At 57.1% G+C, this 55,476-nt stretch carries 54 protein-coding genes and 3 tRNA genes (1 of these 57 only partly in view); 36 read left to right on the forward strand and 21 right to left on the reverse strand.

Annotated elements, in window-relative coordinates:
• Positions 1-34: 34 nt before the first annotated feature.
• The 4 genes from frdD to frdA are packed head-to-tail and all read right to left on the reverse strand — an operon-like array spanning position 35 to position 3,348.
• The gene (gene frdD / locus EHO01S_RS07995; RefSeq protein ID WP_005281123.1) at positions 35-391 is read right to left on the reverse strand and encodes a fumarate reductase subunit FrdD; all 357 of its coding nucleotides are present in this window, start codon (positions 389-391) and stop codon (positions 35-37) included.
• Positions 392-406: 15 nt separating this feature from the next.
• On the reverse strand, positions 407-805 hold the full coding sequence (gene frdC, locus EHO01S_RS08000; RefSeq protein ID WP_005296021.1) for a fumarate reductase subunit FrdC: 399 nt from the start codon (positions 803-805) through the stop codon (positions 407-409).
• Positions 806-821: 16 nt separating this feature from the next.
• A complete protein-coding gene (locus EHO01S_RS08005) occupies positions 822-1,556 on the reverse strand; it encodes a succinate dehydrogenase/fumarate reductase iron-sulfur subunit (RefSeq protein WP_024523468.1) in 735 nt (244 codons plus the stop codon).
• A complete protein-coding gene (gene frdA / locus EHO01S_RS08010) occupies positions 1,549-3,348 on the reverse strand; it encodes a fumarate reductase (quinol) flavoprotein subunit (RefSeq protein ID WP_024523469.1) in 1,800 nt (599 codons plus the stop codon). Before frdA ends, EHO01S_RS08005 begins: the two co-directional genes overlap by 8 nt.
• 422 nt (positions 3,349-3,770) lie before the next feature.
• Here frdA and epmA point away from each other — a divergent pair, with 422 nt between their 5' ends.
• On the forward strand, positions 3,771-4,748 hold the full coding sequence (gene epmA, locus EHO01S_RS08015) for an elongation factor P--(R)-beta-lysine ligase (RefSeq protein ID WP_024523470.1): 978 nt from the start codon (positions 3,771-3,773) through the stop codon (positions 4,746-4,748).
• Between the two features lie 62 nt (positions 4,749-4,810).
• Here epmA and mscM read toward each other — a convergent pair whose 3' ends face one another.
• From mscM to rsgA, 3 genes are all read right to left on the reverse strand, one after another.
• Complete coding sequence (gene mscM / locus EHO01S_RS08020) at positions 4,811-8,128, reverse strand: miniconductance mechanosensitive channel MscM (RefSeq protein ID WP_024523471.1); 3,318 nt, start codon at positions 8,126-8,128, stop codon at positions 4,811-4,813.
• 58 nt (positions 8,129-8,186) lie between these two features.
• Entirely contained in the window at positions 8,187-9,080 is an 894-nt protein-coding gene (gene asd / locus EHO01S_RS08025) for an archaetidylserine decarboxylase (RefSeq protein ID WP_024523472.1), read from the reverse strand.
• A gap of 101 nt (positions 9,081-9,181) precedes the next feature.
• The gene (gene rsgA, locus EHO01S_RS08030; RefSeq protein WP_024523473.1) at positions 9,182-10,225 is read right to left on the reverse strand and encodes a small ribosomal subunit biogenesis GTPase RsgA; all 1,044 of its coding nucleotides are present in this window, start codon (positions 10,223-10,225) and stop codon (positions 9,182-9,184) included.
• Positions 10,226-10,376: 151 nt separating this feature from the next.
• Between rsgA and orn the strand changes: the two genes are divergently transcribed.
• From orn to EHO01S_RS08050, 4 genes are all read left to right on the forward strand, one after another.
• The gene (gene orn / locus EHO01S_RS08035; RefSeq protein WP_024523474.1) at positions 10,377-10,922 is read left to right on the forward strand and encodes an oligoribonuclease; all 546 of its coding nucleotides are present in this window, start codon (positions 10,377-10,379) and stop codon (positions 10,920-10,922) included.
• Between the two features lie 172 nt (positions 10,923-11,094).
• Positions 11,095-11,170: transfer RNA gene (locus EHO01S_RS08040), tRNA-Gly, on the forward strand.
• A gap of 47 nt (positions 11,171-11,217) precedes the next feature.
• Positions 11,218-11,293, forward strand: a tRNA-Gly gene (locus tag EHO01S_RS08045).
• 51 nt (positions 11,294-11,344) lie between these two features.
• A tRNA-Gly gene (locus EHO01S_RS08050) sits at positions 11,345-11,420 on the forward strand.
• Between the two features lie 280 nt (positions 11,421-11,700).
• Here the strand turns inward: EHO01S_RS08050 and queG are convergent.
• Positions 11,701-12,843: a tRNA epoxyqueuosine(34) reductase QueG gene (queG, locus tag EHO01S_RS08055; protein ID WP_024523475.1), complete on the reverse strand. Its 1,143-nt coding sequence runs from the start codon at positions 12,841-12,843 to the stop codon at positions 11,701-11,703.
• Here queG and nnr point away from each other — a divergent pair.
• The 9 genes from nnr to hflC all read left to right on the forward strand — a co-directional run bounded on the left by nnr (position 12,842) and on the right by hflC (position 23,595).
• Positions 12,842-14,338: a bifunctional ADP-dependent NAD(P)H-hydrate dehydratase/NAD(P)H-hydrate epimerase gene (nnr, locus tag EHO01S_RS08060; protein ID WP_024523476.1), complete on the forward strand. Its 1,497-nt coding sequence runs from the start codon at positions 12,842-12,844 to the stop codon at positions 14,336-14,338. The genes queG and nnr overlap by 2 nt on opposite strands.
• A gap of 30 nt (positions 14,339-14,368) precedes the next feature.
• A complete protein-coding gene (gene tsaE / locus EHO01S_RS08065) occupies positions 14,369-14,830 on the forward strand; it encodes a tRNA (adenosine(37)-N6)-threonylcarbamoyltransferase complex ATPase subunit type 1 TsaE (RefSeq protein WP_024523477.1) in 462 nt (153 codons plus the stop codon).
• A 16-nt stretch (positions 14,831-14,846) separates the two neighbouring features.
• Positions 14,847-16,499 (forward strand): N-acetylmuramoyl-L-alanine amidase AmiB, encoded by a 1,653-nt coding sequence (gene amiB / locus EHO01S_RS08070; RefSeq protein ID WP_051355210.1) that lies wholly within the window; start codon positions 14,847-14,849, stop codon positions 16,497-16,499.
• Between the two features lie 16 nt (positions 16,500-16,515).
• On the forward strand, positions 16,516-18,474 hold the full coding sequence (gene mutL / locus EHO01S_RS08075; protein WP_024523479.1) for a DNA mismatch repair endonuclease MutL: 1,959 nt from the start codon (positions 16,516-16,518) through the stop codon (positions 18,472-18,474).
• A gap of 14 nt (positions 18,475-18,488) precedes the next feature.
• Positions 18,489-19,424, forward strand: coding sequence for a tRNA (adenosine(37)-N6)-dimethylallyltransferase MiaA (gene miaA / locus EHO01S_RS08080; protein ID WP_035370370.1), 936 nt, complete (start codon positions 18,489-18,491; stop codon positions 19,422-19,424).
• A gap of 164 nt (positions 19,425-19,588) precedes the next feature.
• On the forward strand, positions 19,589-19,900 hold the full coding sequence (hfq, locus tag EHO01S_RS08085; protein WP_024523481.1) for an RNA chaperone Hfq: 312 nt from the start codon (positions 19,589-19,591) through the stop codon (positions 19,898-19,900).
• Between the two features lie 98 nt (positions 19,901-19,998).
• Positions 19,999-21,279, forward strand: coding sequence for a ribosome rescue GTPase HflX (hflX, locus tag EHO01S_RS08090; protein WP_024523482.1), 1,281 nt, complete (start codon positions 19,999-20,001; stop codon positions 21,277-21,279).
• Between the two features lie 58 nt (positions 21,280-21,337).
• Positions 21,338-22,594, forward strand: a complete 1,257-nt coding sequence (gene hflK / locus EHO01S_RS08095) for an FtsH protease activity modulator HflK (RefSeq protein ID WP_024523483.1) — start codon at positions 21,338-21,340, stop codon at positions 22,592-22,594.
• Positions 22,594-23,595, forward strand: coding sequence for a protease modulator HflC (gene hflC / locus EHO01S_RS08100; protein ID WP_024523484.1), 1,002 nt, complete (start codon positions 22,594-22,596; stop codon positions 23,593-23,595). Before hflK ends, hflC begins: the two co-directional genes overlap by 1 nt.
• A gap of 361 nt (positions 23,596-23,956) precedes the next feature.
• On the opposite strand, the gene EHO01S_RS08105 is transcribed toward hflC, so the two are convergent.
• Complete coding sequence (locus EHO01S_RS08105) at positions 23,957-25,069, reverse strand: acyltransferase family protein (RefSeq protein ID WP_024523485.1); 1,113 nt, start codon at positions 25,067-25,069, stop codon at positions 23,957-23,959.
• 190 nt (positions 25,070-25,259) lie between these two features.
• Between EHO01S_RS08105 and EHO01S_RS08110 the strand changes: the two genes are divergently transcribed.
• The 5 genes from EHO01S_RS08110 (at position 25,260) to rlmB (ending at position 30,964) form a co-directional block, all read left to right on the forward strand.
• Complete coding sequence (locus EHO01S_RS08110) at positions 25,260-25,460, forward strand: DUF2065 domain-containing protein (protein WP_005281191.1); 201 nt, start codon at positions 25,260-25,262, stop codon at positions 25,458-25,460.
• 99 nt (positions 25,461-25,559) lie between these two features.
• Entirely contained in the window at positions 25,560-26,858 is a 1,299-nt protein-coding gene (locus EHO01S_RS08115; RefSeq protein ID WP_024523486.1) for an adenylosuccinate synthase, read from the forward strand.
• Positions 26,859-27,206: 348 nt separating this feature from the next.
• Positions 27,207-27,629, forward strand: coding sequence for a nitric oxide-sensing transcriptional repressor NsrR (nsrR, locus tag EHO01S_RS08120; protein ID WP_024523487.1), 423 nt, complete (start codon positions 27,207-27,209; stop codon positions 27,627-27,629).
• 37 nt (positions 27,630-27,666) lie between these two features.
• Positions 27,667-30,117, forward strand: a complete 2,451-nt coding sequence (rnr, locus tag EHO01S_RS08125) for a ribonuclease R (RefSeq protein WP_024523488.1) — start codon at positions 27,667-27,669, stop codon at positions 30,115-30,117.
• Between the two features lie 103 nt (positions 30,118-30,220).
• Positions 30,221-30,964 (forward strand): 23S rRNA (guanosine(2251)-2'-O)-methyltransferase RlmB, encoded by a 744-nt coding sequence (gene rlmB / locus EHO01S_RS08130; RefSeq protein WP_024523489.1) that lies wholly within the window; start codon positions 30,221-30,223, stop codon positions 30,962-30,964.
• 62 nt (positions 30,965-31,026) lie between these two features.
• Here rlmB and EHO01S_RS08135 read toward each other — a convergent pair whose 3' ends face one another.
• Both EHO01S_RS08135 and bsmA read right to left on the reverse strand, forming a co-directional pair.
• Positions 31,027-31,302: a YdgH/BhsA/McbA family protein gene (locus tag EHO01S_RS08135; RefSeq protein WP_024523490.1), complete on the reverse strand. Its 276-nt coding sequence runs from the start codon at positions 31,300-31,302 to the stop codon at positions 31,027-31,029.
• A gap of 173 nt (positions 31,303-31,475) precedes the next feature.
• Positions 31,476-31,787 carry a biofilm peroxide resistance protein BsmA gene (bsmA, locus tag EHO01S_RS08140; RefSeq protein WP_024523491.1) on the reverse strand — a complete coding sequence of 104 codons (312 nt, stop codon included), beginning with the start codon at positions 31,785-31,787 and terminating at the stop codon, positions 31,476-31,478.
• 168 nt (positions 31,788-31,955) lie between these two features.
• Between bsmA and yjfP the strand changes: the two genes are divergently transcribed.
• Positions 31,956-32,705, forward strand: coding sequence for an esterase (gene yjfP / locus EHO01S_RS08145; protein ID WP_024523492.1), 750 nt, complete (start codon positions 31,956-31,958; stop codon positions 32,703-32,705).
• A 45-nt stretch (positions 32,706-32,750) separates the two neighbouring features.
• On the opposite strand, the gene EHO01S_RS08150 is transcribed toward yjfP, so the two are convergent.
• Entirely contained in the window at positions 32,751-33,026 is a 276-nt protein-coding gene (locus EHO01S_RS08150; RefSeq protein ID WP_024523493.1) for a YdgH/BhsA/McbA-like domain containing protein, read from the reverse strand.
• A 299-nt stretch (positions 33,027-33,325) separates the two neighbouring features.
• Here EHO01S_RS08150 and rpsF point away from each other — a divergent pair, with 299 nt between their 5' ends.
• From rpsF to EHO01S_RS08175, 5 genes are all read left to right on the forward strand, one after another.
• A complete protein-coding gene (gene rpsF, locus EHO01S_RS08155) occupies positions 33,326-33,721 on the forward strand; it encodes a 30S ribosomal protein S6 (protein WP_005281225.1) in 396 nt (131 codons plus the stop codon).
• 8 nt (positions 33,722-33,729) lie between these two features.
• Positions 33,730-34,047 (forward strand): primosomal replication protein N, encoded by a 318-nt coding sequence (priB, locus tag EHO01S_RS18245; RefSeq protein WP_071991005.1) that lies wholly within the window; start codon positions 33,730-33,732, stop codon positions 34,045-34,047.
• 4 nt (positions 34,048-34,051) lie between these two features.
• A complete protein-coding gene (gene rpsR, locus EHO01S_RS08165; protein WP_000135199.1) occupies positions 34,052-34,279 on the forward strand; it encodes a 30S ribosomal protein S18 in 228 nt (75 codons plus the stop codon).
• 42 nt (positions 34,280-34,321) lie between these two features.
• Positions 34,322-34,771 carry a 50S ribosomal protein L9 gene (rplI, locus tag EHO01S_RS08170; protein WP_024523495.1) on the forward strand — a complete coding sequence of 150 codons (450 nt, stop codon included), beginning with the start codon at positions 34,322-34,324 and terminating at the stop codon, positions 34,769-34,771.
• 121 nt (positions 34,772-34,892) lie between these two features.
• Positions 34,893-35,261, forward strand: coding sequence for a DUF488 domain-containing protein (locus EHO01S_RS08175; protein ID WP_024523496.1), 369 nt, complete (start codon positions 34,893-34,895; stop codon positions 35,259-35,261).
• Here EHO01S_RS08175 and EHO01S_RS08180 read toward each other — a convergent pair.
• Entirely contained in the window at positions 35,245-35,880 is a 636-nt protein-coding gene (locus EHO01S_RS08180; protein ID WP_024523497.1) for a LysM-like peptidoglycan-binding domain-containing protein, read from the reverse strand. The two genes, EHO01S_RS08175 and EHO01S_RS08180, sit on opposite strands and share 17 nt — an antisense overlap.
• Positions 35,881-36,129: 249 nt before the next feature.
• On the opposite strand from EHO01S_RS08180, the gene bamJ reads away from it, so the two are divergent.
• On the forward strand, positions 36,130-36,750 hold the full coding sequence (gene bamJ / locus EHO01S_RS08185; RefSeq protein ID WP_005281240.1) for a BamJ family beta-barrel-assembly machinery protein: 621 nt from the start codon (positions 36,130-36,132) through the stop codon (positions 36,748-36,750).
• A 61-nt stretch (positions 36,751-36,811) separates the two neighbouring features.
• On the opposite strand, the gene ytfE is transcribed toward bamJ, so the two are convergent.
• Entirely contained in the window at positions 36,812-37,477 is a 666-nt protein-coding gene (gene ytfE, locus EHO01S_RS08190) for an iron-sulfur cluster repair protein YtfE (protein WP_024523498.1), read from the reverse strand.
• A gap of 239 nt (positions 37,478-37,716) precedes the next feature.
• Between ytfE and cysQ the strand changes: the two genes are divergently transcribed.
• Positions 37,717-38,457, forward strand: a complete 741-nt coding sequence (gene cysQ, locus EHO01S_RS08195; protein ID WP_024523499.1) for a 3'(2'),5'-bisphosphate nucleotidase CysQ — start codon at positions 37,717-37,719, stop codon at positions 38,455-38,457.
• 329 nt (positions 38,458-38,786) lie between these two features.
• Positions 38,787-38,993 (forward strand): DUF1107 domain-containing protein, encoded by a 207-nt coding sequence (locus EHO01S_RS08200; RefSeq protein WP_024523500.1) that lies wholly within the window; start codon positions 38,787-38,789, stop codon positions 38,991-38,993.
• A gap of 43 nt (positions 38,994-39,036) precedes the next feature.
• Here the strand turns inward: EHO01S_RS08200 and paeA are convergent, their stop codons facing one another.
• Together paeA and msrA are read right to left on the reverse strand one after the other, a co-directional pair.
• The gene (gene paeA / locus EHO01S_RS08205) at positions 39,037-40,386 is read right to left on the reverse strand and encodes a polyamine export protein PaeA (protein WP_024523501.1); all 1,350 of its coding nucleotides are present in this window, start codon (positions 40,384-40,386) and stop codon (positions 39,037-39,039) included.
• A 272-nt stretch (positions 40,387-40,658) separates the two neighbouring features.
• Positions 40,659-41,225, reverse strand: a complete 567-nt coding sequence (gene msrA, locus EHO01S_RS08210) for a peptide-methionine (S)-S-oxide reductase MsrA (protein WP_024523502.1) — start codon at positions 41,223-41,225, stop codon at positions 40,659-40,661.
• 341 nt (positions 41,226-41,566) lie between these two features.
• Here msrA and tamA point away from each other — a divergent pair, with 341 nt between their 5' ends.
• From tamA to EHO01S_RS08225, 3 genes are read left to right on the forward strand one after another with little or no spacing between them, the layout of a single operon-like run.
• Entirely contained in the window at positions 41,567-43,303 is a 1,737-nt protein-coding gene (tamA, locus tag EHO01S_RS08215; protein WP_024523503.1) for an autotransporter assembly complex protein TamA, read from the forward strand.
• Positions 43,300-47,073, forward strand: a complete 3,774-nt coding sequence (tamB, locus tag EHO01S_RS08220) for an autotransporter assembly complex protein TamB (RefSeq protein ID WP_024523504.1) — start codon at positions 43,300-43,302, stop codon at positions 47,071-47,073. The genes tamA and tamB overlap by 4 nt, the downstream gene beginning before the upstream one ends.
• Positions 47,074-47,075: 2 nt before the next feature.
• A complete protein-coding gene (locus tag EHO01S_RS08225) occupies positions 47,076-47,426 on the forward strand; it encodes a gamma-glutamylcyclotransferase family protein (protein WP_024523505.1) in 351 nt (116 codons plus the stop codon).
• Between the two features lie 50 nt (positions 47,427-47,476).
• On the opposite strand, the gene ppa is transcribed toward EHO01S_RS08225, so the two are convergent.
• On the reverse strand, positions 47,477-48,007 hold the full coding sequence (ppa, locus tag EHO01S_RS08230) for an inorganic diphosphatase (protein ID WP_024523506.1): 531 nt from the start codon (positions 48,005-48,007) through the stop codon (positions 47,477-47,479).
• 104 nt (positions 48,008-48,111) lie between these two features.
• The gene (fbp, locus tag EHO01S_RS08235; protein ID WP_024523507.1) at positions 48,112-49,116 is read right to left on the reverse strand and encodes a class 1 fructose-bisphosphatase; all 1,005 of its coding nucleotides are present in this window, start codon (positions 49,114-49,116) and stop codon (positions 48,112-48,114) included.
• 167 nt (positions 49,117-49,283) lie between these two features.
• On the opposite strand from fbp, the gene mpl reads away from it, so the two are divergent.
• A complete protein-coding gene (gene mpl / locus EHO01S_RS08240; RefSeq protein ID WP_024523508.1) occupies positions 49,284-50,654 on the forward strand; it encodes a UDP-N-acetylmuramate:L-alanyl-gamma-D-glutamyl-meso-diaminopimelate ligase in 1,371 nt (456 codons plus the stop codon).
• A 234-nt stretch (positions 50,655-50,888) separates the two neighbouring features.
• Here the strand turns inward: mpl and argR are convergent, their stop codons facing one another.
• Positions 50,889-51,359 (reverse strand): transcriptional regulator ArgR, encoded by a 471-nt coding sequence (gene argR, locus EHO01S_RS08245; RefSeq protein WP_024523509.1) that lies wholly within the window; start codon positions 51,357-51,359, stop codon positions 50,889-50,891.
• Positions 51,360-51,814: 455 nt separating this feature from the next.
• Here argR and mdh point away from each other — a divergent pair, with 455 nt between their 5' ends.
• Positions 51,815-52,753, forward strand: a complete 939-nt coding sequence (mdh, locus tag EHO01S_RS08250; protein WP_024523510.1) for a malate dehydrogenase — start codon at positions 51,815-51,817, stop codon at positions 52,751-52,753.
• Between the two features lie 59 nt (positions 52,754-52,812).
• Here the strand turns inward: mdh and EHO01S_RS08255 are convergent, their stop codons facing one another.
• On the reverse strand, positions 52,813-53,097 hold the full coding sequence (locus EHO01S_RS08255; protein ID WP_024523511.1) for a helix-turn-helix domain-containing protein: 285 nt from the start codon (positions 53,095-53,097) through the stop codon (positions 52,813-52,815).
• A 202-nt stretch (positions 53,098-53,299) separates the two neighbouring features.
• The gene (gene ispB / locus EHO01S_RS08260) at positions 53,300-54,271 is read right to left on the reverse strand and encodes an octaprenyl diphosphate synthase (RefSeq protein ID WP_024523512.1); all 972 of its coding nucleotides are present in this window, start codon (positions 54,269-54,271) and stop codon (positions 53,300-53,302) included.
• Positions 54,272-54,530: 259 nt separating this feature from the next.
• Between ispB and rplU the strand changes: the two genes are divergently transcribed.
• The 3 genes from rplU to EHO01S_RS08275 form a co-directional block, all read left to right on the forward strand.
• Positions 54,531-54,842 carry a 50S ribosomal protein L21 gene (gene rplU / locus EHO01S_RS08265; RefSeq protein ID WP_005281302.1) on the forward strand — a complete coding sequence of 104 codons (312 nt, stop codon included), beginning with the start codon at positions 54,531-54,533 and terminating at the stop codon, positions 54,840-54,842.
• A gap of 18 nt (positions 54,843-54,860) precedes the next feature.
• Complete coding sequence (rpmA, locus tag EHO01S_RS08270; RefSeq protein ID WP_012847264.1) at positions 54,861-55,118, forward strand: 50S ribosomal protein L27; 258 nt, start codon at positions 54,861-54,863, stop codon at positions 55,116-55,118.
• Between the two features lie 87 nt (positions 55,119-55,205).
• A protein-coding gene (locus EHO01S_RS08275; RefSeq protein WP_024523513.1) for a DMT family transporter crosses the window boundary here: on the forward strand, positions 55,206-55,476 show its 5' portion. Its footprint extends 665 nt past the window's final position; 271 of the gene's 936 nt are visible here — the first part of the coding sequence; the start codon lies at positions 55,206-55,208; its stop codon lies off the right edge, out of view.

The raw sequence follows: 55,476 nt of genomic DNA on the forward strand, positions 1-55,476 counted from the left end.
CGGAGGAGGCTTTTACTTACTGTGCGAGAGCGGATTACAGGGTGAAGATCCCGATCAGCGCCACGACGCTCAGAATGGCTGCTAAGCCGTAGAATACCCAACTGCCGGCCGGTACGTGGATCTTCAGGTCGTGCATCATGTGATGCAGACGGTGTAGACCACACCACAGCGGCAGAATGATCATCAGCAGCCAGAAGATGCGGCCGATGATGCTCTGGCTGAAGCTCAGGGCGCGCTCGAAAGTCAACGCATCCGGGAACATGCCCAGTGGCAACAGGATACCGACGATCAGGATCACCGCCGGGGCAAAGATAGCCCCCCACATACCGCCGGCACCAAACAGGCCCCAGAAAACTGGCTCGTCAGAACGTTTGTACACTTTATTGTTCATCTGCTTTCTCCTCGGTTACAGCAGGGCCAGGCCCAGGACCACCACGGTTGCGACGATGGTGACAGCCCACAGCGCCTTAATGATCGGTGCCGGACCCATCTTCTCATCGTTGACCACGATGTTGGCCGCTTTCGGCGCCAGCTCAAACCAGGTCTTGGTATGCAGCACGGCCAGCAGCAGGGAGATGATGTTCAGGACCAATACCAGCGGGTTTTGCAGGAAAGCAACGAAGCTTTCCCAGCCAGCGGCCCCGTCTTTCAGTGAGAAGACGCCATAGATCAGCACGATGCTGAACCAGACGTTCTCCAGCGCTGAACTCTCACGCAGCATGTAGAACTTATAGAAACCCAGCTTTTGCCACCAGTTAGATGACATACCCCGCACATAGGGTTTGCGTTTGGTTGAAGTCGTCATTGCAATCGAGTCTCCCTTATTGCGGTTTCAGCATTGCGATCATGAAGTCTTTGGCACTTTCTACCTTGCCCTGCTGGATGGCCGCAGCCGGATCCACATGTTTCGGGCAGACTTCTGAGCAATAACCGACGAAGGTACAGCTCCAAACACCATTCTGGGTGTTCAGCACCGGCATACGCTCTTTCTTACCGTGGTCACGGTTGTCCAGGTTGTAGCGGTGGGCCAAGGTGATCGCGGCCGGGCCGATGAACTCCGGATTTAGACCGAACTGCGGGCAGGCAGCGTAGCACAGACCACAGTTGATGCAGCCGGAGAACTGATGGTATTTCTCCATCTGTGCCGGCGTCTGCTTGTTGGTCCCTTCTTCCGGTTTACGATCGTTACCGATGACATACGGTTTGATCGCTTCCAGACTCTCGATAAAGTGCGTCATATCGACGACCAGATCGCGCTCGACCGGGAAGTTGGCCAACGCTTCAATGCGCATCCCATTCGGGTAGTCGCGCAGGAAGGTCTTACAAGCCAACTTCGGCACGTTATCGACCATCATCCCACAGGAGCCGCAGATCGCCATGCGGCAAGACCAACGGAAAGAGAGGTCGGGAGCCAGATTGTCCTTCACATACAGCAGGGCATCCAGCAGGGACGTGGTTTCGTCATACGGTACATCATAGGTCGCGAAATGCGGCTCGGCATCCTGTTCCGGATTGTAGCGCATGACTTCCATTTTCAGGTTTTTCATCTCAGCCATTCGCTTTTTCCTCTTTCTTCTGCGCTTCCTGAGCTTCTGCGGCGGCACCGTATACGCGTTGGGCCGGCGGCAGTTTGGTGATCTTCACATCGCTGTATTCAATACGCGGCGCGCCGCTTTCGTTGAAGTAGGTCAGCGTGTGTTTCAGGAAGTTCACATCATCACGCGTGGTGCAGCCTTCATCCAGACGCTGGTGGGCGCCACGGGATTCGCGACGGTTGATCGCGGAGTGGGCCATACACTCGGCCACGTTCAAACCATGCTCCAGCTCGATGGCATACAGCAGCTCGGTGTTGAATACACTGGAGGTGTCGGTGATCTTGACGCGTTTGAAACGTTCTTTCAGCTCGGCCAGTTTGTCGACCGTCTTCTGCATCAGATCGGTGGTACGGTAGATACCGCAACCCTCTTCCATCGAGATTCCCATCTCGTCACGCAGCGTCGCCCAGTTTTCGTTGCCTTCCTGGTTGACCAGAGCCTTGAGGTTACCCTCAATGTCTTTCACCTGAGCATCCAGTGCGGCACCGTTGGCCGGGGTGGCCTGGAGAGCATGTTGCAGGGCGCTTTCACCGGCGACGCGGCCGAAGACGACCAGCTCAGCCAAGGAGTTAGAGCCGAGACGGTTAGCCCCATGCAGACCGACAGAGGAGCATTCGCCGACGGCGAATAGACCCTTGATACGGGTTTCACAGTGTTGATCGGTTTCGATCCCACCCATGGTGTAGTGCGCGGTCGGACGTACCGGGATCGGCTCGTTGACCGGGTCAACACCCACGTAGGCCTTGGCCAGTTCACAGATGAACGGCAGGCGCTCGTGCAGCTTCTTGGCGCCCAGATGACGCAGGTCGAGGTACACCACATCGCCACGCGGAGTAGAGATGGTGCGACCAGCACGCCATTCGTGCCAGAAAGCTTGAGAAACTTTGTCGCGCGGACCCAGCTCCATGTATTTGTTCTTCGGCTCGCCCAGCGGCGTTTCCGGCCCGAGGCCGTAGTCTTGCAGGTAGCGATAGCCGTCTTTGTTCACCAGGATACCGCCTTCGCCACGGCAACCTTCGGTCATCAGGATGCCTGAGCCCGGTAGACCGGTCGGGTGATATTGGACGAATTCCATATCACGCAACGGCACGCCGTGCTTGAACGCCATCCCCATACCGTCGCCGGTTACGATGCCGCCGTTGGTGTTGTAACGGTAGACACGGCCTGCACCGCCGGTCGCCAGAACCACGGCGTTGGCGCGGATCTGCACCATCGTGCCTTCCATCATATTGATGGCGACAAGACCGCGAGCCTGCCCCTCATCCACCAAAATATCCAGCACGAAGTGCTCGTCGAAACGCTGGATCTGCGGATACTTCAGAGAGGTTTGGAACAGGGTGTGCAGCATGTGGAAGCCGGTCTTATCCGCGGCAAACCAGGTGCGCTCGATCTTCATCCCGCCGAAACGACGGACGTTGACCGAACCGTCAGGCTTACGGCTCCACGGACAGCCCCACAGCTCCAACTGGGTCATTTCACGCGGGCAGTTATGCACGAAGTGGTCGACGACATCCTGCTCACACAGCCAGTCACCGCCAGCAACGGTGTCATGGAAGTGGAAATCGAAAGAGTCATGAGCCTGAGTGACGGCCGCGGAACCGCCTTCCGCCGCCACGGTATGGCTGCGCATCGGGTAGACTTTTGAGATTAAGGCAATCTTCAGTTGAGGGTTGGCCTCGGCGGCGGCAATCGCTGCTCGTAAGCCAGCACCCCCAGCCCCGACGATGGCAAGGTCTGCGTTAAAGGTTTGCACTGCATTCCTCCGGGTGTTCAATGGTAAAGTAACATTTAAAAACAAAGAACCATTCCAGACTACATATTAAAGAAAGGTAGCACACTCGTGAACGCGGTCTTTAATGATGCATGGGAATGGTTGTGTTTTTTAAGTTCGAATTCGAAAATTATACCCATATTGAAGTAATGGAAAATTGATGTGGTTGGGTGTTTTATCCTTTTTAAGGCGGGAAAAAATAGCAAAACGTGATCTTAATAATGTTTCTGTCGCTATATTCTAATTTTAATATGTTTTATTTGCTTTTTAAGCCAATGTATATAGTTTGCTCGGCAATCTATTAGTTTCCTAGCAATTTGGCGCATCCCTTCCGTCCCGGGTACTGTCATCTACGGCGATAAGCGAGTAGACTGCCCATCCTGTTTTATTTCGGAGTTATCATCATGAGCGATACGGCAAGCTGGCAACCCAGTGCACCTGTGGCCAATTTGTTGAAGCGCGCCAGCATCATGGCCACTATCCGGCGTTTTTTCTCGGATCGCGGCGTACTGGAGGTCGACACACCGTCGATGAGTCAGGCCACGATCACGGATGTTCACCTGGTTCCCTTCCAGACCCACTTTGTCGGCCCAGGGGTGGCCCAGGGAATGACGCTGTATCTGATGACCAGCCCGGAATACCATATGAAGCGTCTGTTGGCTGCCGGCAGTGGGCCGATTTATCAGTTGTGCCACAGCTTCCGCAACGAAGAGTCCGGCCGCTACCATAACCCGGAATTTACCATGTTGGAATGGTATCGGCCGCACTACGATATGTATCGCCTGATGAATGAGGTGGATGACTTATTGCAGCAGGTGTTGGAGTGCGACAGTGCCGAGACGCTCTCTTATCAGCAGGCCTTTATTCGCCATTTGGATGTTGATCCGCTCTCGGCGGATAAAGCCCAGTTGCGAGAGGTGGCGGCTAAATTAGATTTAAGCAACGTGGCCGATAAAGAAGAGGATCGTGATACGTTGCTGCAACTGTTGTTCGCTTTTGGCGTCGAGCCGCATATCGGTAAGGAGCGTCCGGCGTTTGTCTATCACTTCCCTGCCAGTCAGGCCTCTCTGGCGCAGATCAGTACCGAAGACCATCGGGTCGCGGAGCGTTTCGAGGTCTACTATCGCGGGGTGGAGCTAGCCAACGGTTTCCACGAGTTAACCGATGCCGACGAGCAGCGCTTGCGTTTCGAGCAGGACAATCGCAAGCGGGCGGCGCTGGGGTTGCCGCAACAGCCGATCGATGAACATCTGTTGGCGGCATTGGCCCACGGCATGCCGGATAGCTCTGGGGTGGCGTTGGGCGTCGATCGTCTGATCATGTTAGCCCTGTCGGCCGAGCGCTTGAGTGAGGTGATCGCCTTTTCGGTCGATCGCGCTTGACCCGTCGCGCCGTTTCCGCGCCACGCTATTAACCCGCGCCAAGCGCGGGTTTTTTGTCGCCGTTATAAACCACCGCTGTTGAAGGTGCGCGATGCGGAGCCCTGTGCCGGACGCAGTGAGTCGCGTCCGATCTGGATCGGCGGGAAGGGCAGTACCAACTGGTGCTGGCGGTAGGCGGCTAAGATTAATTGATGTAATTCATGGCGCAGCGGCATACGATGCGCCATCTCTGAGGCATAGATGCGTAACTCGAAGATCTGTATCCCCTGCTGAATATCGACCAGATAGGCCTCTGGCGGGGGAGTATCGAGCACTAACGAACATTGCCCGGCGGCCTGCAACAGTAGCGCCGTCACCTGCTGGCTGTTGGCGCTGGCCTCGGCCGGCACCGTCAATACCACGCGGGTGATGGGGTCGCTGAGCGACCAGTTGATGAATTGTTCCATGATGAAGGCTTTGTTGGGCACAATGATCTCTTTGCGATCCCAGTCGGAGATAGTGGTGGCCCGGGTATTGATGCGGGTGATGGTGCCGGTCAGATCGCGGATGGTGACTGTATCGCCGATACGGATCGGCTTCTCGAACAGGATGATCAAGCCGGAGATGAAGTTGCCGAAGATCTCCCCGAGGCCAAAGCCTAGACCGACGGTCAGTGCGGCTACTAGCCACTGTAGTTTCGACCATTCGATGCCCAGCAGTGAGAATCCGATCAGCCCGCCGACGATCATCAACAGGTACTTGGTGATGGTGGTGATGGCGTAACCGGTGCCGGGAGTCAGATCCAGATGCTGTAGCAGTCCCAATTCCAGTAGCGCTGGCAGATTTTTCACCAGTTGGATGGTCACCAAGATCACCAGGATGGCGATCAATACCGCGCCCAGAGTGATCGGTTGTAGCGTCTCACCGCCGGCGCTATTAGCCGTCACATCCCACAGGCGAATATTCTCCAGGAAGGCGAAGGCAGAGTGCAGCTCCGACCAGAGCCAGATCAGTGAGATCAACGCGACCAGCGTCAGGATCGAACGCACCAGGCGTAGCGACTGATCGCTGATGGCATCCAGATCCACCCTGATCTCTTCCGCCTCTTGGCTGCCCTCGACACTGGCGGGATGCAGAGCATCCTCCTCGTGACGGCTCCGCTTCTCCAGTCGTTCGGCGCGCCGTTGCTTGGCGCGATCGAAGGCGATGCGCCGACGTTGGATCAACATCCAGCGCCGGATCACCGAATAGATCATCAGTAGAGCGAACCAGATTGCGACAGAGGTTTCCAGACGTGCCAGCAATACCTGAGCGGTGCCGAGATAGCCGAGCAGGGCGGCGAAGATCGCCGCCAGCGGGGCGCAAAGTAGGCCTCCCCACAGCAGGTAGTTCAGCAGATTTTCGCCCGAGCCAGCGCGGTTGAGATAGAGGGGAATACCGGCGCGATACAGGCTCGAGGTCAATAGCAGCAGGGCGATGCACAGCATGATAAAGCAGGCACGCCCCAGGGTGGCGCTAAAGCTATGGTCGGCCAGATTATTGAACGTGACCACGGCCATCAGCAGCGGCACGATGATCCAGATAGCCATGCGGTAGTAACGCATCGCTCGCCGGACTTGGCGTTCTCCCCAACCGAAGTGGACGATAAATAGGCCGTCGGGGCGGGAGAAGGCGGCACTGATCATGAAGGCCCACAACACCGGCAGGGCGGCACTGACTCCATCACCGATGGCGACGGCCACGGGATAGGGCCAGGCATTACGTAGCCCATAGCCGAGCGTTGCCCACAGGACTGGGAGCGGCAGCGCCACCAGGATCGACCACAACAGGGTACGCAGAGTGAGCGAGATATGATCCTGATTAACCTTGCCGACTTGCCCGGCGGCGCGCGCCATGAAGGCACGGTAGTGACGGCGTGAGTAGATGCTGAAGCCTACCAGCAGTAGGGCCGCGCATAGCGGAAGCAGTGTGTTACGATCGCTGATCATCATCAGCGCCGCCTGGCTGAGCTGTGCCAGGGTATCCAGCGACAGCAGACGATCCAGGTCGCGTAGGGTCATCAGCAGGTAGCCGAAGCCGACGGGATCGATGTCCGCCGCCCAGAACAGATAACGGTGGGTGGCTTCGCGTACCGCCGTCAGGGCATCGACTAACTGAGTATTGGCAACCTTGAGCTTGGTCAGTTCGAGGATCTGACTGTCGCAGCCCGACAACAAGGCATTCAGTAGCTCACGCTGCATGGTGAGTTGCGGTGCCAGCAGGCGCTGTTGGGCGGCGCTGAGCGGCTCGCCGTCGTTCTGCCGGAACTGATCGGCCGGCGTTAGCTCGGCCAGTTGGCTCTCATAGTGTAGGCGTTGTACACGCAAGCGAGCCATATCGTTGTCGAGCTGTTGCGGCTTGGGCATCTCCGGCAGGCGAGCCAGGCGGTCACGCAGCGTTTCACCCAGTGCGGGGGAGACGCTCAGCCACTGCGCCTGTTCGCGCAGGGTGTTCAGTGCCTGGCGTACCTGTTGGGTTTGCCCGCTGATGACGCGCTGGCGGTTGGCTATCTCATCCAGACGTTGCGCCTGCTGGTTGAGATCGCGCGACAGCATCTGGTTGCGCGTCAGCAGCGCGATGATGGATTGCGGCAGGTTATCGCTCTGCTCTACCAGGCGTTGCGTCCGCGCTAGCGCCGCTTCGGCCTCCCGTTGGCGCTGGCTATTCAAGCTGTTGCGTAATCCCTGTAGCTGGAGGTCGAGGCGCTCATGGCGTTTGCTCAAAACCTCACTCTGTAGGCGCACCAACTCTTGTCGGTTGCTGGCCGATAGCTGCTCCAGCTCTAGCTCGTCTAGTTGCGCCTTACGCGCGGCGACCTCGGCTTGGAGCTGGGCAGATTGCGCTTGAGCGAGTGCGGTGTCAGTGACCGTTAGCTCCTGTAAGCGGCGTTCGGCTTCGCTCAGCGCTTTGCGCGCCGAGGCTTGACGCTGTGCCACTTGTCCCAGGGAATCGCTGATATCGCGTGCGCGATCCTGCTCTTGCTGTAGCTGGCGCGCTACTTCCAGCAACTGACTGCTGATTTGCAGGATTTGTTGCTCCGCCTCGTCGGCAGGGGGCGGGTTAGTGGGGGGCGGGCTGCTTTCATCGCTTAGCTGTTGGCGTAGCTCGCGGCTCAGGCGTGGGAAGTCGCTGATGGTCGTGCGGTACTGTTGTGTGCGCTGTTTAGCAGCCTTCGCCTCGTCGATCCAACTCAGTGCGCTTTGTAGCGCCTCGACAGTCTCGGCTTGAGCCGGGGCGTTTTTGGCGGCTTCGGCCTGCTTCAGATCCAGGGTGAGCTGGCGTTCGTTGAGTGTGGCCTGAGCCAGCGTCGGCAGACAGAATGCCAGCAGCCCGGTCAGGAGGAGACGGTGGATCAGGCGCATGGTCGACCCTCGCGATGGTATGACGAACGGCGCGGTACCCGCCACCGCGCCGAAGGGGTTACTCCGTGATGGGCTCGGCGGTGTGAGGCGCTGCTGGCGCATGGCCCAGCTCGCGTCCCATGCGGGTGACGCTACCCGCGTTCAGGGCGGCGTCGAACTGAATGCGGCCAGCGGCAAACAGGTTAATCACCGTGGAGCCGAGTTTGAAGCGCCCCATCTCTTGTCCTTTCTGCAAGGTGATGACACCTTCCCCCTCACTGGGGTAGGTCCAGCGGCGGATGATCCCGGTCCGCTCCGGATTGACGCAGCCCCCCCAGACGGTTTCGATGCTGCCGACGATGGTCGCACCGACCAGGATCTGGGCGAGAGGGCCGAAGTCGGTATCGAAGATGCAGATCAGGCGCTCGTTCCGGGCGAACAGATTGGCCACATTGGTGGCGGTGAGCGGATTGACCGAGAACAGATCGCCGGGAACATAGATCATCTCGCGTAGGCGAGCGTCACAGGGCATATGTACTCGGTGATAGTCACGCGGCGAGAGATAGGTGGTGACGAACTGGCCGCCAGCGAACTCCTGTGCCAACAGGTATTGGCCGGCTAAGAGCGCCTCAAGGGTATAGTCGTGTCCCTTGGCTTGCAGGATACGTCCCGCCTCGATCGGCCCGAGCTGACTGATGGTGCCGTCGGCGGGGAGCACCACACCATCGGCGAACTCGGCAATCGGGCGCACACCGTCACGCAGCGGACGGACGAAGAAGTCGTTGAAGGTTTTATAGTGCGCGGGATCGGGGTAAAGCGTCTCCTGCATATTGATGCCGTAATAGCGGGCGAAGCCCTTGATGACGCTCTGCGTCAGCCAGCCGGCCTGTTTGTCGGCGGCCCAGCCCGCCAAGCGGGTCAGCGCCTGTTTCGGCAGTAAATATTGCAGTTTGATTTTAATGCTATCGAGCACGTTAGCCTCTTTAGTCCAACCAGATAGTCTAGCGGCGGCCTATGGCCCCGCCGGGTCATACAGCGCGCTCCCCCTGCGGGAAGTCAGTGCACCAGACGGCGTTAACGCTCGCCGCCGGTAAAGTTCTTGCGCAGTTTAACCTGCGCCATGCTATCTAGAATACGATGATAGTTATCAAAACGGGTTTCGGCGATCTCTCCGCGCTCGACGGCCTCGCGCAATGCACAGCCCGGATCGTTACCGTGTTTGCAGTCGCGGAACTTACAGTTGCCCAAATAATCGCGGAACTCGATAAATCCCAAGGTGATCTGCTCGGCATCCAGATGCCATAGGCCGAACTCGCGTACTCCGGGGGAGTCGATCACATCGCCGCCTTGCGGGAAGTGATACAGCCGGGCAGCGGTCGTGGTGTGTTGGCCTAAGCCCGAATTGCCGGAGACGGCCCCGACTTCGATCTGGCTCTCCAATGCTGGCAATAGCGCATTGAGTAGACTAGATTTTCCCACTCCGGACTGGCCTGCGAAGATGCTGATACGCTGAGTAAGCAAATGTTGCAACTGTGCCATCCCCTCACCGCTGTGGCTGGAAACCAACACCACCCGGTAACCGATGTCCCGGTAGATGGTCATGGCCTCTTCGACGAACTCACGCCCTGCCGCATCCAACAAATCGACTTTATTCAGCACGATCAGCGGCTCGACGGACAACGTCTCGCAGGCGACTAGGTAGCGATCGATGATATTTAGCGAGAGCTCCGGCAGGATCGCCGAGACGATGACGATCTGATCGATGTTGGCGGCGATCGGTTTCACCCCGTCGTAGTAATCCGGTCGGGTCAGCACCGAGCTGCGCGGATGTACCGCTTCGACGACGCCCTTGCTACCCGCCTGCGTGGCGGGACGCCAGACGACCCGATCGCCGGTGACCAGCGAGGGCAGGGTGCGGCGGATGTTGCAGCGTTGCTGAGTGCCATCGGCAGCCTCAACATCGGCATGTTTGCCGAAACGGCTGACGACCACCCCCTCCTGGGCGTCACCGAACAGGGTATCGTCCAGCTCCGCGTTAGGCTCCGTCTGCTGTAGACGACGCTGGTGGTTGGCATGCATCCGCCGTTGCTGGCCGTGCGATAGTCTTTTTTTACTCAACTGCGCCTCACTCTCTTTGCTGCGGCACTGTGGCGATCGCCCACAGCGCGGAAAGTGTCTATGATACACGCTGGGCTGTGTCTCGCAATTGAGCGTCATAACGATCGCCCTAGACACGCCGCACCAATTCATACTATTTGCCGGGGGAACTATGAGTGCAAGCGAAACGCGTCTGATTTGGATTGACCTGGAGATGACCGGGCTGGATCCCGAGCGCGACCGGATCATCGAGATAGCCACATTGGTGACGGATGCCGAGTTAAACGTGTTGGCCGAGGGGCCGGTGATTGCGATCCATCAGGACGACGCCCAGCTAGCACTGATGGATGAGTGGAATGTGCGTACTCATAGCGCGAGCGGTCTAGTACAACGCGTAAAGGAGAGCCATTACGATACGGCCGCCGCCGAGCAGGCCACCCTCGACTTCCTGCGCCAATGGGTGCCGGCTGGGGTCTCGCCGATCTGCGGTAATAGCGTCGGCCAGGATCGCCGTTTCCTGTTCCGCTATATGCCTGAGTTGGAGCGCTACTTTCACTATCGTTACCTGGATGTCAGCACCTTGAAGGAGTTGGCGCGTCGCTGGAAGCCGGAGATCCTGGCGGGGTTCCATAAGCAAAATACGCATCAGGCACTGGATGACATTCGCGAATCGGTGGCGGAATTGGCTTATTACCGCAGCAATTTTATTCGGTTGTAAGCGTGTTTGCCGATAATGTGCGCGCTCCGGCGCTTTTATCGGCAATCAGTCAATTTATCTGACTTTTTCGCCTCGGGGGGCTTGCGGGAGATAAAAATCCCCGTATAATGCGCTCCCCGTACCGAGACGGAATTGTGATGTTTTTCAAACATAGGCCGTTCGGTTACGCGACGCGGGAATAGCTCAGTTGGTAGAGCACAACCTTGCCAAGGTTGGGGTCGCGAGTTCGAGTCTCGTTTCCCGCTCCAAATTTAGAAGGTCGCTATGCGGCTGGATGAAAAAAAGCAGTACCATTGCGGGAATAGCTCAGTTGGTAGAGCACAACCTTGCCAAGGTTGGGGTCGCGAGTTCGAGTCTCGTTTCCCGCTCCAAACTTCCAAACACCATTACTGTTATGGTGTCGATGCCAGAAGCATCACTCTGCGGGAATAGCTCAGTTGGTAGAGCACAACCTTGCCAAGGTTGGGGTCGCGAGTTCGAGTCTCGTTTCCCGCTCCAATTTTCTTCTTCGTTTCTCCTAGTCTAAAACCTCCCTACCTGACGCGCTGCGCCGTCGGTGGTGATTGCACACACTTCCATCAACAGAGTTATCCACAGGATTTCGTCGGTCTCGTCGCTGCTTTCACCGCTAGCAAAAATGCACCATCAATATAACATATTGATTTTTAATCATAAAATAAGAGAAAAATCGGGATGTGGCGCACTTGCATTTGGCCTGAGGGTTGAATAACAACAAAATTTTATTTTTATGCACAGTAGCGCAGTGCGGCTTGTTCGACTAAGCGTCGCGTGGCAGTCCCTTTTCGACGGCGCGGATCAGCCGACGTTGTTGGTTGCTGATCACCTCGACGGTGAGTGCGTTGCGTTTCGCTAACTGTTGCGCCAGCGCCCAGTGGATGTGCTCATCGATGAGCGGGCTGATCCCTAGGCGGCCTGTTAATAGTTCTACGATCTCGGCGGCGTAGGGCGCGTTGCCGAGAGCGACGCTCAGATTACGCAGCCAACGTTGATAGCCGATACGGCGGATGGCTGAGCCTTCGGTCATGCGGAGGAACGTGGCTTCATCCCAGGCGAATAGGGTGGTCAATGTGGCAGCGTGCAGCGCCGCGCGGGGCTGGAAGTCGGCCTCTGTGCTCAACGGCGCCAAGCGATTCCAAGGACAGATCATCTGGCAATCGTCACAGCCATAGATACGGTTGCCAAGCAATGGGCGCAGGGCCTCTGGGATGGCGCCCTCCGCTTCGATCGTCAGATAAGAGATACAACGCCGCGCATCCACGGTATACGGGGCGACGATGGCACCGGTCGGACAGGTGGTCATACAAGCGACACAGCGCCCGCATTGCGCCTCTTGCGGTGTATCGACGGGCAGTGGCAGATCGACTAAGAGTTCGCCGAGGAAGAACCAGGAACCAGCCTGTGGGTTAATCAGGAGCGAATGTTTACCGTTCCAGCCGAGTCCGGCTTTGGCCGCCAAGGGGCGCTCCAGCAGAGGTGCCGAATCGACGAACGGACGGAAACCGAGGGCACCGCCGCAGTGCGCTTGGATCATTGCGCCTAACTGCTTAAGACGGCCGCGCAGTACCTTATGGTAGTCGCGTCCCAAGGCATACCGGCTGATGTAACCGCGCGTCGGATCGTTCAGGGTCGAGGCGAAGGCCGCATTGGGAGGCAAGTAGTTCATGCGGACACTGATCACCCGCAAGGTACCGGGCAACAGTTCGGCGGGACGCGCCCGCATCATGCCATGGCGTGCCATCCACGCCATTTCCCCATGGTAGCCCTGATCCAGCCACGCCTGGAGCCGATCCTCTTCGACGCGCAGATCCGTATCGGCGATCCCTACCTGTTGGAATCCTAGCGATAGCCCCCATTGCTTGATATGTTGGGCTAACTGATGCAGATCGAGGGGATGAGTCATGATGGGCCATTCTTGCTACGGAAACGCCAGCAGTTTAGCACACTATGTAGCGCCAGCGGATTGGGTACGTGACGCAGAGCGCCGGGCCGCGCAGGCGCATGGCATCACGCTGGCGCAATTGATGCAGCGCGCCGGACAGGCGGCGTTTAATCGAGTTCGCCAATATTATCCCGTAGCGCGTCACTGGCTGATCCTGTGCGGGTCAGGTAATAACGGTGGCGATGGCTATGTGGTGGCGCGTCTGGCACGCGCCAGTGGAATGCAGGTCACCCTGTTGGCGGTGGCGGGGCATAAACCATTAGCGCCTGAGGCGGAACAAGCACGCGCACAGTGGTTGCAGGCAGGGGGCACGGTGCAGCCGGCCACGCTGCCGTTGCCGGAGGCTGAGGTGATCGTCGATGCCTTGCTGGGCATCGGTCTACATGCTGCTCCACGCGCGCCCTATGATGGGTTGATCGCCGCGATCAATGCCCATCCCGCTCCAGTGGTTGCACTCGATCTTCCCTCGGGATTGGATGCCGACACCGGCATTGCCGCCGGCGCCGTCGTGCAGGCCGCACATACCCAGAGTTTTATCTGCCTGAAGCCGGGGCTACTGACCGGGCAGGCGCGCGCTGTCGTCGGGCAATTGCATTGTGATCCCTTAGGCCTCTCGACCTGGCTGGCGGCGCAGCGCTGGCCATGGCGTCGGCTGGATGGCCGGGATTTAGCGGGATGGTTGCCGCCGCGCTCGCCCTTGACACATAAGGGCGAGCAGGGGCGACTGGTACTGATCGGTGGCGATCGCGGCATGGGGGGGGCGATTCGCCTCGCGGGCCAGGCGGCGTTGCGTAGCGGTGCCGGACTGGTGCGGGTATTGACGCGGGCGGAGCATGTCGCGCCGTTGTTGGCGGCCTGCCCTGAATTGATGGTCGAGGTGTTGGGGCCGGCCGCATTGCGCGAGGCGCTCGCGTGGGCCGACGTGGTCGCGATCGGACCGGGCTTGGGGCAGCGGGCCTGGGGACGGGATGCCTTGGCGGCGCTCACCGACTGTCACCACCCGATGCTCTGGGATGCCGACGCCCTCAACCTGTTGGCTCACGCACCACATGGCAATGCGCGCCGGGTGATTACGCCACATCCGGGAGAGGCGGCTCGTCTATTGGGATGCAGCATTGCCCAGATTGAGCAGGATCGGCCGGCGGCGGTGCGCGCGTTACAGCGGCGTTACGGTGGTGTCGCGCTGTTGAAAGGCGCGGGAACCCTGATTGTCGATGAGACCCGCTGTGCGATTGCTGATATTGGTAATCCCGGGATGGCAAGCGGCGGGATGGGTGACATACTCTCTGGTATCATTAGCGGTTTGCTGGCGCAAAAGCTCCCGCTGTATGATGCCACCTGCGCCGGCGTTGTCCTGCATGGCGTTGCCGCCGATGTGCTGGCGCAGCGCGAGGGCCCGCGCGGTATGCTGGCCAGTGATCTGCTGCCTGAGATCAGGCGTTGGGTAAATCCTTGAACTTGAACGACCAGAACGAATAATACAACGATGACAAATCTCGTACTGCAACTGCCGGATGAAGCGGCAACCATCGCATTGGGCGACGCGCTGGCGCGCGCCTGTCATGCGGCCACCGTGATTTACCTGTATGGTGATTTGGGGGCGGGTAAGACCACATTTAGCCGTGGTTTCCTGCAAGCCTTGGGGCATCAAGGAACGGTGAAAAGCCCAACCTATACCCTGGTCGAACCCTATCTGTTGACACCGCGTCCGGTGTATCACTTCGACCTGTATCGCCTGGCCGATCCTGAAGAGCTGGAGTTTATGGGAATCCGTGACTATTTTGCCCAAGATGCGCTGTTGCTGGTGGAGTGGCCACAGCAAGGGATGGGCTTCCTGCCGGAGCCGGATATTACGCTACATCTGACTTATAACGGCAACGCGCGTCAGGCGGTGATCGAGGCGCATAGCGTCCACGGTCAGACCGTGATGGCCGCATTGGCGCGGTAATAAGGGACGGGCATTGATGAGGTGGTTGCAGCGGTTTTTGCGTTTTATCTTACCCCTGGCGCTGGGGTGGTGCCTGGCTACGATGGCCTCCGCCGCCCAGTTGACCAATATTCAGGTGAGCAACGGCGATCGTCAGGCGGTGGTCACGCTGACCTTTACCGCCCCTCCGCAACTGACTCAGCGTGTCGAGCGTAACCCCGATCGGGTGTTGGTCGAGATCGCCGAGAGCAAACGCATCACCGGTGGTTTGCCGATGGAGTTCAGTGGCGAAAACATGCTGAGTCGTATTCGCGACGGTGGTGAGCAGCGTGCGGGTAAGGTGCTGTTGGTATTCGATATCACGCACCCCGCGCGGGTCACGCTGAGCCGGAGTGGCAATCGGGCGGTATTGACCTTGCGGGCGGAGACGCGGACTACGCCGGCGTCTAAGCCCACGATGGCGGGCAAGAATCCTTTCCATGGCGCTTCCCGCCCGCAGGTGTCCGCTCCGCAACCGCGCGTGGTATCGACGCCTGCGGTACCGGTACAGATGGCAAAGAATCGTGGGCGCTATGACGGCTCCCGTATCGTGGTGGCGATCGATGCCGGGCATGGCGGACAGGACCCCGGCGCCATCGGTCAGGGCGGACTACGGGAAAAAGATGTTACCTTGGCGATCGCTCGCCGTTTGAAAGGCCTGATGGAAGAGGACCCGATGTTTCAGCCAGTGCTGACGCGCACGGGGGATTACTTCATCTCGGTGATGGGGCGTTCAGATGTCGCTCGGCGAGAGAGGGCCAACCTGTTGATTTCGATCCATGCCGACGCGGCGCCGAATCGCAGTGCAAACGGCGCCTCAGTGTGGGTGCTTTCGAATCGTCGCGCCAATAGTGAGATGGCCGGCTGGCTGGAGCAGCATGAGAAACAGTCCGAACTGCTAGGCGGTGCCGGTGACGTGTTAGCCAACAGCAATCAGGATAAGTACTTGAGCCAGACTGTGCTCGATCTGCAATTCGGCCACTCGCAGCGGGTCGGTTACGACGTGGCGGTGCAGGTGTTGCGCCAGATGCAGAGCGTCGGGCGTCTGCACAAGCGTCACCCGGAGCACGCTAGCCTAGGGGTGTTGCGTTCGCCGGATATTCCTTCATTGTTGGTGGAGACCGGCTTTATCAGTAACAGTGAAGGGGAGCGCCTGCTGGGGAATGCTCAGCATCAGGAGCGCGTCGCGCGGGCGATCTACTTGGGGGTACGCAGTTACTTTCTGGCGCACCCGTTGCAAAGCGGCCCAAAAGTGGAAAACCGGCCGCTGAAAGCCAGCGCGGCCGGTAGCGACGCTCAGGCTACGACGGCGGAACCGTCCGCGACGCAGCTCCACGTGGTACAACGGGGTGAGACGCTGTTGGGGATCGCCAACCGTTATGGTTCGACCCTGAGCGGCATGATGCGGCTCAACAACCTGAAGAAAGAGGGGGTCTGGGTGGGCCAGCGTCTAAAGGTGCCGGCGCAGACGCGCGCCGTTTCTCGCCCGGCAGTGAGTCGTGGACCGGTTAGTCATCTGGTGAAACGTGGCGACACGTTGACGCGTATCGCCGCGCAATATGGCGTCAGCATGGAGGCCATTCGCCAGGCGAATAAAATGAAGAGCGATGAGGTGCAGTTGGGGCAGCGACTGCGCATTCCGTCGCGTTAACCCGAAGGATAGCGTTATGCCGATTCAGATCTTGCCGCCACAGTTGGCCAACCAGATTGCCGCCGGGGAGGTGGTCGAGCGCCCGGCATCGGTGGTGAAAGAGCTGGTAGAGAACAGCCTGGACGCTGGCGCGACGCGTATCGACATCGACATCGAGCGCGGTGGTGCCAAGCTGATCCGCATCCGCGACAATGGCAGTGGCATCGGTAAGACGGAGCTGACCTTGGCGCTAGCGCGTCACGCCACCAGCAAGATCAGTACATTGGACGATCTTGAGGCCATCGTGAGTCTGGGTTTTCGCGGTGAGGCGTTGGCCAGTATCAGTTCAGTGTCGCGTCTGACCATGACATCACGCCCCGCCGAGCAGGCGGAGGCGTGGCAGGCCTATGCCGAAGGGCGCGAGATGGCGGTAACGGTCAAGCCCGCGGCCCATCCGGTCGGTACCACGGTGGAAGTGCTGGATCTGTTTTATAACACCCCGGCACGGCGTAAGTTCTTGCGTACCGAGAAGACCGAGTTCGCGCATATCGATGAGGTGGTGCGGCGCATTGCCCTCGCTCGCTTCGATATTACTCTGACTCTCCAGCATAACGGCAAGGTGGTTCGTCAGTACCGAGCGGTACGGGAGAGCGAGGCGCGTGAGCGCCGCCTGGGTGCCATTTGTGGCGCGCCCTTCATGCAGCACGCTCTCGCGCTAACCTGGCGGCACGACGATCTGGCCATTCACGGCTGGGTGGCTGCGCCGCAAGGGATCCGTCAGATCGGCGAGCTACAGTACTGTTATGTCAATGGACGCATGATGCGTGACCGCCTGATTACTCACGCCATTCGCCAGGCATATCAGGATCGGCTAAGCGATGAGCATCAGCCGGCCTATGTGTTGTATCTGGAGATCGATCCCCGCCAAGTCGATGTTAATGTCCATCCAGCCAAGCATGAGGTGCGCTTCCATCAGGCGCGCCTGGTGCATGACTTTATTTATCAGGCGGTGGTCGAGGTATTGCAACAAGCACATCCTAGCGCTGGGGCGACCCCGCCTTGCGCCGCGTCATCGCTTACGGAGGCGGACGCCGCGCCCCGTCGCGGGGGCGAAAACCGCGCCTCCGCCGGTGAAAATCGCTTTATCCGGCCAGCCGTGGAGGCGAGTGTAGCCACGGTGCATGCCGCTCCGCGCCCCGCCGCGACACCGCGCCTGCCTGCGGGGGATATTTTCCGTCGGCGCGAGGGCGAGCTTTATCAGCGTTTGCTAGCGGTGGAGGCTGTACCAGCCCAGCGCGCGCATGAGGCAACGTTGGCGGCGTCATCCGTACCGACCTCGTCGCCAGCACCGGTGCCGACGAGCATCGATGCGCCTCCGCTGGCCCCGACGGCGCTCGCCCTGGCCGATCGTCCCGAGGCGGCGGCGGAGACATTGGGGCGGGTGTTGACACTGTGTGCCGACGGGATCGCCTTGACCGAGAGCCCAGCCGGCGTGGCTTTGCTCAACTTGGACTATGCGCGCCGCTGCGTGTTGCGGGCGCAACTTTTACCGCTACAGGATGCGGCGTTAAAGGCGCAGCCGCTGTTGATCCCTGTACGACTGACGCTGAAGGCGGCGGAGCGAGAGGCGGCGCAGGCGCAGCAAGGCGTGTTACAGCAGTTGGGTATTCAGTTGACGCTGGAGCGCCAGCATGCCTTATTGCATGCGGTTCCGCTTCCCTTACGGCAACAAAACTTGCCGCACTTGATCCCGCAGCTGTTGGGATATCTGGCGACGGCATCGACGTGCGATCTACCGAGTGTGGCGGCTTGGCTGGCCGCTCACTGGCAGGGCGAGGAGGCTGCGCGATGGACGCTGGCGCAGGCGGTTCAGCTGCTGGCTGATCTTGAACGTCTCGCCCCCCAACTGGTAAAGTCGCCGCCCCGCGCGCTCTTACAGCCGTTGGATTTACAGCCTGCCGTGGTGCAATTACGCCAGGCAGAACAACCCCAGTGAGTAACGACAAGCAGATGCAGAAACTACCTCCGGCAATTTTTATTATGGGGCCGACCGCCTCGGGCAAGACGGCGCTGGCCATGGCGCTGCGTGAGCGTTTTCCGCTGGAGATCATCAGTGTCGATTCGGCGTTGATCTATCGTGGCATGGATATCGGTACCGCCAAGCCGAGTGCCGACGAATTGGCGCGGGCGCCGCATCGCTTGATCGACATTCGCGATCCGGCGCAGAGCTACTCTGCGGCTGATTTTCGCGCCGATGCCTTGCGTGAGATGGCCGAGATCACCGCCCAGGGGCGTATCCCGTTGCTGGTGGGGGGGACCATGTTGTATTACAAGGCGCTATTAGAGGGACTCTCTCCGTTACCGCCGGCGGATGCGGCTGTGCGTGCGCGCATCGAGCAGCAGGCCCGTGAACAGGGGTGGGCGGCGTTGCATCAGGAGCTGGCTCGCATCGATCCTATCGCGGCGGCACGTATTCATCCGAATGATCCACAGAGACTGAGCCGTGCACTGGAAGTTTTTTTCGTTTCGGGTAACACTTTAACAGAACTGACTCGCGTTAGTGGGGAGGCGTTGCCTTATGCTGTTAGCCAATTCGCCATCGCGCCGTCGAGCCGTGAATTGTTGCACCAGCGTATCGCACTGCGCTTTCAGCAAATGTTGGCGGCAGGGTTCGAGCAGGAGGCGCGCGGGCTATTTGCCCGTGGCGATCTGCACCCTGATCTACCGTCAGTGCGTTGCGTCGGTTACCGCCAGATGTGGTCCTATCTGGCCGGCGAAATTGATTATGATGAGATGGTTTACCGCGGTATATGCGCGACCCGTCAGCTGGCGAAGCGGCAGATGACCTGGCTGCGTGGATGGGAGTCAGTGCAGTGGCTGGACAGCGATAAGCCCGCCGAGGCGCTGGATTACGTGGCACAGGTTGTTAGTGCATCGCTTGACTGATTGTGTACAATTGGGCTATGGCTGTGCGTTTGCTTGGCCTTTGTGAACCAGATAGTACATCGTGCGCATTTTTTACGCAGTTTATTTTGATTAGAACCATCGGGTTCTTAGTACTGAACGATTGTTATATACAACAAGCAACTAGCAAATAAGGAAAAGATAGAATGGCTAAGGGGCAATCTTTACAAGACCCGTTCTTGAACGCGCTGCGTCGTGAACGTGTCCCAGTTTCGATCTATTTGGTGAATGGTATTAAGCTGCAAGGTCAGATTGAATCTTTTGATCAGTTTGTCATTCTGTTGAAGAACACGGTCAGCCAGATGGTCTATAAGCATGCGATTTCTACCGTGGTTCCTTCCCGTCCGGTGTCTCATCACAGCGGTAATGCGGGTGCAGGCAGCGCGGGCAGCAGCAACTATCACCACGCCGGTCAGGCCGCTTCCCAGTCCACTCAGGGCAGCGATGACGCTGAATAAGGCGTATTGTTGGTCAGTCCCGTCGGGGAGCCGTGATGGCGGATCGTCATCTGCGCTCTCCGTTCTCATCGGGCTATGCCGTTTGAGAGGTTTCTCCTTTGTTTGACCGTTACGAAGCCGGTGAACAGGCCGTATTGGTTCATATCTATTTTTCTCAGGAAAAAGATAGCGAAGATCTGAGCGAGTTTGAGTCTCTGGTCTCCTCAGCGGGCGTGCAGGCGTTGCGCGTCATTACCGGTAGCCGTAAGGCTCCCCATCCCAAATATTTTGTCGGTGAGGGTAAGGCGCAAGAGATCGCCCAGGCCGTCGCCGAGACTGATGCCTCCGTGGTGTTGTTCGATCATTCGTTGTCGCCGGCACAAGAGCGTAACCTCGAGCGGTTGTGTCAGTGCCGCGTCATCGATCGTACCGGATTGATCTTGGATATCTTTGCCCAACGGGCGCGTACCCATGAAGGTAAATTGCAGGTTGAGTTGGCTCAGCTACGCCACCTGGCGACCCGTCTGGTGCGCGGCTGGACTCACCTGGAGCGTCAGAAAGGGGGAATCGGCTTGCGTGGGCCGGGTGAGACGCAACTGGAGACGGACCGTCGTCTGTTGCGTGATCGCATTCATTTGATCCTGGGACGCTTGGAAAAGGTGGAAAAACAGCGTGAGCAAGGGCGTCGGGCACGCGTACGCGCCGAGATCCCGACGGTCTCGCTGGTCGGTTACACCAACGCTGGCAAGTCGACGCTATTCAATACCCTGACGACGGCCAGCGTCTATGCCGCCGATCAGTTGTTCGCCACGTTAGATCCTACTCTGCGTCGGGTCGAGGTTGATGATGTGGGGGCGACGGTGTTGGCCGATACGGTCGGTTTTATCCGTCATCTCCCGCACGATTTGGTCGCCGCGTTCAAGGCCACGTTGCTGGAAACCCGGCAGGCTTCACTTTTATTACACGTCGTTGATGCATCGGACCCGCGGGTCGATGAGAATATCAACGCCGTCAATACCGTACTGGCAGATATCGGGGCGGATGCGATCCCGGTATTGTTGGTGATGAACAAGATCGACATGCTGCCGGATTTCGTGCCGCGTATCGATCGTGATGAAGAAAACCGCCCGTGGCGTGTTTGGGTCTCTGCCCAGCAAGGCAGCGGGATGGATTTGATATTCCAGGCGTTAAGCGAACATCTGGGCGGCGAGATCGCCAGCTATACGCTGCGTTTGCCGCCAGCGGCAGGGCGTTTGCGCAGCCGTTTTTACCAGCTTCAGGCAATCGAAAAGGAATGGATTGAAGAGGATGGCAGCATCGGACTCCAGGTCCGTATGCCGGTCGTTGACTGGCGTCGTCTCTGCAAGCAACAACAGGAATTGATAAGCTTTATCGTTTAGCAATTGCCTGCTAGATTGAGTCCTGAGGAACACCAATCAATGAAGAATGGAGCGAAGCATGGCGTGGAATCAGCCCGGTAATAACGGACAGAACCGCGACCCGTGGGGGAGCAGCAATAATAATGGCGGCAACTCCGGCGGAAACAATAATAAAGGGGGGCGCGATCAGGGGCCTCCAGATCTGGATGATCTGTTTCGTAAGATGAGTAAAAAGCTGGGCGGTCTCGGTGGAGGCAAAAGCAACGGCTCAGCAGGCGGCCCGCGTTCATCGATCGGCGGTAAGAAAGTGGTGGGCTTGGCTGTGGCCGCGGTGGTGGTGATCTGGGCCGCCAGCGGTTTCTACACCATCAAGGAAGCAGAGCGTGGCGTTGTGACTCGCTTTGGTAAGTTCAGCCACCTGGTACAGCCGGGTCTGAACTGGAAGCCGACCTTTATCGATGATGTTATCCCGGTGAATGTCGAGTCGGTGCGTGAACTGGCCGCCTCAGGGGTGATGCTCACCTCCGACGAAAACGTGGTACGCGTCGAGATGAACGTGCAATACCGGGTGACCAACCCGGAAGAGTACCTGTTTAATGTGACCAATGCCGATGACAGTCTGCGCCAGGCGACGGACAGCGCTTTGCGTGCGGTGATCGGCAAATACACCATGGATACCATCCTGACGGAAGGGCGTACCGTGATCCGTAACGATACCCAAAAGGTACTGGAGGAGATCATTCGTCCGTACCATATGGGGATCACGATTCTGGACGTTAACTTCCAGGCCGCGCGTCCGCCGGAAGAGGTGAAGGCGGCCTTCGACGACGCGATTGCCGCGCGTGAGAACGAGCAGCAGTATATCCGCGAGGCCGAAGCCTACGCCAACGAGGTGCAACCACGCGCCAACGGCCAGGCACAACGTATCCTGGAAGACGCTAAGGCGTATAAGGATCGTACCGTGCTAGAGGCACAAGGTGAGGTCGGGCGTTTCTCCCGTCTGTTACCGGAATATAAAGCCTCGCCAGAGATCACCCGTGAGCGTTTGTATCTGGAAACCATGGAGCGCGTATTGGGCCATACCCGCAAGGTGTTGGTCGACGACAAGAGCAACAACCTGATGGTGTTGCCGTTGGATCAGATCATGCGAGGCGGCGATAAGGGCGCGGCAGCGGCGAGCGACAGTAAGGATACCAGCCTGATCCGTCTCAACCCGCCGCAGGCTAGCAGTAAACCGGCCAGCACTAGCAGTAGTAGCACGGATAGCAGCGTGATGGACCAGCGTCGCGTCAACGCTCAGCGTAACGATACCACTCGCCTGGGGAGAGATTATTAATGCGTAAGTCTTTGTTAGTGATTCTCATCGTCGTGCTGGTCGCGTTGTATGCTTCGCTGTTCGTGGTGCAGGAAGGGCAGCGTGGTATCGTGCTGCGCTTTGGTAAGGTGTTGCGTGATGACGAAAACAAGCCGCTGGTGTATGCGCCGGGCCTGCATCTGAAGATACCGTTTATTGAGTCAGTGAAGATGCTGGATGCGCGTATCCAGACCATGGATAACCAGGCGGATCGCTTTGTGACGAAGGAGAAGAAAGATCTGATCGTCGACTCCTACATCAAGTGGCGTATCAGCGATTTCAGTCGTTACTACTTGGCGACCGGCGGCGGTGATATCTCCCAGGCCGAGGTGTTGCTGAAGCGTAAGTTTAGCGACCGTCTGCGTTCTGAGATCGGTCGTCTTGACATCAAGGATATCGTGACCGATTCGCGTGGCAAGCTAATGGAAGATGTGCGTAACGCCTTGAACACCGGTACGGTGGATGATGCGGCGGCGCCGACGGAGGCAGATGATGCCATCGCCAGCGCGGCGGCGCGGGTAGCGCGCGAGACCAACGGCAAACAGCCGGCGGTAAATCCGAACAGCATGGCGGCGCTGGGGATCCAGGTTGTCGATGTGCGAATCAAGCAGATCAACTTGCCGACCGAAGTTTCCGATGCCATCTATCAGCGTATGCGCGCCGAGCGTGAGGCGGTAGCTCGTCGTCACCGTTCTCAGGGGCAAGAAGAGGCCGAGAAGTTGCGCGCTACCGCTGACTACGAGGTAACGCGTACCCTAGCGGAAGCAGAGCGTTCAGGACGTATTATTCGTGGTGAAGGGGATGCTGAAGCAGCGAAATTGTTCGCTGATGCCTTTAGCAAAGATCCGGACTTCTTCGCCTTTATCCGTAGCTTGAGGGCCTATGAAAATAGCTTTAAGGCTGGCCAGGATGTGATGGTGCTGCGCCCGGATAGTGATTTCTTCAAATATATGAAATCACCGGATGGTAAAGGCAGCAAATAAGCCGAGTCCTCGCAATGAGACAACCCAGGGATGCCAATCGGCATCCCTTTTTTATTATCGGGCGAAACTCAGCGCTAGTGCCGTACGCTTCGGCGCGGTGCTGCGGTGCAGGCGAGCCGCTGCGTGTATGGTTATCGTGGCGCAGAGCGGTGTCGCTGGGAGCGCATGGGGCTCGGGTCGTGCGACTGGGGGAAGCGCTATGCCCTGGCCAACAGTTGGGGTTATTGCCTTGCCCACGTCATGGGCAGTACAAGGACGGTGATCGCGGGAGGCGTTATGATGCGTCGTGGGACGCAGGGAGATGGCGAGCAAGAAAAAGGGATACCCGTAGGTATCCCTGATAACCGGGCCGAGTCCAGCGTCAGGCGGCAGGCATTTGCCCAGCATTGCGGCGTAACGTCTTGCTCATCAGCAGTCGTTCGGTCTTCACCGCCAAGGGTTTAAACAGTAGCGATAGACGTTCGATGGTCACCAATACGATCAGGTATAGGGCGATAGCCTGGCTGGCATTGAGCAACGACATGTCCAGATTGACACTCAGGAAGATCACTACCACATGCTGCAACAGCATGATGATATAGGCCCGCGAAGCCAGGCTGAGCAGTACTTGGCTGACCTGCGGCCGGCTGAGCCACGGATGCAGCAATTGATAGAGCGCCTGGACGATGAAAAAGAAGGCGACGGCGAACAACAGACTTACCGGAGCCAGAGGGAACAGCACCTCACGTACCGTCTGGTGGCTGATGTGCGCCCAGGTGACCCCGGCAGTGATCAGCAATCCGGCCAGCAACGCCAGCGGACGAGCGTAGCGGGTAAACTGGATCTGGAGATGGATAAACAGCATCCCAAAGGTAAAGTCGCTGATACGCACTTGAGCCGACCAATAAGGGTTCGTAACACGCGTGTCATAGGCTAGCAGTGTGATGGCGACGGTAGCCAACATAGTCCACATCGGATAGCGTACCATAGCGCGGTAAATCAGTGGCGAGATGGCATACAGTAGAATGATGCATCCGATAAACCACTCTCCAGTGAAGTAGACCGTCTTGATCTCGTACACCCCGTGCAGGTAATGATCGAAGCCGAGTACCGACGGCAGCATATCCAGTAGCGAGCGGGTTCCGTTCGGGCCGACTTCGGCCAGTGGGTTATTGGGATAGATGAAGAATGCGCTCAGTGCCAACAGCAGCAGCGCCATGCCAAAGTAGGCGATGTTGTAAGGGATCAACACCGAATAGACGCGCCGTAGGTAATACTCCCCGGCCGCATATTTGCGTAGCGACAGGTAGGCCAGCGCGCCAGAGATCATAAAGAAAAATGAGACCCCCAGTCGGCCGATACCCGCCGTCAGGTATTCACGCGGGAAGGTCAGTACGTTACTGGTGTCGAACATATAGCTGTAGTGCGAGGTGATCACGAAGAGCACCGATACGACGCGCAAAATGTCAAAGAAGTGGTTGCGCCCTGGTTTCATTTCGCCTCCTGAAAAAAGTTGGCGGATTATAGCGGATGTTATGCCTTATTGGCTAAGGCGTGTTCTGAAAATTATGCCGCCCGCGGGCGTTGCGGGCTAAGCGAGTTGGGTTTGGCGTTCTGCTATTCCAATTATAGAATCGCGCACCTTATTCAGACACTCGGCCTGAGAGGTCGTTCACGGGGGAAAGATGAATTCGACGATTTGGATGGCGCTGGCGCTGGTATTGGTGGTTGAAGGGTTAGGGCCGATGCTATTTCCGCAGGCATGGCGGCGAATGATCGCCACCATGACTCAGTTGCCTGATGGATTATTGCGCCGCTATGGCGGCGGTCTTGTGGTTGCAGGGCTGGTGATCTACTACATGTTGCGTAGTCGCCTCGGCGGATGATATGTCAGACAAAATTTGCGCAATCGTGTGCGAAAAAGAGCTGAAAGCTGAAATATGAGATGGTAGAATCCATTTTTAACAACGTGGTGAATAGCTAAAATGGGTAAGAACGTCGTCGTACTAGGCACCCAATGGGGTGACGAAGGTAAAGGTAAGGTCGTAGACCTCCTAACTGAACGGGCCAAGTATGTTGTACGCTATCAGGGCGGGCACAACGCGGGCCATACGCTAGTCATTAACGGTGAAAAAACCGTTCTGCATCTGATTCCCTCAGGCATTCTGCGCGAAAACGTCGTCAGTATCATCGCCAATGGTGTGGTCTTGGCGCCGGACGCGCTGCTGCGTGAAATGACCGAGCTGGAAGCTCGCGGTGTGCCGGTGCGTGAGCGCCTGCTGCTGTCTGAAGCCTGTCCGCTGATCCTGCCGTACCATGTCGCGTTGGACAATGCGCGTGAGAAAGCGCGTGGCGCCAAGGCCATCGGCACCACCGGTCGTGGTATCGGCCCGGCCTATGAAGACAAGGTTGCCCGCCGCGGCCTGCGTGTCGGTGATCTGTTCGACAAAGAAAACTTCGCCATCAAGCTGAAAGAGATCATGGAGTACCATAACTTCCAGCTGGTGAACTATTACCATGTCGATGCGGTAGACTACCAGAAGGTGTTGGATGAGGTGCTGGCGATTGCTGATCTGCTGACCAGTATGGTGGTCGATGTGGCGGATCTGCTGAATAAAGCGCATCGTAATGGTGACTATGTGATGTTCGAGGGTGCCCAAGGTACTCTGCTGGATATCGACCATGGTACCTATCCGTATGTTACCTCCTCTAACACGACCGCCGGTGGCGTGGCGACCGGTTCTGGCATCGGTCCGCGCTGCGTGGATTACGTACTGGGGATCGTCAAGGCATACTCTACTCGTGTGGGCGCAGGGCCGTTCCCGACCGAGCTGTTCGATGAGGTGGGAGACTTCCTGTGCGAGAAGGGCAACGAATTCGGTGCAACGACCGGTCGTCGTCGCCGTACCGGTTGGTTGGATGCGGTTGCCGTACGCCGCGCTGTCGAGCTGAACTCGCTGTCGGGTTTTTGCCTGACCAAGCTGGACGTGCTGGATGGCCTGGATGAGGTGAAGATCTGCGTCGGCTATCGTCTGCCGGATGGCCGAGAGGTCGATGTGACGCCGTTGGCCGCTGAAGGTTGGGAAGGTATCGAGCCGATCTATGAAGTGCTGCCGGGTTGGAAAGAGAGTACTTTCGGCGTGAAGAGCCGCGATGGTTTGCCGCCGGCGGCGCTGAACTACATCAAGCGTATCGAAGACGTCACCGGGGTACCGGTCGACATCATCTCTACCGGTCCGGATCGCGCAGAAACCATTGTGCTGCGTCATCCGTTCGACGCCTAAGCGCCTCGCGCTGTCGTCAACAAACCGGCCCGCTGGGCCGGTTTATGATTTCCTACCCCATGCATCGGCATGATTGTCGCCGATATCACTAAATAAATTAGTCGCTTTCATCCGGCTGGTTTATTATCCAGTATAGGTAGTTTCCCTAACGATTCAGGCGCCGTGAGAACGTGTGTCGTTATGGAGTCTAGCCTAGCTCCCCTGCTGCGCGCGCGTTGCCGTGTCCGTGAGCGATTAGGGCGCTCTCCTCGCCGTGACGAGGCGTGGCGAGCCGGCAGCGAAGCCGTACGTCAGGCCGACCCTTCTCCCCGACTCACCGCCAGTGCGGTGCGATAAATAGAGGTATTCGTGCAGTTAACCAGTTTTACCGATTTTGGCTTGCGCGCTTTGGTGTATATGGCTGCCTTGCCAGAAGGCCAGATGACCAGCATCAGCCAGGTGACGGAAGTCTATGGCGTGTCGCGCAATCATATGGTCAAGATAATCAACCAGCTCAGTCGGGCCGGCTTTGTCGCCGCCGTTCGTGGTAAGCATGGCGGCATCCGCTTGGGGCGCCCGGCGAACGAGATCCGCATCGGCGATGTGGTGCGTGAGTTGGAGCCGTTGACACTGGTTAACTGTTCGCAGTCATTCTGCCATATCACTCCGGCATGCCGGCTTAAGCCTGTGCTGCAACGTGCGACAGAGGCCTTCTTGGCAGAGTTAGATAAATGCACCCTGGCCGACCTGATAGAACACAACTCACCGCTTTATAAACTGCTGCTGGTCTAGCCCTGCGGCAGCACGCTGATGACAACGGAGGAACCCAATGTCACAAGATCCCTATCTGGAACGCGAGGCCGAAAAATACGCCTCTCCGATCCCCAGTCGTGAATTTATTCTGATGCATCTGGCCAAGCGCGAGAAGCCGGTCAGTCGAGAGGAGCTGGCGCAGGAGTTAGCGCTGACCAGCGACGATGATCTGGAGGCGCTGCGCCGTCGTCTGCGCGCTATGGAGCGCGACGGACAGCTGATTTTTACCCGTCGCCAGTGTTATGCCTTACCGGAGCGCCTCGATCTGATCAAGGGTACGGTGATCGGCCACCGTGATGGCTTTGGTTTTCTGCGCGCTGAAGGGCAGAAAGAGGATCTCTACCTGTCGCCGGAACAGATGAAAATGTGTATGCACGGCGACGTCATCCTGGCTCAAGTGACCGGTAGCGATCGCCGCGGCCGCAAGGAGGTGCGTGTCGTTCGTGTGCTGGAGCCGCGTGCCGGTTTGATCGTCGGACGTTACTTTACCGATGCCGGTACCGGGTTTGTGGTGCCAGATGATGGCCGTCTAAGCTTCGACATCTTGATTCCGGCGGAGTCGATCGCCGGTGCCCGTATGGGCTACGTGGTGGTAGTCGAGTTAACACAGCGCCCGACGCGTCGTACCAAAGCGGTCGGCAAAATTGTCGAGGTGCTGGGTGACAACATGGGAACCGGCATGGCGGTGGATATCGCGTTGCGTAGCCATGAGATCCCCCATACTTGGCCGGAGCAGGTTGAGCGCCAGGTGGCGGACCTCAGCGAACAGGTGCCAGAAAATGCCAAGGCTGGGCGCGTGGATTTGCGCGATCTACCGTTGGTGACTATCGACGGCGAGGACGCCCGCGACTTTGACGACGCAGTGTATTGCGAGAAGAAACGGGGCGGTGGTTGGCGGCTGTGGGTCGCTATTGCCGACGTCAGTTACTATGTACGTCCCAACACCGCGTTGGATCATGAAGCGCGCAGCCGTGGCAACTCGGTCTACTTCCCTTCCCAGGTGGTGCCGATGTTGCCTGAGGTACTCTCCAACGGACTATGCTCGCTCAACCCGCAAGTCGATCGCCTATGCATGGTGTGCGAGATGACCGTCGCGGCCAGCGGGCGCCTCTCCTCTTACAAGTTTTACGAGGCGGTGATGAGCTCTCATGCGCGTCTGACCTATACCAAGGTGGCGCACATCTTGGCCGGCGATGCGGAGTTGCGTGAGCACTACCATGCGCTGGTCAAGCCGCTAGAAGAGTTACATGCCCTGTACAAGGCGCTGGATCACGCCCGCGAGCAACGCGGTGGCATCTCTTTCGAGACGGAGGAGGCCAAGTTTATCTTTAACGCCGAGCGACGCATCGAGCGTATCGAACCGACGGTACGCAACGACGCCCATAAGTTGATTGAAGAGTGTATGATTCTGGCCAACATCTCGGCGGCGCGCTTTATGGAGAAATATCATGAGCCAGCGCTGTTCCGTATTCACGATAAGCCCAGCGAGGATCATGTCATGGCGCTACGCAGCGTCCTGGCTGAGCTGGGGCTATCACTCGGTGGTGGAACACAACCGGAGCCGAAGGATTACGCGTTGCTGATGGATCAGGTGGCCGATCGCCCCGACCATGAGATGTTGCAGACCATGTTGCTGCGCTCGATGAAACAGGCGGTCTACGATCCGGAAAACCGCGGTCACTTCGGGTTGGCACTACCGGCCTATGCGCACTTTACCTCGCCGATCCGCCGTTATCCTGATCTGTCGTTGCATCGCGGCATCAAATACCTGCTGGCACGTGAGCAGGGGCGCACGGAGCGTTGGACACCGAGTGGCGGCTGGCACTACCACATGGAAGACATGTTACAGCTGGGCGAGCATTGTTCGATGACTGAGCGGCGCGCCGATGAGGCGACCCGTGACGTCGCCGACTGGTTGAAGTGTGACTTCATGCAGGATCATGTTGGTCAGATCTACGGCGGCATCATTACCAGTGTGACCGGCTTCGGCTTCTTTGTGCGGCTGGATGATCTGTTCATCGATGGTTTGGTGCATGTCTCGACGTTGGATAACGACTACTATCGTTTCGATCAGGTGGGGCAGCGTCTGATTGGCGAATCTTCCGGGCAGGTCTATCGCCTGGGTGATAAGGTCGAGGTGAAGGTGGATGCGGTACACTTGGATGAGCGTAAGATCGACTTCGCGTTGATTTCGACGGCGCGCGGCGTGCGTGGGGCGGGTAAGACGGCGCGCGTCAAAGCGCAACAGGCGAGTAACGGTAAAGCGAAGAAGCCGTCGCGCCCGACTCGGCGCGGTGGTAAGATGCCGGCCAATTTTGAGCCGGATAGCGCTTTCCGTCGTGGCGATGACGCCGCGTCTGCCAAGAAAGCAAAGGGCAAAAGCAAGAGTAAGAAGCCATCGGCGCAGACGCGTAAGATCGCTGCCGCCACCAAGGCGAAGCGGGCGCGCAACAAGACTGCCGGTTAAGCCGCTGCGTCATACGGGCGGCTTAGCTGCCGCCCATCGAGCCATCTAACCATCTAACGCCGGTTCGCCAAGGAGCCGGCGATGAGTAATAAATCTGACGATTATGAGTGAAATCATTTACGGCATTCACGCCGTTAAAGCCCTGTTGGAGCGTTCCCCGCAGCGTTTCTTAGAAGTGTTTGTCATGAAGGGACGCGAGGATCGTCGCCTGCTGCCGCTGTTGCAACAGTTGGAGGAGGGCGGTATCCGAGTACAGGTTGCCCAACGCCAATGGTTGGATGAGAAGGTGGACGGTGCGGTACACCAGGGCATCGTGGCGCGCGTCAAGCCGGGCCGGCAATATCAGGAGAACGATCTGCCCGAACTGTTGGCCGCATTGGATCATCCGCCGTTCCTATTGATCCTGGACGGCGTGACCGACCCGCATAACCTGGGCGCTTGCCTACGCAGTGCCGATGCAGCGGGTATCGATGCGGTGATCGTGCCGCGCGACCGTTCCGCTCAGCTTAATGCCACAGCCAAGAAGGTGGCTTGCGGGGCGGCAGAAAGCGTGCCATTGATCCGGGTGACCAATCTGGCTCGTACTATGCGCTTATTGCAGCAAGAAAATATTTGGATCGTCGGCACCGCTGGTGAGGCGGATCATGATCTGTACCAGAGCAAGATGACTGGCGGGATGGCGCTAGTCATGGGTGCAGAGGGGGATGGCATGCGTCGCCTGACGCGTGAGCATTGCGACGAGTTGATCCGTATTCCGATGGCGGGCAGCGTGTCTTCGCTTAACGTCTCTGTTGCCACCGGTATCTGCCTGTTTGAGGCGGTGCGCCAGCGTAGCGCGGCGCGTTGATAGACGCTGGGGACCGCGATTCGCTGGCCCCCGTGTTTGAGCGGCGCTTTCGTCAACGCTCCTTAGCGGTAGAGCGCCGCCGTCGCTCGCCATCCTCTTTGCCCTTCCTCTTCGCGCATACTCAGAATCCGGTAATAGCTGGCGCCACGCCGATCGGCTTGGTGCGCGATGGTGCGCTCAACATCCTGCGGATCGCCGAGGATACCCTGTAGTGAGAGTAAGTCCATCTGACTGAAGTCGGTAACTTGATCGGCCTGCGCATACTCGGCCGATTGCGCAGAGGTACCGATCAGACCGATAGAGAGCAGTAATGATGTGAGTAGTGGAGAACGACTCATGGCACCTCCCGGTGATAGCCCGCTAAGCGGGGGACACTTTGGCTGCGCGCTACCTCCTCATACCACACCCCTAGGGTGCGAACGCGGCCAAAAAATCTACACGACCGTTTTATAATGAAACAGTGGGTGTAGATTTTTATTGGCGTTATGTAAACTTTCTTAAAAACAGTCGATTAGCGATAAAGTGTCGCCACGCAGTACCACTGCCCCGGTACGGCCGTCTCCTGTAACATCACGATATAGTAGTAGCGCGCACCGGCGGCATCCGCCCGCTGTTGGATCACTTCCTGCACGTTCATGGGGCTGCCGTAGACACTGGCGGTAATGTTCCACATCTTGGTCAACCCTTCGGTCTGGTCGCGGCGTAACTCCTGAGCGTGGCCGGCAATCGGCGGCGGCGGTGGGAACGGCTTACCCTCCATCACGCTGCAGGCTCCGAGCAGCAAGGTCAACAGCAAGGTTAGCGTCAGTTTATAGATCTTCATGAGGTTCATCCGTCGGCTGAGAAAAGGGGGTAAGCTGGATTTATTTTAGCGCCGCCGGTCAGGGATTGCCCGGAGAAATCGCTATCCGCGAGCAGACGGCGAGACTTGTCTGCTTGGCGTCTTCGGGCGATGATGCAGGCTCAGTCCCTCTCTCTTTGGAGTTAATGTATGGTGGAGATGTTTGAACAGACGGTAGCCGGGATCCCGCTGCTGCATGCTGTCCCTGCGGGGCGACGTCAGGCCCCGTTACCGACGATATTTTTCTATCATGGCTTTACTTCATCGAAGGAGATGTATTGTTATTTTGGTTACGCCTTGGCCGCAGCCGGTTTTCGTGTGCTGTTGCCCGAGGCGGCGGGGCATGGCCAGCGTTATGACGGCGATGAGCGCCGTCGTTTGGCGCATTTTTGGGATATCTTGAAAAGCAATATCGATGAGCTACCGACGTTGTACGACCATGTGCAGAGCGCGGGACTGATCCTGGATGGACGTGTTGGCGTGGCGGGAGCCTCGTTGGGCGGTATGACGGCATTGGGGGCTAAGGCGCGTTACCCTTGGCTGCGTGCTACGGCCAGCTTCATGGGGTCTGGCTTTTACCTGTCGTTGTCACAGCGCCTTTTTCCACGAGAGCATCAGCCGACGGAGGATGAGCGAGCGTGGGTGCGCCAGCGGGTCGAGGCGCTGGCCGACTACGATGTCAGCGAGCGCTTGGCACAGTTGGCGGATCAGCCGTTATTGATTTGGCATGGCCTGGCTGACGATCTGGTCCCGGCCGATGAGAGCTTGCGCCTGGTGCAGGCGTTAACCGCGCGTAATTTGATGGCGCAGGTTCGCTTCGTCACCGAGCCGGGCATTGCTCATAAGATCACCGCTGCGGCGTTGGCGCAGGGTGTGGCGTTTTTCCGCGAGCAGTTATGATGCGATGCCGCGCCATACGGCGCGGCGGATCGAGTGGCGGGGGCGTCAGTGATACAGTACGGCGCTGACGTGGATCTGCCCATTGGCGAGCGGTTGGTGGATGGCGATAATCTGATAGTAGGCGGCCCCCTCGGCGGCGGCCTGCGCACGGATATCGGCCATGGCATCCTGCACATTGATGACATCATGATTAACGCTGATGACGGCGAACTCTCGCGCCAGCAACGTATTTCCCTGGCTGCCGCTGATCTCGCTGGCGGCGTTGGCTGTCAGGCTAAGCCCTAGCAGACACAAGGTGACAAAAAGGTAGGAGGTTTTCATCGGAGGCTCCTTACGGATCGCATCTACCGCGTTTATTGAGCATCGTCCTGATGAGTTGTGATGGCCATCACTCTCTGGTTAGCCAAGTTAAGTGTAGCAGGCTTATCGTTCTTTGCCGGCTATTCCCTACGCCCCCGTCCACAGTGTGCCGTAATTAATTTGCGCTATGGCTTGAGTTTCCTTGCCGGCGTCAGTATTATGACGCGTCATTTTTCAGCCGCCCACAAATACGTTCCTTGCCTCCATGGGCTGCGGCTGACCCCGACAGGAGGCTGAATAATCCGTAAGGAGCAATTTCGATGCGTCATTACGAAATCGTTTTTATGGTTCATCCTGACCAGAGCGAACAAGTTCCGGGCATGATCGAGCGTTATACTGGTGCCATCACTGGCGCAGAAGGCAAGATCCACCGTCTGGAAGATTGGGGCCGCCGTCAGCTGGCTTACCCGATCAACAAACTGCACAAAGCCCACTACGTTCTGATGAACGTTGAAGCTCCGCAGGAAGTGATCGATGAGCTGGAAACCAACTTCCGCTACAACGACGCCGTTATCCGCAGCATGGTTATGCGTACTAAGCACGCTGTAACCGAAGCTTCTCCGATGGTTAAAGCGAAAGACGAGCGCCGTGAGCGTCGCGAAGATTTCGCTAACGAAACCAGCGAAGAAACCGAAGCTGGGGATTCTGAAGAGTAATTGTCGCTATGACCGCTAATCGTCTGGTGCTGACTGGCACAGTGTGCAAAGTCCCCATACGAAAGGTCAGTCCTTCCGGCATTCCTCACTGTCAGTTCGTGCTTGAGCATCGATCGCAACAGCAGGAAGCCGGACTCAGCCGACAAGCATGGTGCAGAATGCCCGTGATTGTCAGCGGAGAGGGATTAGTGGCAATGACCCACAGATTAACGGTCGGCAGCGCACTGCGAGTGCATGGCTTCGTCAGTTGCCATATGGGGCGTAATGGCCTGAACAAGTTAGTGCTGCATGCCGAGCAGATTGAATTGATTGATTCTGGAGACTAGCCAAATGGCACGTTATTTCCGTCGTCGCAAGTTCTGCCGTTTCACCGCGGAAGGCGTTCAAGAGATCGACTATAAAGACATCGCTACGCTGAAAAACTACATCACCGAAAGCGGTAAGATCGTACCGAGCCGTATCACCGGTACCCGTGCAAAATACCAGCGTCAGCTGGCTCGTGCTATCAAGCGCGCACGCTACCTGTCCCTGCTGCCGTACACTGATCGCCATCAGTAATCGGCTGCGTTGTCAATTAACGACTTTTGAGAGGATAAGGTAATGCAAGTTATTCTGCTTGATAAAGTAGCAAACCTGGGTAGCCTGGGTGATCAGGTTAACGTTAAAGCAGGTTACGCTCGTAACTTCCTGGTACCGACCGGCAAAGCTGTTCCGGCTACCAAGAAAAACATCGAGTTCTTCGAAGCCCGTCGCGCCGAACTGGAAGCCAAACTGGCTGACACTCTGGCTGCTGCCGAAGCACGCGCTGCGAAGATCAATGAACTGGCCACCGTTACCATCGCGTCCAAAGCGGGCGATGAAGGTAAACTGTTCGGTTCTATCGGTACCCGTGACATCGCCGATGCAGTGACCGCTGCCGGTGTTGCTGTTGCGAAAAGCGAAGTTCGCCTGCCGAATGGCGTGCTGCGTACTCTGGGTGACCATGAAGTTCACTTCCAGGTTCACAGCGACGTCTTCGCTCAGCTGAACGTGGTTGTTGTTGCTGAGTAATCGACTCAGGCAATGACCTAAAACGCCGGCCTTGTGCCGGCGTTTTGTTTTTGAGTCTGCCGCTGCGCGATCGTATGGCGTACACTCAATACGCAAATGGATATCACGTGGAGGCAATATTATGGCGTCGATCCGGCTGTTACGGGTGTATGACGTGCAGGCACCCTTTCCCCCCCATACCTTTCTCACTGATCGCCTCTGGCCACGCGGCATAACCAAGGCACGTCTAGAGGGCGTCTGTTGGTTGAAGGCGGTGGCTCCGTCGACGGCATTGCGCCAAGCGTTTCATCATGCCAGCGTAGATTGGCCGGGGTTTGTCGCGCGTTATCGGGAAGAGTTAGCGGCGGCGCCACAGGGTTGGCAGCCGTTGGCGCATTTATTGCGCCAGGGGGAGACGATCACCTTACTTTATGCCAGCCGCGACAGCCGTTGTAATCAAGCCGTGGTGCTGCGCGACTGGTTGTTGGCGCAGGTTAACGCAGACGAGTAAAGCGCCCGTCGCGAGTTCGCTGGAAGGTGACCTGTTGGTTGGTTGTAGTTTCGATCTTCAAGGCTTGGATTTGCCCCTGAGCGTTGTGGCGGATCAGTACGTGCTGCCCGGCCTTGAGGTTACTTAGCGGGCGCGCCTCCCCCTCAACGCGAGCCATGGCAAAGGCATCGGTGACGTCGAGATTATGATCGCGGAGTAACTGCGCCAGTGTTTGCCCCGGTTGAATCAGATACGCCTGCCAAGTCGCCTGTTCCAGCGGGAGCGTCGCGTCTTGAAGCTCGGCCTGCATGGGCACTGAGTCGACATGCGGTTCGGCTGGAAATGCGGAGGGGGCGGGATCGGTCGTCGGCCACAGCAGTGCCAGCAGGAGTAGGGTCGCGGCGGCGACGATCCCGCGGCGATGGAAGGCGGGCAAGGGTGACATCCAGGCGAACCGCTCCGGTAGGTGCCAGAGGGCGGACAGCGCCGCTCGACTCCACTGCCAGCCACGCCGGAGATCATCGGGACGTAGGCGTAGAGCGGGTCGACTCAAGCTGGCGCGCAGACGTGACCATACCGCCCGGCTGAAGAGTGCATCATAGCCGGGAGCCTTGCTCTTTTTGGGCGCAATTCTGCCCATGTTAACCTCACTCGCGTGATAGGCCGCGCCATCCGGGCCATATTTAGCCTAGCGACTCCGACGTGGCAGAAATAGGATAACAATCCGAAAAATCGCCGTTGTCACCCGAGAAAGCGCTATCGGCGATAGATTGGCGGTTATTGTTTCTTTTTCACTGACAAAAGTCACCCTTAGCGCGACAACATTTTACCCGTCGCAGTGGCGCTGTTATGCTGCGCGTTCTACTTTCTGTGACAAAAAGGAAACATCATGTCGACCCCGGCTTTTGACAGTATAGAAGCGCAAGCAAGTTATGGTATTGGTCTCCAGGTCGGTCAGCAGCTCAATGAGTCTGGCCTTCAGGGTTTACAGCCGGAGGCATTGCTGGCAGGTCTGCGCGATGCGATGGAAGGGAATGCGCCGGCAGTGCCGGTGGAGACTGTGCATCGTGCGCTGCGTGAGATCCATGAGCGTGCCGATGCGGTGCGCCGTGAGCAGCAGAAAGCGTTGGCAGAGGCCGGTGAGCGCTTTCTGGCTGAGAATGCCCAACAGGACGATGTGACCGTGACAGAGTCCGGTTTACAGTTCAAGGTATTGAAGCAGGGGGAGGGCGCCATCCCGTCGCGTCAGGATAAGGTACGTGTGCACTATACCGGCCGTTTGGTCGATGGTACGGTGTTCGATAGCTCCGAGCAGCGTGGCGAGCCCGCCGAGTTTCCTGTCGGCGGGGTGATCGCCGGGTGGATCGAGGCGCTGAGCATGATGCCGGTCGGCTCTCGCTGGCAACTGTATATCCCGCATCAACTGGCCTACGGTGAGCGTGGTGCCGGTGCTGCGATCGCACCCTATAGCGCATTGATTTTCGATGTTGAACTGCTGGATATCCTCTAAGGATATCTGTCGGATGGGAGACGGGGCCGGTGTCGTACGGCCCCGTTTTTTTTGAGCAGCCTCAGGCTGCGCTGAGCGCACGGGGAAACAGTAGGTTATTTTCCAGGCTGATGTGTTCCATCAAATCTTCGAGTAGCTCGCTAATACCGGCGTACAGAGCACGCCAGGTGGTACAGGCACCCGCTGGCGGCGTGATGTTGTCGGTCAGAAAGCGGATGACCTCGAGCTGTTCGCCAGCATTGCGGTGCTCAAGCTCCATGACGCTGATAGGCCCCTGACAACGCGTGCCATTACCCTGTTCGATCAGGGGGAACAGGATACGCTCCTCTTTCATCATATGACTATCCAACTCCTGGCGCAGTAATTCCAACTGCTTGGCCAGCCCGCGTGGACAGCCGGCCTTGTCGGCATGCACCTGTTCGACCTTCTGCGCCATCAATACCAGTTCGGGGAGTTGCTCGCGGTGGCGCTGATGATAACGGGTAACGATGAAGTCGGTCAGCTCAACCAGGGAAGCCTGTTGCCAGTCTCGCTGAGTAGATGGGGTGTGTTCCAACTCGGCCAGTTGACGTTCCAGTGCATCCAAATCCAGGGAGTGACGGGCCGCCGCACGCTGTAAGGTCTGCTTACCGCCGCAGCAAAAATCCAACTCGTACTGGCGGAATAGGCGTGTGGCACGGGGAATACGAATGGCTAGCTCGCCGAGTGGACGATCACGATAGGTCATAGTGGGCTCCTTAGGGTAGAAACATAAGATGTATTTTATATGCAATTTAATCTTGGCGCCATCTCTGCGGATGGCGTGTAGCGAAATTGCCGTAGCATTGTGGGGAAAATTACCATGCACGCTGGCGTTTATTGCCAGCAAAACCGATGATGACAAACGTGGGGCCGCCACACTGGCGGCGCATAGCCCGAGCTGAAAGGGCGCGCAGTTGTTGCATTTAACCCAGGGGAGGGAGGCGTATGTTAGAACAGGTGTGTCAGCTGGCGCGTGCCGCCGGTGCGGAGATCATGGCGGTGTATCAAGGTGCCCAGCCGTTGGACTTGGCTTATAAGGGCGATGACTCGCCGGTGACGGCGGCCGATCTAGCGGCACATGCGCGGATTAAGCGTGGTCTGGCGCAGATCGCGCCACAGATTCCATTGCTGTCGGAAGAGGCCCCGCCGGCATGGGCGCAGCGGCGTGACTGGCAGCGTTATTGGCTGGTGGATCCGTTGGATGGCACCAAGGAGTTCTTGCAACATAACGGTGAGTTTACCGTCAACATTGCGCTGATCGAGCAGGGCGTGCCAACACTGGGCGTGGTCTATGTGCCAGCCAGCGGCGTACTGTATGCCGCCTGTGATGGCAAGGCCTGGAAAGAGCTGGATGGAGTGCGTATGGAGATCGGGGTGCGCAATGCCATTCCGCCGCTGGTGGTGATCAGCCGCTCACACGGTGATGCGGAGTTGACGGACTATTTGCAACAGTTAGGTGAGCATAAGACGATGATGGTCGGTTCGTCATTAAAGTTCTGCCTGGTGGCTGAAGGGGTTGCTCAGCTCTACCCCCGTTTTGGACCGACGCATGTTTGGGATACGGCGGCAGGCCATGCTATTGCTCAGGCAGCCGGAGCCCAGGTACGCGATTGGCAGGGTAAAACGCTGGACTATACGCCAGCCGAGTCGTTGCTCAACCCTGGATTTCGTGTCTCGCTGTATTGATATCTTCGATCTTCGGCGCGTGCCCCCGGTGAGGTGGTCGCGCCGGGAATGTGTGTGCCTCTCGTACAGCCTCGCCCTGCGCATCTTGCTGCTTGCGACATGCTTTTCCTCTAGACTGCCCGATTAACAATATATAAATATAAAAATACTATTACTTTTTGCATACCATTCTGTCAGCTAAGGTAAATTTAGCGAAATATTCGGTTCTGCTGGCACTAATCATCGGTAAAGCTGTCTATAGTTAACGTCTACAGTGCGCGGCGTTCGTGTGCCGGTTCGGCAGGGGCAAAGGTTGCCTTACTTCGAGCGTGATAGAGGGAGAGATAAAAATGAAAATCTTTCAGCGGTATAACCCGCTGTTGGTCGCTAAGTACGTCAAGACGCTATTTCGTGGTCGTCTGTATATTCATGGCATCGGTGCCTTCGAATTTGATATGGGGCGCATTCTGCTGCCGAAGGTGCGTGACAAGCGTCATCTCAGCGTGATGTCAGAGATTAACCGCCAGGTGATGCGCCTACAGGCGGAGATGGCCTAAGGCGCAGTAGAGAAGAGCATGAGGCGGCTATGCCGCCCACAGGTTATTTTACCGTTTGCTGAGAGGCTTCGTTTTCACTGCCCCCCTCACCGGGTTGAGTGGCCGGGAGACGTTCAGCCAGACGGGTAACCAACAGTTGATCAATCTTATAGCTGTCGATATCCACCACTTCGAATTTATATCCCGCATATTTGACGGCGTCGGTACGTTTGGGGATCTTGCGCAACATGTACATCATGAAACCACCGATGGTTTCGTAGTTGCTGGACTGGGGAAACTCCTCGATATCCAAGACTCGCATTACGTCATCGATTGGGGTGACACCTTCGACCAGCCACGAGTTTTCGTCACGGGCGATGATCTGCTCCTCCTGCCCCTGACCGACCAGGTCACCCATCAGAGTGGTCATCACATCGTTTAGCGTGATTACCCCGACCACCAAGGCATACTCGTTAAGGATTACCGCGAAGTCTTCGCCAGCGTTCTTAAAGCTCTCCAATGCCTCGGAGAGTGTCAGCGTATCCGGCACGATCAACACATTACGGATTTGTACCCCGCTGCTGAGTACCAAACTTTGGTTGCCGAGTACGCGATTAAGCAGATCCTTGGAGTCGACATAACCCACGACGTGGTCGATAGCGCCATCGCAGACTAAGAACTTGGAGTGGGGATGGGTCGATACCTTCTCTTTGATGCCCTCTTCGCTCTCACTCAGATCGAAGTAGATGATGCTTTCACGTGGCGTCATGGAGGAGGGAACGGTGCGTGACTCCAGTTCAAACACATTCTCGATGATCTCGTGCTCTTGCTTACGCAGTACCCCGGCCAGCGCTCCCGCCTCGACCACGGCGTAGATATCATCTGGCGTAATATCATCCTTACGGACCATCGGAATCTTGAACAGGTGAAAGATCAGGTTAGCCAGGCCGTTAAAGAACCACACCAACGGGCGGAACAGTAATAGGCAGAAACGCATCGGGTTGACAATCCGTATGGCCACCGCTTCGGGGGAGATCATACCGATGCGCTTCGGTGTCAGGTCGGCGAACAAGATGAAGCTGCCGGTGACTAATACGAAGGAGCAAATAAAGCTGGCTTGCTGGGAGACATCCAGCGGCATGAAGCGGTCGAACAACAGGCGGAAGGCTGGCGAGAAAGCGGCGTCGCCAACGATACCACCGAGAATGGCGACGGCGTTGAGGCCAATCTGCACCACAGTGAAGAAGTACCCTGGTTGTTCTTGCAGCGCCATGACGCGCGCCGCGTTGATATCCCCCTCGTCCGCCATGGTTTTCAGCTTCATCTTGCGCGAGGCGGCCAGAGATATTTCTGAGATCGAGAAAAAGGCACTGATCGCGATCAGTAGAATAATCAGTAATATACTGTTTAACATAATCTATCCGTATTAACCGGGAACGGTCCGGGAGGCCGGAAAGGCGGTGTAACGCCATCGGGAATATTGTGTATTGGGGCCGGTAGAGGATCCCCCCGGAGTTTACCGGGTTGTCTTAGCAAACCCGGGTCAGGCACCGCACCAGATCGGATGGCTGGGGGCGCTTGACCCGGTTAGTATAGCAGGAGCAACAAGCAACCAGCTAGTGGTGAAAATCTGCCCGCTATCGTTCTAACCCTTTGCTATGACACTAATTAGGGGCAACCTTCCCTTTACTCCGGCAGACATACGCCAATGCCGCCCAGGCCGCAATACCCTTGTGGGTGTTTATACAGGTACTGTTGATGCGCCTCTTCCGCATAGTAGAAGGGGCCTGCGGGCGTGATCTCGGTAGTAATGGCGCGAAGATCGCCCGCCTGTTGCATCGCTTGGGCGAAATGCGTCCGGCTGTCCTGGGCGGCCTGCAATTGCTGTGACGTCAGTGGGAACAATGCTGAACGGTATTGGCTACCGATGTCGTTACCTTGGCGCATGCCCTGGGCTGGATCGTGGTTTTGCCAGAATAGGCGCAGCAGCGTGGGATAGTCGATACGTGTTGGATCGAAGACCACACGTACCGTCTCGGCGTGACCGGTTTGACCGCTGCATACCTCGGAGTAGGTGGGGTTTGGCGTCACTCCACCACTGTAGCCAGCCGCGGTGCTATACACCCCCGGTTGCTGCCAGAAGAGGCGTTCGACGCCCCAGAAGCAGCCCATGGCAAACAGCGCCTCTTCCATACCGCGAGGGACGCCATAGCGCGCATGGCCGTTAACCGCATGCAGCGGGTTAATCATCATTGCTTGGCTACGCCCGGGTAACGCCTGAGTGGGGGCCAAGGGCAGGGCATCGTGAGCGTTGTGCAAAATATCCTCCAAAAGCTAATAAATAGGCAGTTGAGCGGCGAAAAATCTGAAAACGTATGCGGAGCCGTCCTAGGCAAGAGGTGACTCGTTGTATTGTGAATAACAGTCTAATCTCGAATAATCATGATTTTCCTGTTTCGTTGTATCCCACGCCGACTTTGCGCACAATATGTCCGCATGAGTGCGTCGTTGAAGGGAGAGCTCGCGCCTAGGCCAGCGCGGGGATGTACGGCGGTGGAGAGAGTGTTAGCGTTACGTTTACTGCGGGAGTTTGCATGCCACGATTGCCTAAGGTTGGCCTACTGTGTCTGTTATTGGTTGCGCCATTGGCGCATGCCGCGCAACTGAAACTGGTGGTAGAGGGGTTAAGCGGACGGCTGCAAAAAAATGTGAATGCCACGCTGTCGACCATCGGCGAGGATGAGATCAGCAATGATGGTCGTTTTCGGGTACGTGCCGCAGACGCTATTCGCCAAGGTTTACGGGCCTTGGGCTATTTCCAGCCGACTATCGAATTCTCCTATCGTCCAGGATCTGCGTTTTCGCGTCCGCAATTGATAGCGCAGGTGACGCCGGGCGAGCCGGTACGCATCGCCGGACTGAACGTCCGTATTCGTGGCGAGGCCAAGGATGATCCCGCCTATCAGGCGTTGCTGGCGAGCGCTTTACCGCCCATCGGCAGTATATTGGACCAAGGCGACTACGATAGTTTAAAGAGCGCCCTGAACTCGCTGGCGTTGCAGCGTGGCTATTTCGACGCCACCATGCCAGTGCATCAACTCGGGGTGATCGAGGATCAGCATAAGGCCTATTGGGACATCGAATTCGATAGCGGGGCGCGTTACCGTTTTGGCGCTGTGCAGTTTAGCGGTTCGCAGATCCGCACACCTTATCTGCAAAATCTGCGTCCCTTCACGTCGGGCGATTATTACAATGCGGGCGAACTGGCTAAGTTCAGCGGCAATCTGTCGGCGACGAACTGGTTTAATTCGGTGGTGGTTTCGCCCAATTTTAAAGCGGTCGGGGCGGATCATACCCTGCCGATGCAGGCGGTAGTAACGCCGCGTAGCCGTAACATGGTTGATCTCGGGGGCGGTTACGCCACCGATGTCGGGCCACGCTTGAAGATCGGTTGGAAGCGCCCTTGGACGAACTCCTATGGTCATAGCCTGGATACCTCGCTCAACCTCTCAGGGCCGGAGCAGACGGTGGACTTCAACTATAAGATCCCGCTGCTGAAGAACCCGCTGGAGCAGTACTATCTGGTGCAGGGCGGTTTTCAACGCACCGATCTGAATGATACCGAGTCCGATGCCACCACTCTGAATGTGGCGCGCTACTGGGATCTGTCTAGTGGCTGGCAACGGGGGATCAACCTGCGTTGGAGCCTCGATCACTTTACCCAAGGCAACACCACCGAGACCGCCATGCTGCTTTATCCCGGTGTCAGCGTGAACCGCACCCGCTCACGCGGCGGGCTGATGCCAACCTGGGGTGACACGCAGCGTTACTCACTGGAGGTCTCCAACATGAGCTGGGGATCGGCGGTCGACTTCGCGGTGATCCAGGCGCAGAACGTCTGGATCCGTACCCTGGCGGAAAAGCACCGTTTCGTGGTACGTGGCAATCTGGGGTGGATTGAAACCAATGACTTCAATAAGGTTCCCCCCTCTTTGCGTTTTTTCGCCGGCGGTGATCGCAGTATCCGCGGTTATAAATACAAGTCGATTTCGCCCAAGGATAGCGATGGCAAGTTGACGGGGGCCTCGCGCTTGGTGACCGGTTCGTTAGAGTATCAATACAATCTGAGCGGTAAGTGGTGGGGGGGCGCCTTCATCGATTCCGGTGAGGCGGTAAACGATATTACTAAGAGTAATTTTCATACCGGTGCTGGCGTCGGACTGATCTGGGTCTCGCCGGTCGGCCCGATCCGACTCAACTTAGCCGTACCGGTCGGCAATGAGGATAAACACGATTTGCAGTTTTACATCGGACTGGGGCCTGAGTTATGAGGCTGTATAACATCTCGCGCTATGTGTTGATGGCGTTATTGGGGCTACTGCTGTTGGTGGTGGCGCTAGTCGGGGCATTGATGACGCAGAGCGGATTACATTTAGCTCTGAATGCCGCCGCACGCTGGGTTCCCGGTTTGGAGATCGGTCGTGTAGAAGGCGGATGGCGAGATCTAACTCTGAGCGATGTCGGCTACCGTATGCCGGGCGTGGCAGTACAGGTTGGTCAGTTTCATCTGTCGTTGGATATTGGCTGTTTAAAGCAGAGCGAGTTGTGCCTGAATGTGCTGAGTGCGCAGCGGGTGCGTGTCGATGTGAATACTCAAGCGTTGCCGCCGAGCGAACCGCAGACGGTGCCGGTGCAGCCGTTGGGGCGTTTGCATACCCCCTATCCGTTGTTGGTGCGTTTGTTGCGCCTCGACGATGTGCAGGTCAACGTCGATGGGACGGCGATCGCCTTGACGTCGCTGCGTAGCGGAGCGGCGTGGCGTGCGCAGAGTGTGCGTGTGCTACCCAGCCATATTCAGGGGCTGCGCATCGTAGTCGCGCAGGCGCGCGCATCATCACCGACGCCACCGCCGGCGTCCTCCAGCGCACAGACGATGCCTGAATCATTAGGCGAAACCTTGACGACCCTGTTCTCTCGTCCATTACTGCCCGCATTGACGGGGCGAGATCTGCCACTGGATGTGGCGATCAGCCGTATCTCGGCCGAACAGGTGCAGATCCAGGCGGCGAGTGAGTTGGCTATCTCCTCATTAGAGCTACGTGCGGCCGTGGATCAGCACCGCTTGGTCTTGCATACCCTAAAGATCCGCGCGGCGCAGGGGGCATTGACGGCTCGGGGTAACGCACGGCTCACTGGCGATTGGCCGTTAGATTTACAACTGAATGCCAGTGTCAATCAGGCGCCCTTGAAGGGGGAAAAACTCCGTTTGGCACTGACGGGAGCGTTATACGGCAAGGTGGCGCTTGACGCCAACCTCTCCGGCCCGCTGCGGGCAACCTTGCGGGGCGAGGCTCAATTGGCTAAGGCGGGTCTACCTCTGTCGCTGACTCTCGATAGTAACGGCCTGCGTTGGCCATTAAGCGCGCCCCCCGACTACCAGGTTGATGCATTGAAACTGCGCCTGGCGGGAAGCGCGCATGACTACCGTTTGCAACTGAGCGGCGCTTTCCGAGGCAAGGGGCTGCCGGACGCACGTGTTGATCTACAGGGTAACGGTAATGAGCGGCAGTTTACCCTGAGTAAACTACAGCTGGCGGCGTTGGATGGTCAGGCGGAGGTACAGGGGGTGGCCGACTGGAGCAAGGCGATCAGTTGGCGCGCCAATCTGACACTGGCGGGGATCAATACCGGTCGCCAATGGCCCGAGTGGCCCTCGAAATTGACAGGTAAGCTGGAGACGCGCGGTAGCCTGTACGGCGGTAGTTGGCAGCTAAACGTACCCCAGTTGCAGCTGGCGGGGCGGATTAAACAAAATACGGTCGATGTGCGTGGTCAATTACGCGGTAATCAGGCCGGACAGTGGCAGATCCCACAGTTGCATGTCGCATTGGGGCGCAATCGCATCGACGTTAACGGTGATCTGGCCGAGAAGCGCTGGTCGCTAGATGTCGGCATCGATGCACCGCATTTGGATGGTACGCTGCCGGGGTTGGCCGGTACGGCGCGCGGCACGTTGAAGTTACGTGGCGATCGTCAGGCACCGCAGTTATTGGCCGATCTACAGGCGAACGGGCTACGTTGGCAGGCGCTGACTATTCGCCACGTGGCGTTGTTGGGCGATGTACGCTCTGATAAGCAGATCCAAGGAAAATTGGATCTGCGGGTGGATCAGTTACAGCAGGGCGAGATCGCGATAAGCCAGCTCACCCTGCGTGCTGGGGGAAATGAGCGTCAGCATCGCCTCCAGTTGGTGGTTCAGGGAACGCCAGTGGCTGGCCAACTAACGTTGAACGGTAGTTTGGCGCAGGATAAGCAGAGTTGGAGCGGTAGTTTAACGAATACCGACTTCACGACCCCGGTTGGGGAGTGGCGTCTGACGCGCCCGATCGCATTGAATTATCGTGTTGCCAAGCAACAAATGGCTATCGGTCCACACTGTTGGGCCAATCCCCATGCCCGCCTGTGTATACCGCAGACGATCGAGGTAGGGGAAAGCGGTCACGCCAGCCTGGTGTTAGAGCGTTTCGATTTGGCGATGCTGCAACCCTTCCTCGGGCCGGATAGTCAAGTGAGCGGGAGCTTCAGTGGACGGGCGCAGGCGACCTGGCAGGCGGGGCAAGGACTGCCGCAGGCAGGGCTAACCTTGAATGGCGATGGGGTGAAGATCAGCCAGAATGTGCAAGGGAATACACTGCCGATAGCTCTGAACCAGGTGACGCTGGAGGCGCGTCTGACGCAGGGACAGGCTCGGTTAACCTGGCTGTTGGGCATCGCTGGCAATGGTCAGTTGCGCGGTGACGTGCGTGTCGCCAATCTGTTGGGAGCGCGTAACCTGTCTGGTAATGTCGCGATCGATCGCTTCTCCCTGGCACTACTGAATCCGGCCTTGATGAAAGGGGAGAAGGCGCAAGGGATGTTGAATGCGGCCCTGCGCTTGGGGGGGACGACGTTGCATCCGCAACTGTATGGCCGCTTGGCACTGGCGGGGGTCGATATCGATGGCCAATTCATGCCGTTCGATGTCACCGATGCCAATCTGGCAATCGATTTTGCGGGCGTGAGTTCAGTCTTGCAAGGCGTGATCAAGACGTCCCAGGGACAGTTGAATCTGTCGGGTAACGCCGATTGGCGTAATCTGAACGCTTGGCGGGCGAGTATCGCCGCTAAGGGAACCCGATTACGGGTGACTGTGCCACCGATGGTACGTCTCGACGTCTCGCCGAATATTGTCTTCGAGGCATCGCCCGAACAGTTGTCGTTAAATGGACGGGTCGATATCCCCTGGGCTCGCATCACGGTGCAGGAGTTGCCGGAGAGTGCGGTCGGCGTCTCCGCTGACGAGGTGATGCTGAACAATGCTCATCAACCGATCAAGCCGGCGACGGCGTCCATCCCATTGCACACCGATCTGACCATTGCCATCGGCAATAACGTGCGCCTCTCGGCCTTCGGCCTCAAAGCGGCGCTCAAAGGTGAGCTGAAAGTGATCCAGAATCAGAACGGTTTGGGGCTGAACGGCCAGATTATGATTCCGCAGGGGCGCTTTGCCGCCTACGGCCAGGATCTGTTGATTCGTCAAGGTGAGTTGGTTTTCGCCGGCCCGCCGGGTAATCCGTTGCTGAATATCGAGGCGGTGCGTAATCCCGAGTCGACAGCGAACGATGTTACGGTAGGTGTACGCGTCACGGGACTTGCCGATCAACCGAAACTGGAAGTATTCTCAGATCCGGCAATGTCACAACAAGAAGCCCTATCATATCTGTTGCGTGGCCAGGGATTGGACAGCACTGGCGCGGACAGTAACGCCATGACGTCGATGCTGATCGGTCTTGGTGTTGCGCAGAGTGGTAAGCTGGTGGGTAAAATCGGCGAAACCTTCGGCGTGAGTAATCTGACGCTGGATTCACAAGGGGTGGGTGACAGTTCTCAGGTTGTGGTCAGCGGTTATGTTCTGCCGGGACTACAGGTGAAGTACGGCGTGGGGATCTTTGATTCGCTGGCCACGCTGACGTTGCGTTACCGCCTGATGCCGAATCTGTACCTGGAAGCGGTGTCTGGCGTGAATCAGGCACTTGATCTGCTCTATCAGTTTGAGTTTTAACCATGCGAGTGATTGTCTACGGAAGTCTGCGCCGTAAGCAGGGCAACAGCCACTGGATGACCAATGCCACCTGGCTGGGCGATTATGTACTGGAGGGCTACGAGCTGTATGATCTTGGCCATTATCCGGCGGTAGTGCCAGGTGAGGGGAAGGTTTATTGCGAAGTGTATCGTATCACCTCATCAATTCTGGCGGAGCTGGATGAGCTGAAGAGCAACAGTAAGGATTATCGGCGTGAGTTGATTAAAACCCCGTATGGCGTCGCCTGGATCTACATCTATCTCAATGAGGTGAGTGGATTGCCGCGTATCGTTAGCGGCGATTGGCTAAAGCGTGATGGTGATGTAGCGTGAAAGACAAAAAACACCGCCAATGGCGGTGTTTTTTTTAACACGTTAAGCGATTACTTGTTCTTAGCGCGTTCGAAAGAGGCGATGATTTCGGCCTTAGCGGCGTCGGCGTTATCCCAGCCGTCAACCTTGACCCACTTGCCTTTTTCCAGATCTTTGTAGTGCTCAAAGAAGTGCGCGATCTGGGCGCGCAGCAGTTCCGGCAGGTCGTTCACATCGTTGATGTGATCGTACTCTTTGGTCAGTTTGCTGTGCGGAACGGCGACCAGTTTGGCGTCTTCGCCAGCTTCGTCGGTCATCTTCAGTACACCGACCGGGCGGCAACGGATCACTGAGCCCGGCTGCAACGGATACGGCGTCGGAACCAGCACGTCAACCGGGTCACCGTCCAGGGACAGAGTGTGGTTGATGTAACCGTAGTTGCACGGGTAGAACATAGCGGTAGACATGAAGCGGTCTACGAACAGGGCGCCAGTGTCTTTGTCGATTTCATATTTGATCGGATCGGCGTTAGCCGGGATTTCGATCACTACATAGATATCTTCCGGCATATCTTTACCGGCCGGGACGTTGATCAAGCTCATGTCGGTTTCCTTTCATCAAACCAGAAATGGAGTGACGGCTATTATAGCCGCCACTCCACAAATGAACAGAGCATGGCGCGTAATGCGCCTTGCCTGACGCGGGATTATTCGTCGGGGAACTGATGCATGAAATGTTCAGCATCGTCGACCATGGCGCGGCTGCCGACAAAGAAGGGGCAACGCTGGTGCAGATGGTCTGGTTCGATGTCCAGAATGCGCCGGAAGCCATCGCTGGCTTTGCCTCCGGCCTGTTCCGCCAGGAAGGACATGGGGTTGCACTCGTACAGCAGGCGCAGCTTACCTTGCGGATGGCTAGCGGTGCTGGGGTAGATGTAGATGCCGCCCTTCAGCAGGTTGCGATGGAAGTCCGCTACCAGCGAGCCGATATAGCGTGAGGTATAGGGGCGCTGCGTTGCGCTATCTTGCTCTTGGCAGTACTTGATGTACTTCTTCACGCCCAACGGGAATTTGATGTAATTACCTTCGTTGATCGAGTACATATTGCCGTTGTGTGGGAAACGCAGGCGCTCGTGGGAGAGACAGAACACCCCTAGAGAGGGATCATAGGTGAAAGCGTGTACCCCGTTACCGGTGGTATAAACCAGCATAGTTGAGGAGCCGTACACCACATAGCCCGCCGCTACCTGGCGGTTGCCTGGCTGGAGAAAGTCCTCGCGCGTCACCGGCGTGCCGAGCGGCGTAATGCGACGATAAATGGAGAAAATGGTCCCGACAGAGACGTTGACATCGATGTTGGAGGAGCCATCCAGCGGATCCATCAGTACGACATATTTGGCGTTATTGGCGCGGTCGCCTTCGAAGATGACAATATCGTCCTCTTCCTCGGAGGCGATCCCCGCCACCTCACCGCGCGCCTTCAGCGCCGCCTTGAGTTTTTCGTTAGCGTACAGATCCAGTTTCATCTGTACTTCACCTTGAATGTTTTCAACACCGCTGGCACCGATGATATCGACCAGTCCCGCTTTGTTGATATCGCGGTGGATGATTTTGGCGCCCAGTTTTATTGCGGAGAGAAGCGCGGTAAGCTCACCAGTAGCGTGAGGAAAGTCCTGCTGTTTTTCGACGATAAACTCGCCTAGCGTTTTCATGTCACATTTCCTGATTGTGAGGAGTAGCGATCTTTTTTACAAACCGCCAACGTTTTCGCAGCGTATTTTAGCTAATGTATGGGGGCATTCCTAGGCAATTTCCTTTCGCCAGCGCTGGAGTCAGCGTTAGAATGTGAACTAAATCAATGCAATCTACTGGAAGTATTATGCGCATTCATATTCTTGGAGTCTGCGGCACGTTTATGGGCGGGCTAGCATTGCTGGCTCGCCAGCTGGGGCATGAGGTTACGGGGTCGGACGCCAATGTCTACCCGCCGATGAGTACGCTATTGCAACAGCAGGGCATCACCCTGTTGGAGGGCTATGATCCCGCTCATCTGGATCCTCAGCCGGATCTGGTGATCATCGGGAATGCGATGGCGCGCGGCAACCCGTGCGTCGAGACGATTCTGGAACGAAATATTCCTTACGTCTCTGGCCCGCAGTGGTTGCATGATGAGGTCTTACGCCACCGCTGGGTGATTGCTGTCGCGGGTACTCATGGTAAGACCACTACCGCCGGGATGGTCAACTGGATCCTTGAGGCCTGTGGCTATCAACCCGGCTTTGTCATCGGTGGCGTACCAGGAAACTTTGAAGTGTCGGCCCGCCTAGGCGACAGTCCGTTTTTCGTCATCGAGGCGGATGAGTATGACTGCGCCTTCTTCGATAAGCGTTCCAAATTTGTCCACTATTGCCCGCGTACGCTAATTCTGAATAATTTAGAGTTTGATCATGCGGATATCTTCGACGATCTACGGGCGATCCAGAAACAGTTCCATCATTTGGTGCGTCTGGTGCCAGGCAAGGGGCGGATTATCTCGCCAGCGAACGATGCGAATCTGAAGCAGGTGCTGGCGATGGGATGCTGGAGTGAACAGGAACAGAGTGGCGAAGGTGCCGCTTGGCATGCGCAAAAATTGTCGCCAGATGCCAGTCACTTTGCTGTGACCCTCGACGGCGAATCCGTCGGTGAGGTGGCGTGGTCGCTGGTGGGCGAGCACAATATGCATAACGGGCTGATGGCGATTGCCGCCGCCCGTCATGTCGGTGTCCCGCCTGCCGAAGCATGCCGGGCGTTGGCCAGCTTCATTAATGCGCGCCGTCGCCTAGAGTTGCGCGGTGAAGCCTATGGCGTCAGCGTCTACGACGATTTTGCCCATCATCCGACGGCGATTCTGGCTACGCTGGCGGCCTTACGCGGCAAGGTTGGCGGTACTGCACGTATTTTGGCGGTACTGGAGCCTCGCTCGAATACCATGAAGATGGGGGTATGTAAGAATGAGCTGGCGCCGGCCTTGGGGCGAGCCGATGAGGTGTATCTGTATCAGCCACAGCACATTCCTTGGCAAGTGGTTGAGGTGGCTGAGGCTTGTGTGCAACCGGCACACTGGAGTGCCGATCTCGACACCTTAGTTGATATGATCGTCAAGAATGCCCAGCCAGGCGATCATATTCTGGTGATGAGTAATGGCGGTTTCGGCGGCATTCATGATCGCCTGCTACAGGCATTGGCACAGAAAGGCGCTCAACACTGAGAGACGGTTCTCCCAACGGTAACGATGAAACAAGACAGCGCAGCCTCGGCTGCGCTGTCTTGTTTTCACCGCCACCGTTGAGAAGGTGTTGCCACCAGCGTGGCCATGCAGCGATGCGCTAAGGGAAACAGGTGCCGGGCGTGGCGCTAGGGGCGTGTGAGGGTAAAAAAAGCCCGGCAAGCGGGCTTATTATGCGGAGAGGCGATACGCGACATCATGTCGCGCGGCGCGCGTTTAGAGCTCTTGCTCAAATAGCGCTAAGATCGCCGCGTAGAGTTGCTCGACGCTGAAGCCTTTCGCCGGGGTGGTAAAAATGGTGTCATCGCCGGCGATGGTGCCGAGGATGCCTTCCGATTTTCCCAGGGAATCCAACAGGCGAGCGATCAATTGCGCTGCACCGGGGCTGGTGTGGATCACCACGATAGCATCATTGTGATCGACATCTAACACCAGATTCTTCAGTGGGCTGCTGGTGGTCGGTACCCCGAGCTCGGCTGGTAGGCAATAGACCATCTCCATTTTGGCATTGCGCGTCCGTACGGCGCCAAATTTGGTCAACATACGCGAGACCTTGGACTGATTGATGCTATCGAAGCCCAACTCTTGCAGCGCCTGGACGATCTCGCCCTGAGAGCTGAATTTTTCCTCTTTCAGCAGCGCCTTAAATGCCTTCGTCAGGTCTTCTTGTTTCGTCGTGTTTCGCATTCTTCACCGTAAGGTAGCTATAGACGCTATCATTATGCATATTTATGAATTTTTATGCAATTTTGTCTGTAAGAAAGCGTGTCATCATCGTCGCTTCACTAGGAAGTGGACGAATTCTAAAGCGTACTGGCGTAAGCAAAGAGGAAAAAAGAGAGCGGTCGCACGGAAAAGGTAAATGAAATGTTATTAATATGATGTTGTTGTAATGTAAATTATCGTCTGGATGTAATGCTGGCGTGAATAAGGGCGGTGCGTGACGGGATCGCGCTGACGATTTGTTGCTATATCTTTCATCATTAAACCCTTTTTCCCATAAACATTGCAGCAGAGCATGGAATTAGTGTGTCAGCTCGCAATCTGAGTGTTAACAGATTGTTTTTTATAGAGTGATCAACTAAGGTGCTAAGCAATGCATTCACGGCATTCTCCATTTAAATAGTAACAAGGAGTATAGAATGAAAGTTGCGGTTCTCGGCGCAGCGGGTGGCATCGGCCAGGCGCTCGCTCTTCTGCTTAAGACACAGCTGCCTTCAGGTTCAGAACTCTCTCTCTATGATATCGCGCCGGTAACCCCGGGGGTCGCCGTTGATCTGAGCCATATCCCAACGGCGGTCAAGGTACGCGGTTTCGGTGGTGAGGATGCCTCTCCTGCCCTGGAAGGGGCGGATATCGTATTGATCTCTGCCGGTGTAGCGCGTAAACCAGGGATGGATCGTTCTGATCTGTTCAACGTTAACGCGGGTATTATCCGTAACCTGATCAGCCAGGTTGCTCGCGCTTGTCCGAATGCCTGTATCGGTATCATCACCAACCCGGTGAATACTATGGTGCCGATCGCGGCGGAAGTATTGAAGAAAGCCGGTGTCTATAACCCGAACAAACTGTTCGGTGTGACCACGCTGGATATCATCCGTTCTAACACTTTTGTGGGTGAACTGAAGAACTTGGATCCGGCGACGTTGGATGTTCCGGTGATCGGTGGACATTCCGGCGTGACCATTCTGCCGTTGCTGTCTCAGATCCCGGGTGTTAGCCTCAGCGAGCAGGAAGTTGCGGATCTGACCAAACGCATCCAGAACGCCGGTACCGAAGTGGTAGAAGCCAAGGCGGGTGGCGGATCAGCGACGCTGGCAATGGGTCAGGCAGCCGCGCGTTTTGCCCTTTCGCTGGTGCGCGCCATGCAGGGCGACGAGAATGTGGTCGAGTGCGGCTATGTTGAGAGTGATGGCGAGTATGCCCGCTTCTTCGCTCAGCCGCTGCTGTTGGGCAAGGAAGGGTTGGTACAGCGTCTGAATATCGGTACCTTGAGTGCCTTCGAACAGCATGCGTTAGAGAGTATGCTGGATGTGCTACGTAAGGATATCGCGTTGGGCGAAGACTTTATTAATAAATAAGTCTTACTCGTGTACAGACGAAACCGCAGGCATAGCCTGCGGTTTTTTTATGTGGCGGATTATGTTTTTCCTTTGCTTACTGTCGTACGGATCAGGCTTTTGCGATCGAGCAGCTCATGAGTGACGGGATCATAGTAGCGGCTGGGCCAGATCTTGCTGGGGTGGATTTCTAACGCATCGGCGATCAACCATTCACCTTTAGGCCAAGCGCGTGTCAGGGCGTTGGCGAGGGTGGAGCTGGAGAGGCCAGCATTGCGTGACACCTGAGTGAGCGTCAGTTTGCGTTTATGCAGGGCGGCGATGATTTCTGCCGGGTGCCAATCTTCCGGAATTGCTTTTTTCATCGGTGGTTTCCTTCTCACTGGACATACCTTCATGGTATCGGCGTTTGAAAAATGCCCTATCACTATCTAAAAACGATGTTTTCTTTTCAATTAATTTCTAACTTATGCAGTTAATGGAAAGCAAGAATTGTGATTTTGCATGCAATGCAGCGTGAAAAAACAAAAGGCGCCGCAAGGCGCCTGTGTGCTTTGAGGAAAATTTTTAGAATGTACGATTGACGGCGAGATTGGCCAAGCCGATTAATGCTTGCTTATAGGGCGTATCGTCAAGTACAGCCAAGGCGGCGATAGCCTTGTCTGCCTCTTCTTCAGCCCGACGGCGGGTATAGTCGAGCGAACCGACCTGTTGCATGGTTTCCAGCACCGGATCCAGTAGGTGGCGGCCGTTACCCTGTTCGATCGCCTGGCGGATCATGGCGGATCGTTCCGGGGAGCCGTGGCGCATGGCGTGCAGGAGCGGTAGCGTCGGTTTACCCTCATTGAGATCGTCGCCTGTGTTCTTACCCAGCGTCGCCCCATCGGCATCATAGTCAAGCAGGTCATCGATCAGTTGAAATGCCGTGCCGAGATAACGCCCGTAATCTTGCAACGCCCGCTCCTGATGTGCATCGGCGCCGGCCAAGATGGCGGAGCATTGGGCGGCGGCCTCGAACAAGCGGGCGGTCTTGCTGTAGATCACCTGCATGTAATTTTCTTCACTGATATCCGGATCGTTCACGTTCATCAGTTGCATGACCTCGCCTTCGGCGATGACATTGGTTGCCGCGGACATTAGCTCTAAAATACGCAGCGATTGCAGGCTGGTCATCATCTGGAAAGCTCGGGTATAGATGAAGTCGCCCACCAGTACGCTGGCGGCATTGCCGAAGGCGGCATTAGCGGTGGCTTTACCTCTCCGCATATCTGATTCGTCGACTACGTCATCGTGCAGTAGTGTGGCGGTATGGATGAACTCGATGAGGGCAGCGATGATGACATGGCGATCACCCTGGTAGTGGAGTGCCCGCGCCGCGAGTACCGCGATCATCGGACGGATCCGCTTGCCGCCGCCGCTGATGATGTAATAGCCAAGCTGGTTGATAAGCGTGACGTCCGAGTTTAACTGGTGAAGAATTTTTGCGTTAACATCCGCCATATCCTGCGCGGTTAACTCAGTAATTTTTTCTAAATTCATTGTTTTATATCAACTGTGTATGGATATCCCGCCAGGTGGCAGCCCTTGCCAAGCTGCCATGGGCAGCCAACTATAGTATGATTGTACTTGAAAAATGGTTTAGATAAACGGCGGGGAGGGAACTGTGTTTTTTTTCTTCTTTTCTCCTGATTCTACCCTTGTCTTCTGAATGATTTTTGCGTAGAATTCGCGCCCTATTGTGAATATTTATAGCGCGTATTGGACAACGAGCCATGCGTGCGGAAATGCGGAGTTTTATATGTACGCGGTTTTCCAAAGTGGTGGTAAACAACACCGAGTAAGCGAAGGTCAGACCGTTCGCTTGGAAAAGCTGGACATCGCAACTGGTGAAACTGTTGAGTTTGACCAGATTTTGATGGTCGCTAACGGCGAAGACATCAAGATTGGCGTTCCTTTTGTTGCTGGCGGTAAAGTTAAGGCTGAAGTCGTTGCTCACGGTCGTGGCGAGAAAGTGAAGATCGTCAAGTTCCGTCGCCGTAAGCATCATCGTAAACAGCAGGGTCACCGTCAGTGGTTCACTGATGTGAAGATCACTGGTATCAGCGCTTAATTTTAGGAGAGCGGATTAATGGCACATAAAAAGGCTGGCGGCTCCAGTCGCAACGGTCGCGATTCCGAAAGCAAACGCCTGGGCGTAAAACGTTTCGGCGGTGAATCAGTTCTGGCAGGCAGCATCATCGTTCGTCAGCGCGGTACCAAATTCCACGCTGGTAGCAACGTTGGTTGCGGTCGTGACCACACTCTGTTCGCTTTGGCTGACGGTAAAGTTAAGTTCGAAGTTAAAGGCCCGAAAAACCGTAAATTTATCAGCATCGTTGCTGAATAAGTTTTTCGCGTCCTGAAAGATGTAAGGCCCCGCAATACTTTGCGGGGCTTTTTTGCGTTATAAAGACCGACAGTGGCAAGGATGGTCATGGAGAATAAGCAGAGTGCGGTCTTAGGCATCGCGTTGGCGCTGACCACCGCTATTTTCTGGGGGGCGTTACCGATCGCCATGAAGCAGGTTTTGCCTGACATGGCTCCGGAGACCATTGTCTGGTATCGCTTTACCATGGCTGCCATCGGTCTAGGGGGCGTGTTGTGGCTGCGCGGTCAATTGCCGCCGTTGGCCTCATTACGTCAGCGGCGCTGGCTATTGTGGTTAACGGTCGCCACGGCGGGTCTGCTGGGCAACTTTATTCTGT

Source organism: Edwardsiella hoshinae NBRC 105699 = ATCC 33379 (assembly GCF_000474215.1).
Lineage (GTDB): Bacteria > Pseudomonadota > Gammaproteobacteria > Enterobacterales > Enterobacteriaceae > Edwardsiella > Edwardsiella hoshinae.

Excerpts from the sequence above, each read along its gene's own strand:
- EHO01S_RS08110 (WP_005281191.1), top strand. The coding sequence starts at position 25,260 with ATGAATTCGACGATTTGGATGGCGCTGGCGCTGGTATTGGTGGTTGAA.
- hfq (WP_024523481.1), top strand. The coding sequence starts at position 19,589 with ATGGCTAAGGGGCAATCTTTACAAGACCCGTTCTTGAACGCGCTGCGT.
- cysQ (WP_024523499.1), top strand. The coding sequence starts at position 37,717 with ATGTTAGAACAGGTGTGTCAGCTGGCGCGTGCCGCCGGTGCGGAGATC.
- yjfP (WP_024523492.1), top strand. The coding sequence starts at position 31,956 with ATGGTGGAGATGTTTGAACAGACGGTAGCCGGGATCCCGCTGCTGCAT.
- EHO01S_RS08105 (WP_024523485.1), bottom strand. The coding sequence starts at position 25,069 with ATGAAACCAGGGCGCAACCACTTCTTTGACATTTTGCGCGTCGTATCG.
- orn (WP_024523474.1), top strand. The coding sequence starts at position 10,377 with ATGAGTGCAAGCGAAACGCGTCTGATTTGGATTGACCTGGAGATGACC.
- epmA (WP_024523470.1), top strand. The coding sequence starts at position 3,771 with ATGAGCGATACGGCAAGCTGGCAACCCAGTGCACCTGTGGCCAATTTG.
- mpl (WP_024523508.1), top strand. The coding sequence starts at position 49,284 with ATGCGCATTCATATTCTTGGAGTCTGCGGCACGTTTATGGGCGGGCTA.
- paeA (WP_024523501.1), bottom strand. The coding sequence starts at position 40,386 with ATGTTAAACAGTATATTACTGATTATTCTACTGATCGCGATCAGTGCC.
- rnr (WP_024523488.1), top strand. The coding sequence starts at position 27,667 with ATGTCACAAGATCCCTATCTGGAACGCGAGGCCGAAAAATACGCCTCT.
- queG (WP_024523475.1), bottom strand. The coding sequence starts at position 12,843 with ATGACTCATCCCCTCGATCTGCATCAGTTAGCCCAACATATCAAGCAA.
- tsaE (WP_024523477.1), top strand. The coding sequence starts at position 14,369 with ATGACAAATCTCGTACTGCAACTGCCGGATGAAGCGGCAACCATCGCA.
- argR (WP_024523509.1), bottom strand. The coding sequence starts at position 51,359 with ATGCGAAACACGACGAAACAAGAAGACCTGACGAAGGCATTTAAGGCG.
- EHO01S_RS08180 (WP_024523497.1), bottom strand. The coding sequence starts at position 35,880 with ATGGGCAGAATTGCGCCCAAAAAGAGCAAGGCTCCCGGCTATGATGCA.
- bamJ (WP_005281240.1), top strand. The coding sequence starts at position 36,130 with ATGTCGACCCCGGCTTTTGACAGTATAGAAGCGCAAGCAAGTTATGGT.
- ppa (WP_024523506.1), bottom strand. The coding sequence starts at position 48,007 with ATGAGCTTGATCAACGTCCCGGCCGGTAAAGATATGCCGGAAGATATC.
- nnr (WP_024523476.1), top strand. The coding sequence starts at position 12,842 with ATGATGGGCCATTCTTGCTACGGAAACGCCAGCAGTTTAGCACACTAT.
- EHO01S_RS08135 (WP_024523490.1), bottom strand. The coding sequence starts at position 31,302 with ATGAGTCGTTCTCCACTACTCACATCATTACTGCTCTCTATCGGTCTG.
- hflC (WP_024523484.1), top strand. The coding sequence starts at position 22,594 with ATGCGTAAGTCTTTGTTAGTGATTCTCATCGTCGTGCTGGTCGCGTTG.
- ytfE (WP_024523498.1), bottom strand. The coding sequence starts at position 37,477 with ATGACCTATCGTGATCGTCCACTCGGCGAGCTAGCCATTCGTATTCCC.
- EHO01S_RS08175 (WP_024523496.1), top strand. The coding sequence starts at position 34,893 with ATGGCGTCGATCCGGCTGTTACGGGTGTATGACGTGCAGGCACCCTTT.
- fbp (WP_024523507.1), bottom strand. The coding sequence starts at position 49,116 with ATGAAAACGCTAGGCGAGTTTATCGTCGAAAAACAGCAGGACTTTCCT.
- miaA (WP_035370370.1), top strand. The coding sequence starts at position 18,489 with ATGCAGAAACTACCTCCGGCAATTTTTATTATGGGGCCGACCGCCTCG.
- rpsR (WP_000135199.1), top strand. The coding sequence starts at position 34,052 with ATGGCACGTTATTTCCGTCGTCGCAAGTTCTGCCGTTTCACCGCGGAA.
- mdh (WP_024523510.1), top strand. The coding sequence starts at position 51,815 with ATGAAAGTTGCGGTTCTCGGCGCAGCGGGTGGCATCGGCCAGGCGCTC.
- rplI (WP_024523495.1), top strand. The coding sequence starts at position 34,322 with ATGCAAGTTATTCTGCTTGATAAAGTAGCAAACCTGGGTAGCCTGGGT.
- priB (WP_071991005.1), top strand. The coding sequence starts at position 33,730 with ATGACCGCTAATCGTCTGGTGCTGACTGGCACAGTGTGCAAAGTCCCC.
- msrA (WP_024523502.1), bottom strand. The coding sequence starts at position 41,225 with ATGATGATTAACCCGCTGCATGCGGTTAACGGCCATGCGCGCTATGGC.
- amiB (WP_051355210.1), top strand. The coding sequence starts at position 14,847 with ATGAGGTGGTTGCAGCGGTTTTTGCGTTTTATCTTACCCCTGGCGCTG.
- bsmA (WP_024523491.1), bottom strand. The coding sequence starts at position 31,787 with ATGAAGATCTATAAACTGACGCTAACCTTGCTGTTGACCTTGCTGCTC.
- tamB (WP_024523504.1), top strand. The coding sequence starts at position 43,300 with ATGAGGCTGTATAACATCTCGCGCTATGTGTTGATGGCGTTATTGGGG.
- rplU (WP_005281302.1), top strand. The coding sequence starts at position 54,531 with ATGTACGCGGTTTTCCAAAGTGGTGGTAAACAACACCGAGTAAGCGAA.
- EHO01S_RS08255 (WP_024523511.1), bottom strand. The coding sequence starts at position 53,097 with ATGAAAAAAGCAATTCCGGAAGATTGGCACCCGGCAGAAATCATCGCC.
- frdC (WP_005296021.1), bottom strand. The coding sequence starts at position 805 with ATGACGACTTCAACCAAACGCAAACCCTATGTGCGGGGTATGTCATCT.
- rpmA (WP_012847264.1), top strand. The coding sequence starts at position 54,861 with ATGGCACATAAAAAGGCTGGCGGCTCCAGTCGCAACGGTCGCGATTCC.
- EHO01S_RS08225 (WP_024523505.1), top strand. The coding sequence starts at position 47,076 with ATGCGAGTGATTGTCTACGGAAGTCTGCGCCGTAAGCAGGGCAACAGC.
- frdD (WP_005281123.1), bottom strand. The coding sequence starts at position 391 with ATGAACAATAAAGTGTACAAACGTTCTGACGAGCCAGTTTTCTGGGGC.
- EHO01S_RS08115 (WP_024523486.1), top strand. The coding sequence starts at position 25,560 with ATGGGTAAGAACGTCGTCGTACTAGGCACCCAATGGGGTGACGAAGGT.
- tamA (WP_024523503.1), top strand. The coding sequence starts at position 41,567 with ATGCCACGATTGCCTAAGGTTGGCCTACTGTGTCTGTTATTGGTTGCG.
- EHO01S_RS08005 (WP_024523468.1), bottom strand. The coding sequence starts at position 1,556 with ATGGCTGAGATGAAAAACCTGAAAATGGAAGTCATGCGCTACAATCCG.
- EHO01S_RS08200 (WP_024523500.1), top strand. The coding sequence starts at position 38,787 with ATGAAAATCTTTCAGCGGTATAACCCGCTGTTGGTCGCTAAGTACGTC.
- EHO01S_RS08150 (WP_024523493.1), bottom strand. The coding sequence starts at position 33,026 with ATGAAAACCTCCTACCTTTTTGTCACCTTGTGTCTGCTAGGGCTTAGC.
- mutL (WP_024523479.1), top strand. The coding sequence starts at position 16,516 with ATGCCGATTCAGATCTTGCCGCCACAGTTGGCCAACCAGATTGCCGCC.
- rpsF (WP_005281225.1), top strand. The coding sequence starts at position 33,326 with ATGCGTCATTACGAAATCGTTTTTATGGTTCATCCTGACCAGAGCGAA.
- rlmB (WP_024523489.1), top strand. The coding sequence starts at position 30,221 with ATGAGTGAAATCATTTACGGCATTCACGCCGTTAAAGCCCTGTTGGAG.
- hflK (WP_024523483.1), top strand. The coding sequence starts at position 21,338 with ATGGCGTGGAATCAGCCCGGTAATAACGGACAGAACCGCGACCCGTGG.
- ispB (WP_024523512.1), bottom strand. The coding sequence starts at position 54,271 with ATGAATTTAGAAAAAATTACTGAGTTAACCGCGCAGGATATGGCGGAT.
- mscM (WP_024523471.1), bottom strand. The coding sequence starts at position 8,128 with ATGCGCCTGATCCACCGTCTCCTCCTGACCGGGCTGCTGGCATTCTGT.